Raw genomic sequence first — 57,671 nt, 5'->3', positions numbered from 1 at the left:
CTACTTCTTCTATACATATGCGGATAAAGTAGCAAAGCATGGGCATCTGTCCTTGTTTTAGAAGAAAGTATCAGCATTTGTACAAACAAGTCTTGTTCTTTTTCCATAAACTAAGAGTGATTCCGCTTTCGGCAAATATTCAAGCCCCAATTAGAGAGGGAGTGAAGTCAATGAGTAATCCCTATGTGGGTATTTTAGTTAACGATTCCTTGTTTGCAGGTATTCCTCTAGGGAACACACAATACGAAGCAATTCGATTTTACGAGGATGCTGGCAAACTCTATGGCCTTACGCCTTGTTATTTCCGAATTCATGATGTTCATATGAAAACAATGAAGGTACATGCCTATGTAAAGGATGGCCAACATTTTAAAAGAAAATGGTCAGATCTCCCTAAAGTTATTCATAATCGTGCCATTTATTTGGACTCCTCTTCAACACGAATTTTGGAAGCATGGACAAAGAAAGGTGTTACGCTGTTTAATCGTTGGAACCGTTATAGCAAGATGCGTATACACGAGATTTTATTGAAAAACGAGAGCATCCGGCCCCATCTTCCTTGTACATTTCTAGCCACAATTGAAAATGTTAAAGCCATGATGGATTCGTATGACTCGTTAATTATCAAACCAACCAATTCTAGCATCGGACGCGGTGTGATGAAATTAGAGCGTCAAGGGAACTTATGGAAACTCCTCTATCCAGTTAACATGAAACTTAAGAATCGGACTTGGCGAACACTCAGGTTCCGTCAACACTTGCCGAAACTTCTCCGTAGGCGGATTGTAAGGAGCAGCTATATGGTTCAACAATGCCTGCCTCTTGCCACTGTAGATGGATCTCCTTTCGACCTTCGTGTTTCCGTTCAGCGTGGAACTGATGGAGCATGGGGCGTTACTGGCATGATTGCCAAGGTTGCCTCACGTAAACATTTCCTAACGAACGTCGCACAAGGCGGGCGAGTAATATCCTTATCAGATATTTTGAAAAACCACTATCCGCAGCTTGATCCAGAAACCGTATGTCTTCAGATGGCGAATTTCGCGCTCTTGGTCGCCCAGCATCTCAGCACAGAATTGCCAAACTTGGCTGATTTAGGACTCGATATTGCTATGACCAATGAGGGTTTCCCTTTATTTATCGAGAGAAACAATTAGTTAGAGAAAAAATAAAAATTCTTACAAGTGTATGATGCTCTATATATTTATCCCCATATTTAAAGGGATAATGGGGAATATCTCGAAGTATTTGGAATAGCGGATCATTGATATGAATAATGAGGAGTTGTATGAGCATTGGAATTGTATGCGTACCCTAGAACTTTGCGTGATATTTTAGGTTTAAACAGAAGATACATAATACCAAGATTTCAAAGAGAATATTCTTGGGGGGAAGATGAATTAACTGCCCTTTGGAACGATATTCTTTCAAATCTGAAAAACGAAAGTAAGAATCTAATTGAGTCGGAATACTTTATCGGTTCAATCGTTCTTGTAGGCGATGATACTGCTGATACAAAATTCCTAATTGTTGATGGTCAACAACGCCTTACAACAATAACAATTTTTTTCTCTGCATTATCTGAGATTTTTAAAGATATTGGTAATTTTGCCTTAATGAAAAGTTCACATAAATATGTTGAATCGGAAAATGATGATGGTGAGAAGTTCTTAAAGTTGGAGAATGAAAGTCCTAAACCATTTTTTCAATTTAGAATTCAACAACTGGATAAAGATGATAGCTTTTCTCCGAAGTCAGATGAAGAGAATGCACTTATGTATGCCTATAATTTCTTTAAAGAAAAATTGCAAATGGCTAATTTGATAAAAGAAATTAAACGTAAATATAAAATTGGGGAAATAGATTACGTAGAATTATTGAAAACTTTGAGAAACCAAGTCTTGTCTTTCAAAACAATATACATAACTGTAAAAGATGAGGATGATGCATACCTAATATTTGAAACACTTAATGCAAAAGGCAAAGATTTAGAATCTATAGATCTTATTAAGAATTTAATCTTCAAAAAAATTAGAACTTCAGCCGCTGGTGACTTTGCAAAAGAATCATGGCGTTCTATACGTAATATCCTCTTTAGTAAGGAAAATAAGGTCAGTATGTCTCAATTCTATAGACATTACTGGCTTTCAAAATATTCATTTACTAGAGATGCAGGATTATATGAAGACTTTAAAAAAAGAGTGCCTGATTCTTCATATAAAGATTTTTTGATTGAACTTAATGAAGCAGCTAAAGTCTATGTTCAACTGTCAAACCCTCAAGTAACCGATTGGAAACAAGTAGAAGATAGGGTTGTGTTCGAGACGATTTTTGCACTTAGAACCTTTGAAGTTTCACAGCCTAGACCACTGTTAATGGCTTTGTTAGAAAAAAGAAGTCAAAAAAATGGCATTAAATTTGACGATTTCAAAAGAGTAATTATTGCAATGGAAAAGTTTCACTTTATCTTCACAGCTATTGCTTCTTCAAGAGCATCAAATATTGAAAGCAGGTACTCAACGTTTGCTAGACAATTAAGATCAGCAGTAAATAAGCAACAAGCTAAAGTGGTTATAGATGAAATCATTAAATATTATAAGGATAATTTACCTTCCTACGATATTTTTGAGGATAAATTTATTTCACTTTACTATTCTAAGAAAGTAACTTCAAATAAAAGAATCATTCAATATATTTTAAAAAACATTGAAAAGTACTATCTCGAGACCGAAGAGTTAACAACTGATATTATCTCAATTGAACATATAATGAGTGAGTCCACAGAAGACGAGAATATTGGAAGGATAGGTAATCTCCTCCCCCTAGATAAAAGTTTAAATTCATTAATTGGTGATGTGGAATTCAGTAAAAAAGTTGAGCTTTATAAAAAATCCAAATTGGTTACTGTTAATAATTTTATTAAGGAACACCATTTAGCTGAAGCTTGGGAACCTGATGATATATTAAAAAGATCAAAAGATTTAGCAACTCTCGCCTATAATCACGTCTGGAAAATTAAATAGTACCTACTAATACGGAACGAGAGAAAGTGTAAGAAATAATGAATATATAGTATGTAACCCATACCAGTATTGGGCGCCAGGCACTATATTCAGAAACAATAACAGGAAATACGATCACAAGGAATAAATAAAAGCCTGTATTACCCATTTATGGGGGTACAGGCTTTTTGATTTTTACATAAGGGAGCAGGATCATTACTATTATAAATTATCATATTAACTACGGTCCTGAACTACTTCCCAGTCTTAAGTTCCGCGGCATGCTGATTATTAAACTTACTCTTATCCAGTTTGGCTACATACTTGCCCAGCCATCGAGACATCTCCGACTTAATGTGTCCCTTCATGAACCCAACGTTTTCCACTCTTCTACGAACGTATATCGTGTAATCCAGCGAAGGACTGAATTTCTCTTTTTTCACCATTTTGACATCCGCCGCCTTCAATCTCTGTTTTGCCTCAACGTGGTCAATAGTGATCAAGTCCCGTAGAATTTGAAACTGGCTTTCGTGAAGATGCTTGAGCGGCGTTGGATCGGGGAACCACTCCCATTTGTCGATTAAGTTGAGCAGCAACGGTAACACGATGCATAGGATGATATCATTCATTTCTTCTTCTGTGGTCAAATAGCACACCTCTTTTACGAACTAATGTTCCTATTATATGCGAAAAGGAGGCTCTTATACAATAAAAAGCACAGACTCAAAGAACTTCCCTTCAACTCCCAATAGTCAACAGTAGCTTTTCAGGTGTAACATTATTATAGGTGATGAAAATAATGTTTATTCCTCCAATGCTTTTACAATACAGTAAAAACAATCTGCCTTATGATGATCCTTCCACTATTGCAGAGCTTAAGTGGGATGGAATACGATTGATTGTTTCCAATATGGATGAGTTGAACTTATATACGAAGAACACGAACGCGACTTCCAAATATCCGGAGTTGCACAATCCCCCGATCCAGAAAGGTACCATTCTCGATGGTGAGGTCGTAGTGTTAGATGAAGATGGTAAGGCTGACTTTGAAGCATGTAATGCCCGTTTCAAATCAAGAAAGGTGACGCATAAGGTTGTCTATTTTGCATTCGATATCTTATACCACCGCGGCGTAGATGTGACAGCATTACCCTTGGAAGTTCGCAAGGGATTACTCGAAGAAGCTGTGCAAGAAAATGACCACTACAGAATTGTCCGGCCAATTAACGGCAGCGCTAAAGATTTCTTTCACTTAGTTTGCCAATATGGTTTAGAAGGAATAGTCATCAAGAAGAAGTCATCGAAGTACGAAAAAGACACACGCTCCTGGTCATGGCAAAAGGTCATCAACTACCAGCACGCTGAAGTCTTCATTATGGGCTACAGCAAGAAGGAACATTCATGGCTACTTGGTTATCAAGAAGGTGACCACATTCGACCAATTGGAGCTTTAGATCTAGGTATAACGCCATCGGCGCGGAAATCGATGTGGCCAGTTTTTGAAGCTTATAAGAGCGGAGAAAGTAAGGATCATGTTTATGTGAAACCTCTAGTTCGTTGCAAAGTAAAGTATCGAGACTGGTATAAGTCTGGACTCATGCGACTGCCTGTGTTCGAGGAATTTATTGTTTAGGGGATGACATCATGGGATATCGCGTAAAACATAAGGAAACTGCTGAAGAGAAAACGTTAACCCATCTAGACGTAAATGATATGGAGTATGGTGATGAAGGACAGATACTTGTATTTGATACGGAGATGGAAGCTTACTTTTTGATTGATGACATAGATTAAACATAAAAAAACGCCTAGCAGGGATGCTTTCCCATACTAGGCGTTTTCATCGGATGCTTTCCGATAAACAAATATTACCATTTATTGAAATGGTTGTCCAGTTGCTTTTCGTAATTGATTTGCAAGCCAATTGCAGTAAGACTTCTGCTCTTCTAACTTCACAGATGCCTCTACATCACCATCTACCTCGACGGCTTGCTGCGCTCGATCCGCGTCATTCCATGCTGGAGAAATCCAAGTGTTAATAATAGTATTTGCCACGTCGATATCAAGAATCGCTGATTTCTGTTGAATTACCATACCTACTTTCCACCCCCCTGCATCACCATTAGATTCATCTCGATCTATGCCGATGCCATTTTCGATTACATCATTTTCATATTGATACACGTTCGGATCGCTAATCTTAGCCCCGCGGCTCCAGGCATATGTCTGCCATAATTTATTTACTACCCCACGGATTCTCATTTCTTCGCAAATCTCATACTCTCCATAGATCCCGAGTTCATAACCTTGGATTTGCTCATCAAAGGATCGGAGATATTCTTCAATCGCATTGTAGTGAGATGAACTCACATCTGTATCTACAGCAGCATAAATCACGGTGCCTTCTGGTTGCCCTACTTCTTTGGCGTACTTGAGCGCCAGAGCCCCATCATCTTTCCCTTGTGCTGCTCCCGCGAGTGCATTTGTCGCACCGCGTTCAAACACTGAAACGATCCAGAGACCAGCGTTGGAACAAATTACTGCTTCGTTAGCAGTCAGGCGTTTCCATGATCCAGATGGGGCGAGATAGCGACAAACAAATTTGTATCTTTGATCAAAAAATAAAGCCGCTGTTTTAGCAGTCAGCGGCGTTGCACAATCGAATCCCTTACTCATTTTGTACTTTCTCCCTTCTGCTTTAACTGCTCAAGTGCATTCTGGATAGCTGGGGGCCAAGGAACGCCCAACACCCCGAAATTCTCAATTAATGACAGACCTTCGCGGCCGGCATAATAGTAAATAGCGAGAGTTCGAAATATTGGGGCTTGTCCTCCCAATAATTGATCTAGTTGAACAGCCAAAATGATAACAAGCATGACGATGCCTTTTCTTACGCCTCCCCACAACATCACATCGCTATTTAATTTTTTGTTCTTCCAAGCTCCTAGAAATCCGGTGGCGTAATCAGCAATCATCATATATGCCAACAATCGGAGTGATACATCCCAGCCTCCCAAAGCAGCTACAACAAACGTGGCCACAGCTGCAAATATGCCTCCAAACGTGATCTCTTTTCCATTTGCACCAGCAGCTGCCGAGATAAAAATCGTTGATACGGGTTTAAAGTCCATGGGTACCTTCTTTCTGCCTGTTCATTTGGCATAAATAGCCCCGATCGGCTCGGAGCGAAGTCTCTATTGCAGATGGTTTCAAAAAGACCACTTCCAGCCCCTTATAGGGCACATAATGTATAAATATGGTATACTTATGCCATAAATTAAGGAGTGATAGAATTGAAGAAAGTCATAGCCGCCCTTATATTGGGTCTACTAATTGGATCAGCAACTACATCACTTGCAGATTCTAGTGATTCCGTACAAGCCGTTTTTGCAAAATTCAATTTCGTAGTGAATGGTGAAAAGAAAGAAATAAAAACGACGCCCCTTGTCGTTGAAGGAACGTCGTATCTGCCGGTGCGTGAAGTGTCAAGTCTTCTTGGGTATGAACTTGGATATGATGATGCTACCAGGACAATTAAATTAGAACAGAAACAGACGGTGGGAGGTAAGCCTTTGCCTGATAATAATATTAACTATAATGATAATTCGGAATGGATTTCAGTAACGGAACTGGCTAAATTAGTTAAAGTATCTTTTAGAGCTGATCCACCAGAACTTACAATACAAAAGGGGGATAACGTAAAAAAATATCTTTATCCAGATCCTAACGTCGTTATTTCTAACGGCTCTACGTTTATTAAAATAAACTCATTAAAGGAATTCGGTCTTATTGATTAGTAGTCACCGCCTCCGCGACTTTGCACAAACAGTTGTATGTTGACACTCGATACTATGCGCCCAAGAGAATTGGGCGTTATTTTAATTTCATGCCATCCTCTCAATACTTTACCACTAGTGTCTTTTGATAAAAAAGGTATAATATCAAAATCGTCTACGCTTGTGCCTGTTAATGTGGTATTGTTTCCATCGACATCGAGAGAAACTGAAGACGGAGTAGGACCTTCGAAAATTCCGTATTCAATATCATGAGTGTGCGACGGGATTTGATGCGTATGATCCATTCCGTGTGTATGTGGGGCAATTGAGTGAGTGTGATCCATTCCGTGAGAATGATCTAATGTGGCATATTGATGATCGTGGTGATCAAGAATATGACGATGACCTCCTGATGGAACCCATGTTACTGAACCTCCTCCTACCGTTTGTAATTGAGTCCCATAGTCAATCCCGTGATCATGATTTGGCTGAAATGATACCATATCATTGGTTGTTCCTGAACCTATATTCCATACCCCTCCTCCAGTTGTGCTTAAACCAGTTTGTCCACCGGAGACTCCTGTAGTAGTAACACTACTCGGACCCGAAGTCGTAGCCCCGCCACTTGCCGTCGTAGTTGTGCTACTTGGACCTGATGTCACAGCAGGCGCTGCTTCAATCGCTCTTTCGTACGACCTGAATGCCTCAGACTTATAAGAAAGCCTGACCTTATTAATACGAGCTGTCTCTTCCGGAATGTAGAGTCGAAGCACTGCCGGATGCAGAGGATCACAATTATCTGCAAAATCATGACTATCAAGGTTTGTCGCACCTTGGGCGTATACCTCACTAATCCGCTGCCGATTGGCAAGATCCGCAATCGTGCCAGAAAGATCCTGTCCACGATTAGCAATTTCTAGCTGAACATCTCCTGGGGCACCGCGCAAATCATTTTTAGAAACCTTTACGATCCGTGCAATAAAGTCCTCGCCCATCTCTGCATCTAGCACTCTCACATTTGCCCCTGAAACAAATTTATAAATTTTCTGTCCATTTAATTGACTGATCTCAGATGCAGAGGTGCTATAGGTGACACGTGGTTCTTTTAGTTGATTTAAAAGTGTTACGCATCGCGCTTTAAGCGTTTCTGCAAATTGAAACCTCGTATCTGCGAAAATACGTGAAACGATACCATACTTCTCCTGAGCTGCAGCGTCTTCGACGTAGGGGATCCCCCCGTTAATCTCCGAAAAAGTAAGTTGATTTACACCTTCACCATAACCAAGCCCATACATTCTGGTGCAAAGTCCAGTGGGATCCACTGTTTTAGTAATACCTTGCATATTTGTGCCATATCGAATATAGACATCCACACCCTGTGAGGGCTCCATAAGGTTTATTTTCCACGGATAAGATGTTGTGTCATAGCTCCATTGGTATTCCTCATCAAAAGGCTTCGGGACACTGAATAAGGCGGACAGCAGATTTTCGTTTTCCCAGTTATATTCAAATTGTCGGTGAAAATCGATTGCTCCCAGCTGCCAACGTTCCGTGGTCTGCTTTGATAATATATAGGTCAGTACGTTCGCCGTGTATACGCCCAAGTTGCCGATCGTATGGTACAGGAACATGACATCATCAAGTAACGTTGCCAGTACATGCTCACATTGATACGTGACAGTTTGACCATTATTGCTGCGTGTTGCTGTGTTCGGCACAATTCGGAAAAGCTCCACTCGCTCACGCTCATCATACAGCTCGACAAAATAAAGCGACTTGCATTCCTTCACCTTTGGATCATTCGCTGGCAGGCTGAAGCTTGCTGTAAATAAGCCATTCAGCGGCATGCTGTAGCCAATAGAAAAGGCGTTTTCAAGAAAGGCAACTCGACGCATTTGAGTGTCATAAATTGTCACTGGTGCCTTTGGCAAGATAACCAACTCCTAAACGAATTTATCTCGATGTGTAATTTGAAGCTGCACGGTTCGTCCGCTCTCAGCATCTGAATATTTCAGTGAATTTTGACCAAGGACTAGATCGATTAGATCGCCACTAACGTATTGAAGAGAATTGATACCATTTTTAGTCACCGTAAGGTTTTTACTGTCCATGACAATTTTGTCGCCTGGTTGAAAATCTCCACTGAATATAATCTTATCGACATGATATTTCTTGGATTTTGCTGTCATGGATCCCAAGACATTCATAACTGCTTTGTAGAAAATCTCACGAGTCATCCAAACTGGATCCATCGAAGTTTCGCCATCTAATTGGACAGAGAAGAATAACTCGCGAGTTCCATTGGCTGCTAACGTGCCCTCGCCATCGAGATTCGTTTTTGAGTTAAACTCTACAGTCGTCTTTGATGTTATTCCGCCTTCTCCGTTCAGGTTAATTGAAACCATAATGTCATACGACATAGAACGATTGAATGCCATTCTATTAAAACGATTACGGTTGAACATGGTTCACCGTCCTTTGATAAAGTGAAAAGCCCTTCCTGTTAACGGGAGGGCTGCTTGCTGCGTATAATCGTCCTATTGCTCACCAACATAAATTCTAAGCGAGACTAATGTATGAAAAGTAACTTCCCACCAATACAATTGCTATAAATGATAATACATAAAGAGGGATCATTCGTTTTTTAAATTGATTAACTAGATAAGGTATTGTGTATATAGCACATAAGACATACAAAACCCCTCTCAGTCGGGTATCACCTGATCCGGCATAAGCGTAAGAATATGTTGCCCAATAAAATAAAAGGATGAATAATACAAGATACATTTTTTTAATATTTCTAAATGACATAAGTGCCATCAAAAACAGTGGCAGAACAGCCCACCACACTAAACCACCAAGAGTAATCAAAAGATTACCTGTTGTTGTGTATGTTAAAAATGAATCTGATCCAAACATACCCCTGATAGGTCCAGGCCCTAAAATAAATCTCCCCATAGAGAACGGTAGACTTAAAAAACTGATGTTATTTAAATTTGTTATATTGCCTCCATCATAAGCTTCTGAGTAATTGACAGTGTAAACTAACAAAGTCGATAACCCTTTCTGAAACAATGGAACAGACGCCACCACAATTCCACCCATTAAAACCGATGCAAAAAAGAATCTTTTATTTTTAACTAAAGTAACAAAGATAATGAGCGCGATTGAAGCAATCGCCATGTAAGGAAACCACTGTCGGATGTCTTCTAATACAAACCAGGACAACGCTAAACCGATGATCCTAATAATTGACCATCGTTTATGCAAAAATAATTCTAACAAGATGTAAATAAATAAGACAAGAAAATAAACAAACATTACATCTTTTAGATTTCGTATTGCAGTCCATGTAATAATCCCGTTAAAACCGATAAATAACAACCCGTAGTAAACTGTTTTGGACTTAATCAGAAATGTTTTTGTCAATATAAGGTACACAAACATCAACATGTTGATTAGCAATAGAACATTCCCGAGACGAACAAAAAACACGCTAGGATCGAAAATATTAGTTTTGAAGATAAGGGTACCATATAAAACATAAGTAAAATTAAAGTCATTTTTTACTATTTCGTACCAATTTTCTGAATCGTATGCTTGTAACATAGTATTGAAGTACGCTGTTTCATCACTTCCATATGTGGAAGTGCCTGTAGCAGACAACTCAAGCTGCAATATAATTAGCCAACCAATGTTCCAAGCTAAAGATGAAAAGATGATAAATCCACAACTTTTATTAAATTGCGTTTCTCGAAATAAATAAAATAATTGGATTGCCAAAATTAGTAGTATAACCACAAAAATAGACTCCTTCTGACTGATAGAATAGGACTATTATATCAGAATTTGTCAAACAGTCGACAGTATATTACAGCAACAGCTTAGTCCAACTACGCATCTATAGCTTTAGAAAACCCGGATAAAGATTTAATATGCTCATATCCTTGTTTAATGAAATTATCCGATTCTCCTTCCACCTCAGGTTCATATGAATAAACTTCCTGATGCACATAACTTTTTCCATCAGTATAATGGCTTTGGGATAAATAGTAGTTTAGTGTAATTGCTATTTGATTTTTGCTACCGCTTATCGTATCGATACGGGCATAAGCGTTTTCCACCATAACTCCTGATTCCGTTTCAACTGCCCTCAGTATTGCCAACTTAAATCCCTCCCTATATTAACCAAGCTGTCCCCGACCACATAACCATTTTTGCTAAATCGGTATCGAAATACATATATCCTGCATCTCCAGTAGCCATTGTAAGAGCAGTTCGTTCTGCAGTCGTCCCATTGCCACATCCGAAAGCTCTCCATGTACCCGGTGTACCAGCTGCCGTAGGTTTCCAATGCGAAATGTTTTTAGTTCTAGATGGGGAAGAGTTAAAAACCACATCCAACAGTGTATATGCACCACTTGTTGGAGCTGCTGTTCCGAAGGTCATAGGTAGCAGGTTTTGCGTTCTGTTTTGGCCTCTTACTTTTGGGATATGTCCCACATAATCATAGTACAGCGCACCTTCGTTTTCAGTGATCTGTGTGTTGTCTCCAAGCTGAATGACTCCAGATACTCTATTCCTATCGCTTGCAGTCATCCATCCCAATTTTTTTCCGTTAGTCATATCGGGAACAGCGGGAGAATATACTGATCCATCTTCTTTCCTTACTCTTCGATAGCCGAAATCAATCGCAGGCTGAAACGCACTATCTGAAACAACAATACCAAGCGGAGCTCCATAAAAGGTATTATTCTCCATATCTATAAACACTGTCATGTTCGAGTTAGAGTTAGTCAGTATTTCGATTGGAACTGCATTATCGCCCTTAAGCTTGCAAAAATTATCAAAAAAATGGATATTGTCTAATAGAAAAGTAAGCGAAACTCCACCAACGAACTTAAGTATTCGAGAATCTGTGTACTCTGTCCCCATATCTCCTGTGTGATTCCGCATATTGCACGCTTGAATAACAAAGTTCTCCATTGGATTATTGTTCACTGATCCATCGAATAAGAAAGTTGCTTTTGTCTGCTCCATGTGGCATTCAAAGAATGATACTTTCGCACCCCCAGCAAGAACGTGGGCTTCGTCATTCATGTAAAAGTTGCAAGCATTGTATGAAACATGCGTATTTGCCAACTCAGTACCACCAACAACACTGGTTTTTCTTAACGAGGTACCGTACTGGCAAAAAAGTATATCGCATTTATTAAATTCGAATATCGTTAATCCTTGACATTGATGACCTACTTTAAATCCTGTAACCCCTACTTTATCGAAAGATCCTTCGCTTACATAATGTAGGTTATACCCTACACCTTGTGTTCCAAAAGATCCGTCACCAGAAAAGTTACGTTGAATATTAATGTTTTCAAGGAAAACTCCTCCGATGTTTGTTGATTCAATTAGAGGTCCAGATGGTGAGTTTTTCTTTTGAAAATGTATCGCAACACCATTACCATTGTAATTAATTACAGTTGGTTGCCCGTAGATCTTTCCTTTTGCCCCTACAATCCTTATCGTTCCCCAAATGTACAGTGTGCCTGTTGTTCGATATGTTCCTTGCGGGAGATACAGTATTCCAGTGGATTGGATAGCAGCATCTATCGCCGCTTGAATTGCTGCTGTATCATCTGTTGAATTGTCACCCTTAGCTCCAAAAGCTGTCTTTGCATTAGTAATCCCTGTCGCAGTTTCCGCCTTATACGCAACAAGATCGACACTTAAATCCTCGATATTACCTTTGAACGTATCGTGATCATATGCAGTAAAGTTACGTGATACTTGAGCTCCGATACTCCAACTCTTGGCTGTGCTCTGGAAGCCCCTTGTTACCCCTGTAAGATCGTTACCACTTATCCCCGTGTATAAGATCGTCTCTGCTGTCTCGTCGTTTCCTATTGTGGCTAGATTCGGTGCTGCCGGGAGAAGCCCGGCATTAACGACAGATAGAGTTGTTTCTACATCTGTGATCGCCGCAGATAGCTCCGTTTGTGGCGAATTCGCAAGTGCCGGATACATTGGCGTTTGAGCCATGTTTCATTCTCCTCTCTAGCTCAATGTCATGACGACAGCGTCTGCAGAAAACCGTAGCCTATCGCCATCGAGTATAGTCCGTTGATTGTCTATTGCTCCGAAGTAAAGAAGATTTCCACTTGTTAGAGCATCACGAATACCAATATGCGTTACCGTTCCCCAGTCGGCCGTAGCAACCGGAAAAACAATTTCTGCATTGTTCTTGATTGTTTCCTTGCCGCTCACTATAGCTGGAGCTGAGCAAATAATTGATTGCCTAGCATAATCCCCGCCTGTCACTTCTGTGCCCAAATCGCCTGCTGTCGGATTACTCGTATATAGAGCAACGTAAACATTAGTCGGCCTAGTGTAAGCTGTATTGCGGAATACCTGGTTCAATAGTGCAGAAGCTAAAAAGTTTGAAATGTTCACTCGCTTCACTCCACTTCATATTCATTGGTTAGGGTTAAACCGTGAATTGTATTTACCCCCGTGTTTATTAAAGTAATAGTCGGTTCTGTCTTCACGTTTCCACTAGAAACGATAGTCAAGGTTGACGGTGAAGATGTAATTGTAATATCCGAGTTGTGCTCCTGTCCGAAAGCGAAAGGTTCAAAAGCGATAAGCGGTAATTTAAAGAAAGCCAGTGAGAATACCCGTTCAGGCACTAGATTACCAACTAACCGCACCACATAATAGATACCTGGCTCATAGTCAAATTCTAACTTAATTGACCGCGGTCGTCCGCTGCTGTTTAGCAAGAAAGCCGCGAATTGGCGTATCCGCTGCTGTAGTGTAACTCGATTCAACTCATAAGCCCAAGCTAGTGGAAAAGAAAAGGACCTTGGCCCCAAATCAGCGCCAAAGTCCCATAATCCGTGTTTTCCTGAAATGGCTAACGTTCGATCCACCGTAGATGGCAGAATGGCGTGTTCATGACCTGGCTGGATGATGAGTCCAAAGTAGTCTAACGAATACCCGTCCAAAGTAATCATAACCCGATCTCCCTCATCGCTGAATTGACGATTCCATTAAGCTCCTGATTCATAGGAACAGCTATAACTTGTGCAATTTCCTTAGAATCCAAGTGGATCTTAACCACCACATACTCCGGGCTAGAATTTACCATGTTTTTTGACTGCTCATGTGTGTATACTTGGGCGCCCCGTGGGAGATTGACTAACTCAGGGCCTTCCTCCCCAACCAAAGATAAACCGCCTGGAGCAGAGTTTGTTCCCGTTGCGAACGCAGGAATCGAAATTGTTGCGCTATATCCTGACTTACCCATTCCTGCCTGGACACCTTCTGATCCGCTTTTAAAAATTCCTGAAATTAAATCCTTGACCTTTGTTGCATAACCCATAACCCTTGATACAGCTCCGCCAACATACTCTTCAATCTTCGTCGGTATATTTTTGATAAAGTCAACAATGCCATCGACAATGTTTTTGCCGAAATCACCAGCCGCTGTATATGCTTCTGTCCCGAAATCTACAATACCGGTTACTGTATCCGTAAACCATTTAGAAATCTTAGAAGGCAGCTCCTTGATGAAATTAATAATACTATCAACAATTGACTGTCCAGCTTCTTTTGCTTTCAAATTTGCATTCGTCTGCCACTCCGACATCTTGGTCACAACTTGTACAAGCCAATTCCAAACCTTGCCCGGCAACTCTGCGAAGAAATCTATAACGCCCTTGATGACTGAAGATCCAACCTCAATTGCCTTATCTCGCATGTTATCATGCCATGTTTGAAAATTCGTATATACTTTCACAAGCCATTCCCATATTTGCCCTGGCAAGTTCTCAAAGAACTGAATTAATTTCGGAATGCCTTCGGAAGCTGCTTTAATCATCCAACCTATTCCGTAACCAATTGCATAGGGAATCTTAACTAAGTATAGATCGACCAGAAATGTATAAATTCGTCCTGGCAATTCAGCGAAGAATCCAACAACCGTATTGAAGGCTGCTGGAATGTCTTTTGTGAAGAATTCAGTAATGGAATTCCAAGTCTCTATAGTGATCTGCTTCACCGAATCCCAAACCTCAGTCACTTTAACCGAAATTACAGTAAATACATCAATTGCAGTCTTCTTCATCCATTCCCAAGATGCAGAAAGTAAAGCAGTTACCTTATCCCAGTTCATATACAGCGCCACGCCTGCCGCAATAAGAGCCCCAACAGCAAGCGCTACAAGTCCGATAGGGTTAGCACTCATAGCGGCGTTCAAAAGCCACTGAGCGGTTGTCATGGTCGCTGTAGCGAGTTGCCAAGCTTTGTATAAACTCACAACTGTATTAATGATCGACTGGGCCGCAATAACTGCGGTAACGCCGACAATGGCTGGTAGCAGTAAATTTAAGTTACCAATCACCCACTCAATGGTAGTACTCAACCTTTCGAATATTTCAATAGCCACATTTATGGCACCTGATACAGCTTCTTTGATTTCAGGAGTTTTTGAAGTAACCCACCCTGAGAACTCCATGAGTAAAGGCAGAACCTTCTCGCTTAAAGGAACAATTAGACTCGTTTGAATGTTGCGGCCAATGCCTTGCATCGCTTCGGTAAACGTTTTATATTCAGCTTGATTGATTTGATCAAGTGTATCCGCAGCCATATTAGCTTTACTTTCAACGTTAGCCAGTGATGTAATTGCAGTTGCTTCCAAATCCTCGAACTGTGTTCCGAAGAGCGAAACCCCAATTTGGTTTTTCAAAATGGGATCTTCCAACTTACTTAGCGCTGATACAACTTGGCCAAAAGATTCCTGGGCGCTTTTCCCACCATTGGCAAAAGATTTCGTTAAAGCATCTGCATTTAATCCGAGTTTCTCAAAAGCTGACTTCGAGCTATCAGATCCATCTTTTGCACGAATATTAAACTCTTTAATTGAGTCTCCAACTTTATCTATCGAAAACGCACCATTTGCAGCACCTTGAATGAGGATGTCGGTGAATTGATTTGCTGAGAAGCCTAAAGCTTTGAATTGAGGCGAATACTCATTTAGCGTGTCAAGAAGATCACCATTTTTATTTGCCCCGTTCTGTGCACCTTGCGCGATCAGGGTGTAAGCCTCATCACCGTTAATGCCGAATGTTTTCATAAGACTGTTGGCAGCATTAATCGAATCGTTAACTTCAAATTCGAATGTATCTCGAAGCATCAGTGCATTTTGAGTCAGATTCTTGAGTTCTTCCCCGGATGCTCCAGTTGTCTGTCTTAAGTTTGCCATTGATTTGGCAATGTCATCGAATGATTCACCATAGTTATTGTCGTAGATATCAGTGAGTGTATCTTTAAACTCAACCATTTCATCGTTCGAAGAACCTGTGGAAGATTGGAAATCCGCTACAGCTTTTTGCAAATCATTTACGCCTTCAATAACTGATCCGACAGCAAGCCCAGCGACAATGGCACCACCAAGCGCAGCAGCTGCCTTCACAATCTTGCCTAAAGTTAAGTGCAAACCCCCAGCAGACTCGTCAATTCCTTCAATTCGTTCCTGAGCTTCTTCGTCGCGAATAAATATGCTTCCAAAGAGCTTAAATATCTCCATTTTGTTCACCTCGCAAGCTGTGCAGGATAAGCTCTACATCATCCATTATGTCTTCTTGCGATTTCTGAATCTCATTATTTGATGGACTAGTAGCGTCATTATAAAAATCGGTAAAAGGAATGAATTTATCCTTTTTCACGAAATGGTGAAAATGAACAAGCCACATCTGGTAAGCTTTATCTTTTTGCTTACTTTTCACAGCGGCAATTAAGAGTTTGGTCACATACTTCACTGGCATTCTCATCACATGATGAAAATTGTATTGGCTATGCAGTAAATGGTGAGTTTCTTCAAACCCTACTGCATAGCCTGCTTGAAAAAATCAATCAATTCTTTATCAGTGAAGATCGCTTTGAATGAAGTAAGAGTAACAATAAAATTCTGCTTCTTAACATCTTCGACAGTCTTTCTCTCCACTGCCGCCACGATTCCAAAAACTTCTTCCTTTGCCTTGCCAGAGTTCTTAAATATATGTTTGAACAAATCAATGCCAACAGAAGTTTTGTCTACTCGTTTACCTTTATTGTCTTCCGCTAGTTTCTTTCGATAATCGTCGATTTCTAATTTTTCGTATAGATCTACAACCAATGGTAACATGTCAAGCGCTTGTTCACTTGTAATTGCCATTTTTATTACCTTCTTCCTTAAAATAAAATAGAGAGAGCTATTGTCGCCCTCTCTTTGTTGCTTTCCTATGCAGTTGTGAAATTGGTAATGTTATTTGCTGCTAACGCATTGCCAAATAAATCCTTTACGTTCGACGAACACACGGCCACATAATCTGTAGTAGCCGTTAGATTAGCAGTAGGGTCGAATGTCACGACAGTTTTCGCTCCATTTATAGATAATGTACCTGGCACTAAAGTTCCATCGGATCCCTTCATTACGTAGAAGTTCGAACCATTGACCACAGAAGGTCGAATAGCTTTTGAAAAAGTCCAAACAAAGTTAGCAGTTACTACTACAGCTGTAGCAGCATCAGTTGGACTCGTCGTCACTGTCGGTGGCGTTGTATCAACGGTTAATTTAGGGTAGTAAATTTTGAAAGGAACCGTGTCAAGATCAGAACCGTCATAATGAGCAATGAAGGTGATTGGCAACACGCCTTCGTTCTTGTCTGCTGTCTTAAGTGATATCCCTTCCGTGCTTAAGGCATTAAAAATTTGAATGACGACTGGATCATTACTTCCTGATAGGCGACCAACCCAAGTAATATTATCGACGTAATTGCTAAGCTGGATCGAATTCGAAGCAGTGATGATATCGTAATTCGTGTTACTTACGGAATCAATGGTCCCTGTTGTTAATGCAGTCGCTAGAACTTCGGGTGTAAGTTCTAACATATTCGCCATAATAGAGACATCCCAAAAATCAATGTTCTCTAGACCCTTGGCCCGACCTTTCACACCATCGACTTCAATCTGTCTAATCGTGGGTTTTGCATTAAATTCTCCACCACCGCGAGTCGCGCCTAATAAACTGCCAGAACCTGTCGTAATATCGTAATTCTTATAAAAAGCTCCGGCATCCAAAAGCAAATGGTCCGCTGTTTGATCTGTAAAGCCTGAATACTGTGTCATACATTGCCTCCAAAGGTTCTGACTTGATAAATAATCTTGCGTCTCCGAATTCGCTTATCATCATCTAAGAGAGATAATCGATTGTCCCGGTAAATAATAAAAGCCATCCCATTAGTGCGAATGACTTTTCTGTGTAAAGATTGATCAATCTTCTCCATCAGTGTTTCTAACGCTATGGTATCTCCATTTACTGGGGAATCCCAGCCATCAACATGAAGGACAAAATTCTCCATTGTACCATCATCAAAACTATTAGGAAGATCATATACCAAGTAAGGGAAACTTGCCGACTCAGATGCGAGCTCATAATACACCCGTGGGTGCTGGGCTTTAAGCATTGATTGAATAGCTGTCCGCAGCGCAATGACTTTACTCATCATCATCTCCCCCTTGCTCATTGGCGTCCTCACTGATCAAACCTTCAGCTCGGTTCATATCCTCGATCGATGAGATGTAGACACCCATGATGCGTCGTATGTCATCAATATTCTCAAACACGGCATTCATCAGGATAGCTTTTCTCCGCTGACCTCGTGTGCCCAGCTCTTGTTCAATACCATACCAGGTATTGTGCTTAATACCGACCTGCAAATCCACTTCCCGCTTACGCGCCCAATATTGAAATGACTTCATGATACGCTTAGAGCGCTTCATACCAACTTGACTCTTCGCTTGTTGCATGACCCGCTTCCGAATCAGCTTTCCGACTTCTCGCAGCGCAGCCATTTGTAACTGCTTGAGCGTATACTGAGTTCTGTCAATATTAGATATGAACTCTACGCCATCTCGTGTGATACGGACTGTTCTTGGCATTGCCATTACATCACCCCATTAACCAGTCCGGAGCACGTCAGCTCCATTTCTTCAGTGCTAATGGCGTATGTACGAATGACGGCATAACGATTATTTTCGAAGATAACGGTTTGTTGCCCATCATACTCGTAAGCATGAATGATAAACACAATTTCCGGCTTTAATCCAGCTGTCGCCGCACTATAAAACTCATTTCGACCAACAGACTTTATCCCGCAGAAAATAATCACTTCGGAATCAGTTGAAATTGGATCACCGATTTCATTTTCACCTTCAGTTTGTCCAATTAGAATTAACTCATAATCGTAGGTCATGTGCCTTGACCTCCCGCGCTGAAAATAAGGTTGTGAAGTCTAAATTGAAGGTGTCGCGGTATTGCCCCTTCGCTGTCTCGGCTTTGATAACGCCACGTTACATAATCGACAACAAAAATTAAATGATTCGCGTTAGATTCACCTAATACTATTCCTTTTTCACTTGTAAGCTCTTCGATGACTCCATTTACAATCGCTGTGAGATAGGAATCTCTCACAGCCGATCGTATTCCGAGTCGATCCTTAACAAGGCCAACTACGGTTTGGATATCCATAACTAGGACTTGGTGACAGTAACAGTGTAGACTTTAACCGTTGTGCCATTCGTAACAGTAATCGTTACAGTGTTGGCACCTGCAGACCATGTAGCAGCCGCACCACTTGCAACAGGTGTTGCACCATTTAGGATTGTTACTGTTGCGCCTGTCTTAGATGCTGTTGCCGTCAAAGTATTTGTTGCGTCGGTTGTCGCAACGGTGTAGTTTTCAACTGTACTGCTGAAAGCTGGTGAAAGAGTCTTACCGCCTACGGTCAGTGCGGATAAATACGCATCCGACGGATTCGCTGTATCTGGAGCAAATGCAACACTCGTCGTTGGATTCGCATTGCTAATATTGACGATAACAAATCCTTCACCAAATACAGCCTTCCCGTCATAACGAGCAGTACCTTTGAATACGGTTTGGTCTTCAATGAAACGAACGTGCTCCGATTGTGCCAACTGAATCCCTGCACGCTCGGCCAGTAAATACAAGGAGCCATATCCACCAATAATGTCTCCGTCAGGAATAAAGTCTAAGATTTCAATGTCACCGGAAACAAGTGGCATGGTCTGATTCATAGAAGCAACTAGCGCTCCTGCAGCATTGAACACAACCATTTTGGACATGAGCAGAGCATGCGTCTGTGTATTCATTGCCCAAAATTTAGAGCCATTACTATAATTAGCTCGGGCTACCGATAGATTTAACATCAACGTCGAGAAGAAACTTTCAGCTGTCATACCAGAAGGATTGATTTTAAGAAGGTTTGAGGTATGAAGATCTGTCCAAGTAGGCGATTTTGCTCCCCAATCAGATGGTTGAGAAGTCTGAGCTAATCGTTTCGCAATACCCAACGGCATTTTCTTACCAGTTCCATACAGAATTGCTTTATCTACTGCAATGCCAATTGCTTGGGAAATGGCATCTAGAATTTCTGCTGCAAGGTTCATATCGGAATCTTCCAATGTTGCATTACAAATTGGAATAAACCCACCTACTTTATACCCATCAACTTCAATCTGCGAAAAAGCAATTGCCAATTCATTCAGATTGGCGCAAGCTTCCGTCCAAACCCCCTCTGGAATGGCTCCCGAAATCGTTTGACGAGCAGTCCCCTTAAGTGGGCGAAGATTAATTCTGTTGATTAATTTGCTATAACGATGTAAATTATCACGAATTAGGCTAAGCATTACATCCGGAATCGTTAGATCCGCGCCCGTCACAGCTCTAGTTTGTGAAACTTTGCCCAATTCACGAACCTGATTGAGGAAGTCCTTTACTTCACTTCTTGCTACCAACGCCGAACGCTGTTCAAAATTAATACCTCTGAAAAAACCGATCATTCTGCTTTCGCCTCCTGTTTGTTGTTGACTTCGTGTATCTGGTGTTGGTACTGGAACTGGCGTTGTAACATTATTTGGAGCCTGACTATTCAGTTGTTCGAGTTCTTTCTCAAGCTCAGCGATCTCGCTTTCAAGCGTCACCTTCTGAGCGTCTAGCTCACTCATTTCTGTATCCAAGATCCCAATGCTTTCTTCGACAACGGCAATTTCCTCATCGGTTTGTGCTTCTTCGACCGCGGCCTCTAGCTCTGCCGATCTCGTTTTGAATCCTTTCTCTTGCTCAACGATTTCAGCGAGTGCTGATTTACGTTGTTGAATTTTTTTGGCCAACATAATCTGTCTTAAAGACATTGTTTATTCAACCTCGCTTTCAATTGGTGTTTTCGTTGTTGCATCTGCTTGTCTTTGTGCTGAGCAATTACATTGTGCCTAGCCTGCACGCCTGTAGCTTCATATGCTGGGAATGTACATACTGATACTTCGTGCAAGTCGATCTTCTGAATGATCCATTTGACCGTCCCGTCATCGCGCCATTCCGTGCTTTCTTCCAAAATGTTAAAGCCGAAGCTGCACTGATCCACATCTCCACGTTTAACACGCTCGTATATGTTAACCGCGTCGGTATCGTTTGGATTAATCTTCACCCTTCCCCATAAGCCATGACTATCGACTTTAAGTTCGAGTGTTCCAGATTTATTGCGGCCAAGTACCAATGTTGAATCATGATTAATGAGTCCTCGAATATCGTTTCCCATCGTCTCCCCGAAAGCCCCTGGTGCGATCTCTTCATAGGCTCCGGGCCATAACTCCGTTTGTTTGTTGAATACTGCAAAGTAACCTTCAATGTGCATGTCTTGGCCATCTTGCTCCGCTCGAGTCTTCAATTCTGTTTGCAGGCTTCGCGTTTGCTTATTTTCTCTACTCATTCTTCACCACCACCTTTTAATTTTTTCTGATCGCCAATCATGCCTGCTGGAATATAATTCTCTAGGATGATTCGCTCGTTCAGCCCATCAAGCGGGGAAAGCCCAATCCAATCTCTTACCTCATTTCCTAGCATCAAGCTTCGTACAAATAAATTGCTTCCCACTTCTGCCAATTCCTTGAGATCGTAGGCGTAAAGGCTACGCGGATTAAGTTTGAAATAAAGATCTGGGCTTAGCAGAAGCTTGCGAGTTAACTCTTGCTCAAGCCCCTTAGCGATCGGCATAAGCGTTGAATTAATAAACGTGTTGTACTCATCCTTATTAAACTCTCCCACACCAACGAAAAAAGCCGGCACTCCAAAGAGTCCAGCTACCGTTCGTTTATCCAATTGCACAGCATCATTAATCGCAAGGTCTGCTAGAGACAATGGTTTAATCTGTTCAACTTCAATCATTTCCGCGGGAACGATCCATGGTTGACCTGCTTGTGATCGTTTCAAATACATATCGTAGACACGATCTCGCCCTTCCTCACTTGATAGTTCAGCGGTATTAGCATCCACCTTTACAATCAATGAGGGCCTGTACTTGTCGGACATATAACCTTTTTTCGTTGCGGTTGCCTGCTTCAGGTTATCGACAATCTCTTTCAATACCACCCGAAATCCTTGACCAATATAAGGCCGCTCTGGATCCGGATTCACGATAAAATGTAGAACCTCGTCATATCGATAAGTCATACCTCTATACGAGATTTGATAGGCATCAGCAGTGTCCGTAAAATTTACATAGGATGGCTTCAATGGAATCAAATCCGCAATCAGACCATTGTTAATTTTAGGGTAAATGACGCTATTTCCAGCACCGTCAAGCAGCAAAGTGTAAACGATGTTGTACATCCATGCTTTGCGTGTCGTAAGACTATAAGGGTTAACGTCAATCTTCCTCGATAACTCATTTCGAACACGAACATCTCCATCGGCTGTATTCGCCATTAGATGAATGGTCATTGTGCTAATAAGTTCCGCTATCTTATGAACGGCCATCCTGACTTCTGGGTTATCTGAAAGACGGGTATATCCGGGCACGCAAAGCGTTTCGTTAGCATCGCTTGATAAAAGCCAGCCAACTGATGAATTAGGAGCTGCTCTTGTATCGGTAACATTCTTAGAGCGTTGCTTCTTTCTACTCATTCTTCACCTCCTCCCTTTAACCAGCCTGCGGCGGTACCCGCTCTTTCCATGTTCTCCAACTTACGGACACAGCCAAAAACAGCAGCATCGAAAATATCAATGCGCTGCTCAGGGGCAACCTTCTCATATTGGATCATATCATCCGTTTTCTCGATGGCTCTTACATTTTGCAGACAATATTCAAATGCCTGGGAGTGAAGATAGTAGAACTTACCTTCTTTCGCCTTAGCTTCGATCCTACGGAATCCTTGCGATTTTTTCCAAAAATACTGAGGCTGATCAATGATTGTAAATCCAGCTCTCTTCATACCAAGGTAATACTCTGCACTGAACTTTCGATCGTGCCCAACTTGTTTGATCTTAAATCCCATTTTTTTCATCTTTACAAACCAATTGACAATGTCTGAATAGTTAACGACAGGAGAATTACACATCGTTAACCAACCATCATCCTTCCAACCAAACAAGGGAATGTTGTCCTCGTCAGCCTTCTTGGCGGCTGCGACAATGGGGAACCAGGCGTGAGTAATGGTGATATCTATACCTTGATACTCACCATACAAAGCAGCTGCTGTCAGATCGTGTAGCTTGGATAAATCTGCACCGCCGTACCAATCGATCGGCAATCGAGCCAACTCTTCCAACGTCCACGAATGTTTGTGATCAGATGTTCGAAACTCATCGAGATTGAAATATGCACGCATCGCTGCCGTATAAATATTGAGTGATTTCGCAAAGAAATCCTTTCGCTGTTGCGGATCATTTTGTGCCTGTAACGAATCGTTAAGGATATCCTCTGGCCTAATCGTGATACCATAATTCGGATTAGCCTTTTCATGTTGGATGGGATCCGTATAGTCATTGACTTCGCCTTTCTCGTCCTCATCTGCCTTGCACATGAAAACAAAATAAGCTTCGTCAGTGACGGAGCCATTTAATATCTTTTTGCAGTATGTCGAGCGCTGATAACAAAACGATGTCATGTCATCGCCGGCAGTGGTAATGCCTATCATTAACTTATTTGAATAAGCTTTCATCGCTTCTTTGATGATGTTGTACTGCTTCGGTTTTTTATAAGCATGTACTTCATCCGCTATGCCAACGTTACAATTCAGTGAATCCTGTGAATCGGGATTTGCTGCCAGTGCCTTGATATAGAGTGAGCCGTCGCCTAGATTACCTGTAATGCTATGCTCTTGGTTATTATCAAGGATCCGAAAGTTATCTAGCTCCTCCATCTCGTCCAGATTAAACAAAATGAATTTAAAGCTTTGCAACGATTGTTCCAGTGCAGCGCCAACAATATATAACTTCGATCCCGATCTCCGGTTTAATATGGACAGTGACCACGCGAGAGCTGCAACAAACCTAGTCTTTCCATTTTTTCTCGGAATGAAAATGAATGCTTCCGTGAATCTACGAAGCTTGGTTCCCGCCTTATAGAATCCCATCAGGTTATAGACAATGTACTTTTGCCAAGGTTCAAGTAGAAAGGGCATTCCCCGAAGTGGAGTACCATCTAACATTTCACCTTGGTCATGAACGAAGGTCGTTTCGATAATGCCAATTACAAACTCTGCTTCCTTCGTATCGAATGTATAGGCAACATTCTGAAGATCATCTAAGAAGCGTTGACATCCTTGTATCATTTCCTTACATGCAACCTTCTTGCCTTCTACAATACTTTGTGCATACTCCATGACCACATCGAAATTATTTGATTGCTGCTTCAGTTTCTTTTTCATGTCAGCTTGGAGATGGCCGCAGCCAATTTAGATTTACCTTTACCCTTGCTATTACCATTACTCGTAGGTGAAGACTTCGGATTCAAATAAAGTCGATCTGAGTAAGCAAGTATATCTTTCCTCAGCGTTTCAAGAGTCGCAACGATCGGTGCCTTCTTACTTCCACCTTGTCCTGTATCCACTTCAAATTCATAACCACTCTGTTCGAATTGAGTTGAAAGTATTTCATACTGAGCGGCTAATTCTGAGTATATCTCGATGACCCGACTATATTCCTTCTTGTACACTCCGAGCCTCTTCATTTCAGAAATGGTTTGCTTTTTCACTTTCTCTTTCTTCAAATCTGACTGTGTCCTGGCCGTGCCTTCGGCCCCTCCATCTTCCATGCCCATCACCTCCCAAAAAAAGTTTCTGGGACCCGCGCTATTGGAAATACCTCCCCCCATCGGTCCCTGTATGTTTTCAAATTCAAAAAATTAAGAGGGGGGGATAATCTTTTCTTTCCAGTACAATCCTGCTGTTGTTAGCTGGCCTGTTACTCGGTCATGCATCTTATCATGGCATTTCGTGCAAAGGCTTATTAAGTTCCAACTAGCCAAAGCAAGCTCAGGCCTTGATTCTAAAGGGTTTACGTGGTGTGCTGTTGTTGCTTCGGTCGTCTTACCATACCTAATGCAATCGCGACAACGGTACTCATCTCGCCTTAAAACCTTCAATCGCTTAGCCTTCCACTTGCTCGTTTTATAAAAGTTTACTGTCAAATCGTTCACTTCCTCATCAATGTATAAATATACATAACATTGTGGACTGATCATTAAGCAGTCAATGTCTTGATACGCATGAGTTTTTTAGATTAATACAATATGTTTACATAGTTGAAACACCTTAATTTCTGCATAAACCGAATAAATCACCAGTTCCTCATATCTTATTAGAGAGCATAACTCATGTAAGGCCCAATTCCCTTGATTTGACAAGGCTTTGTTCCACTTTCTGAAAACCAGTTATATACTCGTGAATTATGCGGAACTCATAAGCCGAAGCGTCGCATAGCAGCGTTCATCGTGTCCTGATCCATTCCAATGTATCTCATGGTAATAGCCTTGTCCGAATGATTTAGAAGCGTCTGAACAAGCGTGATGTCCTTTGTCTTTTGGTACATGTGGTAGCCAAATGTCTTTCGCAAGGTATGCGTTCCGATATCTACCAATCCAAACTTCTTTGCAGCAGTCTTCATGATCTTGTAAGCCATGTCTCGTTTAATTGGCCTGTTACCACCTTGCCGTGATGGGAACAAGTAATCATCTTCCTGCTGGCCAGCAGTATACCGTTTGATCTCACGCTTAAGCAAAGGATTGATCTCAATGATTTTCCGTTTATCCGTCTTCATCTCTGTCATAACCAAATATTCGCCATTTACATCTCTGACTCTAAGTTTAAGAATGTCCTGGATACGAAGGCCAGTGTTGATCCCCAAGACGAACATCATGTAGTTACGATGACTTCGCTTCATAAGAAATTCTTTAATGGCGTCAATCGTTTCTTGGTCCCGTATTGGTTGAACGAAATTCATTTCAGAACACCACGCTTTACACAAACGATCTTTGAACAAAACTGTTTCGATCCTTCCCATTGTCCCCATATGCACCCTTTACATATCGCGGGCTGTTGAGCACTACCAGTTTCCTTCAATCTCCCTCCCTCCTTTCAATGAGATTAAGACTAATTTTTGTGAAGCTTCCAGCTATCACGCCATTCTTTGCGGCGCACAGATCTTGGTTGAGGTGATTGAATCATTTGTTTTGCATTTCTTTTTAAAAGTGCCTTTAATTTCTTGAACATTTCGTCACGCCTCCCAATATCTTTTTATAAAGAAAAAAAGCCGCGTTAGCAGCTTATCATTCGTCTGTATTCTGTCGGAAAAACAGACCGATATACTTTCTTTCGCCCATGGTAGCCGTATGAACAAAAGGAACTGAATGCCTGGATAGACATGCACTTCGTTTTGCTCACTACAAAACTTATCTCTTGTTCGAAAGGCCGGATACGTCCGACAAATCGAACAAGGGACAAGTCAACCTTGTTAAGGGGCATTTAACCCCACCTCACCACCACACCCTTGACGACAAACGTCTAAGGACAAATGTCCCACAGCATGGCCGAGTCCTACAATGTGATAAAGGTACAGTAGGTATCACCCGAGCAACGTTCGCTCTTTGTGATATAACTGTACCTTTTCTATAATTGCCATTGCGGACTTGACATCGACAGTAATCCGCCAATTTACAGACACATTTTCAATGTAATTCTTCCCATAGTTTGAATGTATTTGCAATCGATTCGATTCCTTCAAGAATCTTTCTGTCAATCGATCGTTCACAGAGATCGAACTTGCATATAGTTTCAAAACGATCGTGGCCTTCAATGAATCTATAGTGAATAATTTCCTTTACATCTTGTTCAAGGATTAAATTATATGCTCTCTCTATTTTGGCAACTAGTGTTTCCAGCTTTCTATATACATCAGAATGTTTCAAAACCTCTATGTCGTGATGCTTCTCTAAATCCTCTTTATTTTTCTTTATTTTTTTATATTTATCGAGGTCAGTACGCATTTTCTTGACATCAGCTGCATTCGCTGTTGGAAATAATGAAAATTGATCTGGATCAATTTCGGCTACCATCATATTCCACACACCCCTTTGTTTATAGTATAATTGGTGTATGGAATAGCTTAATCCTCTGCGGAACCGGCCAAGGTAAACGCGCAGAGGATTTTTTCTATTTATTGACTGCTTCTAGTATTTTTTCTTTCATTTGATTGTATGTGGCGCTTAAATCTTTGTCTCCACAGTTTAATATCTGATTCTCATCTTGGGCTCCATAGAAATGGATCAATGACTCTACTGCTTTATCGGCTTGTTCCTTTGTAGGATTAGAAGACTCAATAACAGCGAAGTATCCATTAAGCCAAGCAAATGAGTTAAACTTCTGTGAATCGTCTATAATCAAATCAACTACTCCTTTCGTTTCTACTCACCCATCCGAATGTGCTGCCCTTGCTGATTTCTTCCATGATGTAGGAGCATCCCTTTTGAAGCCAATTGTTTTCAGCAACAAGTAATGAGCCGTATTTCGTCTCTACAATCCCTTGCTCAACCAAAGGCGATGTTGGCGTTACATACATTACCATTTTGTTGATATCTCGCTTTTGAATTTCAACCATTGGCTTTAATGTAGCTTCTATCATGCCTAATGCTCGATCATTCATCGTTCCCTATCTCCTTGAGTGCTTGCTCTACAATCGGTGAAACGTCACAATCGTAAATGCCTGATTGAACCTTCAGTAGAGCTTCTACAGCAATTGATATTTGATCAATTGCGAGACTGTATTTGAGAGCAAGTTCAACGTATTGTTCATTCGTATGATTCTGCCCCTCTGATCCTTGTGTTCCATTGAAAGGTAAATCGAAATTACCTGCTTCGATCCTGCTTCTCAGCTTACTCACCATTTCAAGTGAACCTTTAAACCTTGCTATGTCTTCTCTACAGTCGCCAACTTCCGGATTGGCAGAATACACGTCACATTGGTCATCGATCCACTGTAGTAACTTTTGCTTGTCTAGCATTTCACTTTCCTCCTCAAGTCCTTCCGTATTCTTAAGGTAATAAACCTCAACAAATTACTTTCAATTACAAATTAGGCATCTATATTCCCCATTCACCCTATTCTAATCCGACTGTCCACATATCATATTTTGTAGTAAAATATTGGTAGAAAGGGGTGATAACATATGGCAGATAGAGTAGAAGTAGACCCAACACCTATCCAGCGAAATGCATTTGATGTCGCAATGGAGTTAACAGATTTGTATTGGAGAAATAGCGCTAATGCGGATATTGAGAAAATAGATTCCATCTTCGCTAGATTCTATGCAACAGCAAAGATATTGCAAAGTACAAACTATGACTTATTGAGAAAGTATGCTACTGATGAATTTCAAAGGTAATATGTGTATTTTTAAAATTGAGCCGCTTACGAAATTTTTCGTGAAGCGGTTTTTTTTGGGGATGATCCTCAATATTCATTTTGTATCCATGCGAAATAACCGCTTTTTGCATTTGAGACAATAGGCTACACTTCCACCTTTGTATTCCAGATGATCGTGCATGTCGCCGTTGTCTGCTTCACTTCCATCAAAATTGAAGCGATAGTTGATTTTTCCGCTTACCGTTTGTTTAATGAAATACCCTTCGACAGACTCACATTTAGGACAGCGTTTTATATCCTTCATGATGGACACCTCGTATTCATTATGTTCCATAATGCCTTTCACGCTGAATGAATCTGAATTCCTTCACGATCAAGCACTGACCATATTTCATCAACGGTCATATCCTCTACTTTTTTTTCTTGAGTAATGTTTACAATCGGCTCTTTGATGAACCCTAGACTGGGAAAGCTGTTATAGTCCACATATATGGTACCAAAAAGGCTCTGCTCGATTACTCCTGTTACTTTTTTGAAAGCACCTGGCAAAACAATGATAGACTGCTTCTTGAAACAAACAACGTAATTACCATTTCCATCTTTCTCAAATGAAATCAGTACCTGCATTCGCTTTTAAACCGCCTCTCTATTAATAGCTCCGAGTCTTTCCAACGATATCTCAATATACTCCAAAGTTAATTTTGCGGAGATTATATCCTCCATGTCTCGATTGTTAGCTGATAAGTATAAGATTGCAGTTTCTGCTTGCTCTTTAGCTTTGCAAAGCGTCTTGATAAGCGCATCTTTCCGGCTTTGATCATGTTTATTCATAGTGCACGCCCCACCTTCTCGGGAATAAAATCCTCAATCTTTGCTTGATTATCTTCGTTGTATTCTTCTTCACAAAATGTAACTAATCTAAAGTTCGTCATTCTCGATTCAAGCCGTTCCCTTCTTCCAAGTATTTTGAGTTTTTTTCTTCGCTGGAAGTATGGATCCCTCATGGTGTGATCTATCTAAATTTACGAATTTGTTAAATTGCTTCATGAAGGCTAGTTCTACGGTTCCAATTGGGCCGTTACGTTGCTTAGCTATAATGATCTCGATGATGTTCTTCTTTTCAGATTCCTTGTCGTAATAATCGTCCCGATATAGGAAAGCTACGATGTCAGCGTCTTGCTCGATGGATCCTGATTCCCGGAGGTCCGACATCATAGGACGTTTGTCTGCACGTTCTTCAACCTTACGACTGAGCTGAGAGAGTGCTATTACTGGAACATCCAATTCCCGAGCAATTTGCTTGAGAACGCGAGAAATTTTTGAAATCTCCTGTTCCCGATTCGTGCTTCGTCCATCGCCACTAATAAGCTGTAGGTAGTCAATCAAGATCATTCCGAGTGAACCAGTGTCTTTCTTAAGCTGGCGACTTCGTGAACGAATCTCGGTAACAGTAATCGATGGGCTATCATCGATAAAAACATTCGATTGTGATAATTCACTAATTGCAATTGAGAGTTTTTCCCAATCGTCACCTTCCATGATTCCACTTCGCATACGACTCGCATCGATGTGTCCCTCTGCAGATAACATCCTCTGCACTAACTGTGTGGCTCCCATCTCAAGACTAAACACTGCAATCGATTCTCTGCTAGTTCCGCCAGCACTTCTTGCAACATTTAGAGCGAAAGCTGTTTTACCTACCGACGGCCGCGCCCCTACGATAATCAGGTCCTGACGTTGAAAGCCAGATGTCTGCTTGTCTAGATCTACGAAGCCAGAGGATATACCCGTCACGCCACCAGGATTAGGGTTTGCGCTGTTCTTCTCGATCTGTTCGAACACTTGCATGCTTACTTGATCGATTCGCTTGAATCCACCTTGTTTGCTTGCTGATCGTTCGGACACTTCCTCCGCGACCTGCTGAGCTGCTGCAGCCATCTCTTCCGCAGTCAAATCGTTGTTTTGAAAGATCTTCTGCATGCCAACGCGAGTTTTCCGCTCGAGCGACGCATCCAGTACGATTTTGGCGTAGTAATCTACGTTTGCCGCTGTCGGTACTGCGTTTCCTAATTCGGATAGGTATGTCACGCCACCAACGTGTTCAAGCTGCTTGCGACGCTGCAAGTGATTCACGACCGTCAGCAGATCAACGGGCGTATCTGTTTCAGCTGCATCGTAAAGTTCGATCATCGACTCGAAGATTACTCGGTGCTTGGGTTCAAGGAAGTCATCAGGTACAATCCTCTCAGAAACAACTGAGATTGCTTCGTTCTCAAGGAATATTGCACCTAATACCGCTTGTTCAGCACCCAGACTCTCGTACATTTCTTTCTGCATAAGCCTTTATCGCCTCCAATCGTTCCTCATGAGGCAAGCTCATCATTGCCTTTATGTGTTCTGGTGGACCGACTGAAGTTCTGACCCATTCGTCCTTCTGGGCAAGATACTCTTGTGCAGAACGCTTCATGCTCTCGTGATACAGGTCTTCTTCAGTTTTCAGCGACAGCTTTAGCTTTCCGATGCTTGGCGGCCATTGTTCAGCGTTGTTCGAATGCCTGCGAAGATTCTCGACAGCTACCTCAAACGGCGTATCATGCAGATCGTCATGCCACTCGTCCACCATAGCGCGTAACTCATCGAAATCGTCCTTCGGTAGCCGAAATGTCAGATATTTTCTGGATATTTTTTTAAGCAGCTCAGTGACTTCCGCTTTGTTCACGCTCTCGTTCCTCCCTTGCGATTTGATCCAGCATGTCAAAAGCTTTGTTTTGTTTGAGTTTCTGAGGTTTGTCCAGGGCGACTGAACCTGACGGCACAGGAACAGTTAGGGTTTTCTCGTTTTCCCATGCCTCCAAGATCCCGTTCTCGTAGTACAAAAAACTGGATGGAAGCTTGAATTTATTTCCTTCACGCTTGCGCTTGTCCTCAAGGAGGAGCTCCATAGTTCGGATGGTAAAAGGGTTAGGTATACCTCCGGCGACCATCTTACCCATGGCTTCGCGCTCTTTTGTTTTAACGTGAATGTCAAACTTTTGGTTAAGCTGGCAATAGGCATCCAGCAGTTGCAATAACGGGCTTTTCTTTTCAGGTTCGAATTCTGGATAAATAATAGCAGTAGTAATAGTAAGATCTTTAAAGTCTTTTAGATCTATCACTTTTGATAGATCACTCTCAACTGATCTATCATTATTGATGTATCTCTCATCAAGATCTATCATTTTTGATGTATCATTTTCGAGTGATCTATCATTTTTGATGTATCTCTTTCGGTCCGTTTCTTTCTTGTTTTTAGCCACTTTTATAATTTCACCGCGTGCTGTTCTGACTGTATTTATGTACCCATGGTTCTTCAAAGTTGCCATATTTCGTTGGACAGTTACTTTACTAGAGCCAATATCACGAGCGATTCTTTCATGATTTACTGGCGCTCCTCCAAGAACAAGGCCCCAATGCACGCCGAGATCATCGATTTCCTCTATGGTTACTGCATCAATGCACCAAAGGAACTCCCAAATTGCAGAACCTAAACGACTTCTGTGTTCAAATAGCCCGTTAGAGATAGGGATTATTTGGTTTTTAGGCATTCATGCGTCATCTCCTCCGCGCCCTCCGATCGTCACGCAAATAGATAACTGGATACTCGGTAGCGACTACAGAAAATCCAGGGTAAGCTATCGAAAAGAATTCATTTACCCGGTTATTAAACTCATCAAAATCTTTTTCTCTTAATGCCCAAATTGACTTGCTAATACCTGATTTTGTTAATGGTATCCCGAGTAAATCCTGACCACCTAACGACTCTGTTATTTGTATAGTCGGCCACCTCCATTTTCACAGTTAACTAAGCATGATGATGCCCTTAGCAGCATCGCCCAGGACAAGCCGTAGCTCATCCTCCACGAAAATGCTAAACCGCACTGAGTGCCCCACTGGCACGTTTTACTATGCTCTTGATCATATGCCCATTACCTTCCTGAATCTCGCCATCCTGAACACGTCTGACCTTGTAATGAATCCAAGAAGACATACGACGAACCTCAATAACTTCAGCCTCAACAAGATTCTTGTTGTCTTGCCGATAGCCCCCCATAAGTGGATTAGGCACTAATTTAGCGACACGGACTACATCTCCAATTTCAGGAGCTCTGAGTTCAAGCTTCATGTCCTTCGCTCGTTTCATAACATCCTTTTTGAGAGCAGCCATGTGCTTCTGTGTCATGCTAGAAATATTTATGCAAAAACTATGAAGCAGAACACCTTTAATTGCCTGGTCGAACTTCACATCACTTTCCACACAATATGAGGATAATGCGGATACACAGGCATTTCGATCAATCCATTGAAAATTAGATTTCAACGTTATCACCACCTTGAGTTGTTATTAAATCGGTCTGGAAATAAGATTCTCTCGGCTTCGTTCCACCGTCTAATTGCTTCTGTTTTAAATATTAGTCCCCTGGTTTCTTCCAACTTTCTCTCGCTACGATGCAAACGATGCTGATGCTTCTCTGCTTCTTCTGTTTCTCCCGCATCTAGTGAAGCAAGGTTGCTCTCTCTCCAACGAGTGCACCTTTGTCTAGTTTCTAAAGCTTCAAACTCTAATGCACTGGTGACTTGATAAAGTTCTAAGCTAGTGAACATGTTGCCATCACCCCCTTGCCTTCCGATGACATGAGAGGTATACTAAAGGCACATATTGTTTCTAAATCAGTAAATCCGAAGTAGTCATCGTGTCCAGCGGTGGCTATTTCTTCGTTTAAATACCTGAGCTCCTGCACCAAAACCCTTACTTCCCCAGCCTTGTTAATCTGACCGCTATGTAATCTGTTTTGAATTGCAGCTATAGCAGTTCCAGTAGGATTTAATAAATGTCCCATCTTATTACCGCTCCCCACGCTTAACTTCTAATTGATGCTTCTGTATCAAACGCTTACGATCCAACCCGAACTCTTCCTCCAGGACACCTTTCATGACCATGGCCTTATCAATGACATCAGTAATCTCATACCAAACTCTCTCAGCGCCTTCCCGACGTTTTTCGGGGTCGATGTGTTTTGCTGTCACGAGGCCCTCCAATGCTTCTGTAAGTTCGAAGATTTCTTTCTGAAGTAAATCTTTTAGTGCAGCTGGATGAAGATCCAAGTTCGGCACATGTCTCAGGATGTTGGATATAAACCCATCTGTTCTGACATCGATCAGTTCTAACGTTGTTTTCCAATCAAGCTTGGATGAAATGACTTGATCATAACTAGGTGGAAGTTGTCTCTTCCCTCGTACAACCTTCGATAGAGTGCTTGGATCAATGGAAAGTTCTACAGAAAGCTCTTCCAGTGTCATGTTTCTTGACTTTTTATATGATCCTATTGCTTCGCCAATAGACAATGTTATATCTCCTCTCAACATTATGGATATTAAGCAAACGCTTTGAGACATCTTCTGGACAAACTGTCCTGAATGTTACCTAGATACTGGACACTACTTACATTTAGAATGTAGCTATACAGGATTGGTTCTGTCGGCTACCAGGATCACCGCCCTTCATGAACCCTCTGAATGTTCAGTGGGTTACTTTTTTTTGAAGGATAAATCGAATAAGCTTGTACTAATTTTCCAAATGGAAAGACTCGTGTCTCTCCGATAATATAAATTCCAATCTCAACGCTTAATTTCGTATCTCTCAGTAAAGCCACTTTTCAATTCAGCAATGAATATGGATGCTTTATCGAACCATGGTGTTAATAGCGGATTACTGAGATCGTCACCAACTAACTTACCGTTTTCATCGTAATAGCACTCAGCAACAACGTTGCCTTGTTTGTCTACAAAAGACATGTTAGTTACACGAGGCTTCTTACGTTCTTTTGTTTTCAATTTAGCTTCAACTCCTTTGCTTTCATGTTATGTGGGTTGATTATTAAATGTTAAAGCAAAAGTTTGTTTTAAATTTTCCCAAGAGCCTTACCCGCCATGGTATAGATCGCTTCGATCACATTGCGTTGATGTTCTATTGTGGCGATGCATGAGACCATTTCTTGTAATACAAGATCTGATTCCTCACTAAAGTGTTGGATCATTCTAATTATTCTTTGATCCTGACCTGTGCTTTCTTTTTTGACACACATTGCTGCCTCTTTATATATTTCAAAGGCAAGCGGCTTCATAATTAAATCACCCCCTTCCTTCTAACCGCTTTCTTTTTGTGTACTACACTACACAGTTCAGTTAAAAAAAAGAGATCTTCGAATTTTTTATGTGGAAATGCTTGTAATGTTCCAATAATCAGGCTTTCACCAGGTGAACAATATTCTGGGTGATTCTCATCTAACTTTGTTCTCCAAAGTCTACTTCTAGATATCCCCATTTTTTCAGCGAGCTTAGTATCGTTAAGATTTTCCTTCTTCTGGAGTTCCTCTAAAACTTCAACCCTTAATTTTATCTTCACTTTCATCACCTCAATTTCGCTGTTTCGTTCTCTACACATTTAATATAACTCATCTGTGTAGTTAGCGCAACAAAAACTTTTCGTGCACTACACACTATTTTTGTTTCATGTACGAAACACTTTTGATAAAATAGGTTTATTACTTATGAGGTGTTGATAATCCATATGAATATTGTTGAGTTCGGATTTTATTTTGCTGGACTAAGAGAAAAAAGTGGATTTAAGAGCCAACGTCAGCTTGCTATTGCTAGTGGTGTGAGTAATGGAACCATTGCGAGGATCGAATCAGGTACACAAAAAGTAAGTCCTGAAACCTTGAAGGTGCTAGCGCCACACTTAAAAGATGTTGATTATGATGAACTGATGATTAAAGCAGGCTATATCGATGAATCTGCATTAGATACTTTTCATGAAATGGAAAAATCCCCGGCCATCAAAAAACAATCTGCTTCAAATGAAACTTCTGGTGGACGAGCTTACTTCGGTGGCGCAGACAGTTACACTGAGGAAGAACTTGATGTCGCGAAGGCTGCTATCGAGGCTTACCGTTCGTTAAAACGTAAAAATAAGAACAAAGAAAATAAATAATAGCCTAAAAAGGGCTTTTATTTTTACCCTATATAGGAACATACATTCCGTTAATTCCAAATAATTAGGAGATGCTTCATGAATCTTACTCATTATAAATTGACCGATTTAGAATTATGGATAAATGAACATTATTTATCGGGTGGGATACTCAGCGCATCCGATATGAAAATTAAAGCAATTGCAGATTTATTTGATATTGATATAGTTTATTACGAGGGGCCTTGTGTAGCAGATTGGGATGATCCGGATAACAACGTAATATTTATTGATTCAAGACAAAGCTTTGAAGAACAGCGTGAAGCATTCTTCCATGAACTATGCCATCCCCTTCGACATATAGGTAACCAAGAAGAAATGACAGAATCATTTATAGAATTCCAAGAAATTCAAGCGACACAATTCCAGTATTGTGCCTCTTTACCAATTTACTTGCTTCAAGACTATATGGATGCATCGCAGAAGTTTCTCACTAAAATTCTAGCTGGTGACTTTATGCTATCGGAGAAGTTCGTTATTCGTCGCTTAGAGCAAATTAAACAACGAATTTATATCTCTGAAAGAGATGAGCGCATGAAGGAAGCTAGGAAAATAAAAGTAGTACTTGAGGAAGGGCATGTAGAGCGAGTTATTGCTGAACTTGTACGACAAAGGAAAGTGATGGAGGAAGTCAGATGAAGATATACTACGATGAAGATCCAGAAAATGCTTATAATCCGTATAGGGTAATAATATCCCTTGAAAATACCACCATAGACTGGGATAAGAAGATTTTTTACATATCCCTCCCCGATAAATTCGAAAAAGTATTTCATGAGGATTTTAATGAAGATATCATGAGCATCTCCATTCAACAGGGTGATTTGCTGTTACATCCGATGAAGGTCAATACGATAGGTATTTACTTGCCGAATATTGTAAATAGAATTGAGAAATTAATTAAAGATGAGAAAAAGAACCTTCTTATGGCAGGAACCATCTATTCATCAGGTGTAACCGCGGCATTTGAGTATAATAATATAAAGCAATTCATCATTTATATTTCAGACCTTAGCTCAAAGGGGATACGTATTAATCAGTTCTTTGGTGACGATTGGTAATGAAAGGTTAGGTGAACAGAATTGCGTGTAGCAGCTTATTATCGCGTGTCGAGTGACGAGCAGGCATTAAAGGGTAACTCACTCTTCGAACAACAAGAGCGTTTGTCGTCTTACTGTAAAGCTATGGGTTGGGATCCTCCCACGTTTTATGAAGATGATGGTTACTCAGGTAAAGACCTAAATAGGCCGGCTATAAAAAGACTCCTTGAGGATATTCAAAGTAAAAATTTTGATATGGTCCTTACAACAAAATCAGATCGACTCTGCAGGAAACTACTTGATTTATTGAAGTTAGTCGAATTTTTCAAGAATCATGATTGTAACTACACTTCATCAACTGAGCATTTTGATACCTCCACCCCAACTGGAATGCTTGCTCTACAAATTCTTGGATCTTTCGCTGAATTTGAACGAGAGCGGATTAGAGAAAGGGTAAAGGAGAATCACATGTCTTTAGCGCGGCAAGGAAAAATGATTGGTAAAGCCGCATATGGTTACAATATTGTTGATGGTAGCTATGAGATCAATATTGAAGAGTCATTGATCGTTCATAATATATTCAAATGGTTCCTTGAAGGAATGGGAGCCAGGCACATAGCCAAAAGGCTCAATGACTTAGGGATTCCCTCCAAGAATGACGTTAGATGGAATGAACAAAGAATTCGTTCGCTCTTGTCATTAGAAACATTAACGGGTCAGTTCATCTATAATAGAACATATAGAAAAGAATCGAAAACCTTAGTTCGACCACGTGATGAGTGGATTATCATTGACGATCATCATGACCCTCTAATTGATTTATTTACTTTTGAGAGAGTTCAAGAATTATTAAATGGCAGAGTGAAGAAAGCACGAAAATATGCTGCAGATGATAAATACCTGCTTTCTGGCCTAACCTACTGCGGACATTGCGGAGAAAAAATGCATGGCCGGACATATCATAATAAAAATACAAAGTATGTTTGTTCAGAATATGTAAAAAGATCTGGCTGTTACTTCCATTACATTTATCGAGACGACTTGGAGAGTGTAATTGTCCATGAAGTTATAGAGTTATTGAATCCGATCCAGAAGCCCAGCAAACTCTTCCTCATTGTAAACAATGAACACAAACACAAAAATTTAGATCAAAGAAAACTCCTAGAGGATCAACTTGATAAGATCAGTGCTAGAATGCAAAAACAAATCGTTGGATGGGAAAAAGAACTAATATCTGATGATGATTTGAAGATAGCCAAAATTAGACTTGAAAATGAAAGGCTATCTATACTTACGTCAATTGAACTGTTGGAAAATACGGAGAATACATCGGATGAATTTAAAGTGAAAGAGAAAGTAAAGGCTTTAGAATCAGAATTGCTCTCTGGCGATCGCTTGAGAATTAAGTCTGCATTGTGCCAAGTAGTGAATAAAATAATAATAACAAATGGGGAGAATGTGCAGATTGTATGGGAAATCTGATCCATCTCTCACTACATGTTTCACGAATGCAACGGGAAGGACCAACGTTACAGTTTCCGTGAGGCAAATATGGAAGAATGTTGGAAATCCACCTATTTCAACCCTATAGCCTATGCCAAATTCATTTTAGACGGTGGCACGCCACCGTGCTAGAAGTTGGAGCGGGAGCGGAGCAGTAGAGGGCAAAGCAGTAGAGCGAAACAACAAAAACGTCCTTCCGAGTTTACTCGGGAGGACGTTTTTTGGGGTGGGCCGTGCTGTGAGGGCATGAGACCGCCCCCGTGCTTCGAAGACTGCGCCTTCCTTCGAGCTGATGGAAATTAACTGGAAAACCTACATCTATTTTCGGCAAAAATACCTCCATCCGAGGAATAACTGGAAAACCTACAGCTAATTCCAGACATATCCTCCCAATAAGGAGAAAAACGAGAATTTAGCTACATATTTTCCATTTAAATTAAATAATCGATCGAGATCTTTGAATATAGCTGTATATTTTCCAGTTATTTCAATTCCATCACAATGCAGCCCCATCTCTGCCTCGCTAAGATCTTACTTCGTATATCTGTTTACGCAGTTCAGGCGAGGGGGATAAAGTAGCTAGTTTGTTGTGGCAGAACGTGGTGCGTTGAGAGACTGTGTTGATGTGGGAGAGAAGGATAAAGTAGCTAGTTTGTTATGGCAGAATGTGGTTCGTTGAGAGACTGTGTTGATGTGGCGAGAGGGATGAAGTAGCTAGTTTGTTATGAGCAGAACGTGGTGCGTTGAGAGACTGTGTTGATGTGGGAGAGGGGGATAAAGTAGATAGTTTGTTATGAGCAGAATGTGGTGCGTTGAGAGACTGTAATGATGGGAGAGGGGGATAAAGTAGATAGTTTGTTATGAGCAGAACGTGGCACGTTGAGAGACTGTATTGATGGGAGAGGGGGATAAAGTAGCTAGTTTGTTGTGTGTCCCCCGCCCCCTCCGTGCGGCGGCCGACTGAGAATATCGCATCTCAGCACCGTCATTACGCTCCCCTACTTCGCACTAAGCGGTGCAAGCACCCGCTGAACTTCCGCATTCAGCTGTTTCGGATCCGGTGCACTCACCGGAAGATCCTGAAGCTTATACTTTATTTTCAGCTTATAGACCTGTTGCACACTTTGGTCAATCGTATCCAAGGGAATCCGCCCCGCCTGAACAGCGGTACGCAATGCTTGAATAACGGCTATCGCTTTCTGTGGATCGTGCCCGACCATCACGACATTGGAACCCGCGAGCACAGACTTCACGGCGGCTTCGCCCATTTCATAATTTTCCGCAATGGCGCCCATCGTCATATCATCGGTCATGATGAGCCCCTTGAAGCCAAGCTCCTTGCGTAGAAGATCCGTCATGATCGTCTTCGACATCGAAGCCGGATATTTCGTATCTATTTTTGGCAGCAAAATATGAGCGACCATAATCGCATCCGCCTGATGCTTAATGGCATCTGCAAATGGAATCAGCTCAAGCTTTCGCAAGCGAGCGAGGTCATTTTGAACAACGGGTAAGCCAATATGTGAATCGACAGAGGTATCCCCATGTCCTGGGAAATGCTTCACAACCGGAACCACCTTCATCTCTTGTAAGCCATTCATCATCGGAATACCAAAGCTGCTTACTAGCGTTGCATTCGCCCCAAAAGAGCGATCGCCAATAACCGGGTTCTTGGGGTTGCTGTTGATGTCCAAATCAGGCGCAAAATCCATATTAAGCCCATAGGCATTCAACTCTTTCCCCAGCAACTGACCGATACTATGAGCCAACTGGGTTTTACCTGATTTTCCAATCGTCTGACTTGTTGGTGTTTTTGAAATTTCATCAGGCAAACGCGTTACCCTGCCGCCCTCTTCATCAACACCAAGCCAGAGTGGAAGCTTGTTCACCGTATTCGTCTTTTTCAAATCATTGACTAAACTCACTAATTGATTCGTATCTTTCACATTCGGCTTATACAGAATAATGCCACCTACATGATAGGTTGCAAGCAATTTACGTGCTTCTTCATTCATACTGTAATCATCAATTCCCGCGATTATCATCTGACCTAGCTTCTCATCCAGTGTCATCTTAGGAAAATCTACCGATGCTACTGGGGTTGGCGAAGGTGTAGGAGCAGTCGACGGGATAGGTGTAGAGGTTGGTACCACTGTTGGTGAAACCGTTGCGGGCGGTACACTCGGGATCGGAGTTCCACTTGGCCCAGCTTCATGACGTGTCGCGCAACCCGTAATAAGGAGCATTAACCCTCCAACCGTTCCAATTCTACGCATAATTTGGGAGTGATTTCGTTTCATCTTACCACCAGCCTTTACTTTCACAGTCACTATATAGATTAGACGCTCTATGCATCGAAATCGTTGAATTGCCGCTTCACTCGCTGCGAATTCCTTTCAAGAAACAATGCACTAACATATAAATCCCATATGCGCCTAGATAACCACCTGTGAACAGAAACAGCTTGTTCGTAAAAACAACATGGATGTTCGTCATGAAAACCGTATCATCCCGAAGGATCTGGTACACGTTCATAGAACTGATTGCACCAAATATATACGCGCACAGAACCGCTGCCCCTGCGAATACATGTTTAAAGGATTGTAGTAACCAAGCACTAGCAAGCATGACTAGCGGAATCACAATAACAAAAATAACGATTATTATCGACATTGTCGTATTCACCTCTTCAACAGCATTGACGAATTTGCTGTCGAAAATACAGAAACTCACTCGGCTAGTCCCAAGGAATTGAACAATAGGCAATTGATTCTTTTACCTATCTGTGGCAAGATTAGCGAAGTACCGCTAAATAGGAAACTTTGTGCTGATGCCAAAGTCCCTCCTAACCAACGAATGAACAGGAGTTTATGATCTATGTCTAAGCCTTTTTTCCGATTACTGACCGAGTTGTCTTCACGCAAATGGGTCTCACAACTAACAGGTGCCCTTGCTCGTTCCAAAATAAGCCGGCTCTTTATCCCTCGTTTTGCCCAAACCTATGGCATTCGCATTGAAGACGCTGAGAAACATATCAAGGAATATAAGTCCCTGAATGATTTCTTCACGCGCAGATTGAAGCCAGGCTTGCGCCCGATCCACGAAGACACAACACGTGTTGTAAGTCCGGTTGATGCCATGATTACAGGTATCGGCGATATCAAAGAAGGCTTGATCGTCAATGTCAAAGGTCAAGACTATACGATCGACGAGCTGCTAAACCGCTCACCGCGCACAGTCAACTACAATAATGGTTTTTATTTCGTACTGTATCTGAGTCCAACTGATTATCACCGTATTCATTCGCCGATTTCCGGTGATATTCTGGAGAAAGAGCATGTGCTTGGGAAAGTGTATCCCGTTAATGAATTCGGACTGCGTCATATGAAACGTGTACTTAGCCGCAACGAGCGATTAATTACATTCATTCAACATGCAACTGGAGAAGTAGCCGTTGTCAAAGTCGGCGCACTGAATGTGAGCTCCATCCAATATGTAACCCCTCTTCCAAAAACACTGGAACGCGGTCAAGAGCTCGCCTATTTCGAGTTCGGCTCCACAGTCGTTCTGTTATTTGAAGATGGGATGTTCGAAGCACGCCCTGATCTAAAGCTTGGCTCTAAAGTGAAAATGGGCGAAGACCTTGGGTGTTTCTTGGACACCTAGCCTAGTCGGGAATCAGAACCTGAGAGGAGAAAACCATGGCATCCATTTCAACACCATCTCCTAATCATAGCTCGAAGAGCTTGCAAGGAACGGGAGATATCAAACCAACTGTATATCGGATTTTATTCGCAATTGGGCTTGTGCATTTGCTCAACGATTCCATTCAATCCGTGATTCCTGCTATTTTCCCCATTCTGAAAGATGAAATGGGACTCAGCTACGCACAAGTCGGCTGGGTGCAATTCGCAATTAACTTTACAGCATCCATCATGCAACCTGTCGTTGGACTCTATACGGACCGGAAGCCATCGCCCTACATGCTGCCAATTGGGATGACTTCGACCTTGATCGGCATGTTGCTGCTAGCATTTGCTCATTCGTATTGGGTAGTCCTTTTGTCTGTTTGTTTTGTCGGACTTGGCTCGGCCGCCTTCCATCCAGAAGGTTCACGCGTATCACATATGGCAGCTGGTAATCGTAAAGGTCTCGCCCAATCGATCTTCCAAGTCGGCGGCAACGCTGGTCAGTCATTGGCTCCCATTATGACCAAATGGATCTTCATTCCGCTCGGATTGTTCGGATCGATCTGGTTTACGGGTGTCGCGGCTATCGCGATAGCTGTGCAATTGTACATAGCACGTTGGTACAAGGTTGTCCTACAAGATGCACCAGTGAAAGCCAAAACCGTCGTAAAACGTGTTGTTAGTCCGCAGCGGCGCAAGCAAGTCATGTTCGCGATCAGTGTATTAATATTCCTTGTGTTTGTTCGTTCTTGGTATGGCGCGGCTATGAGCGGCTATTTTGCCTTCTTCCTTCAAGATAGATACGGTATCTCCATTGATCGAGCGCAAAATTTCATTTTCTTATTCCTAGCGGCTGGGGCCGTTGGTACATTCTTTGGCGGACCGATTGCGGATCGCTTCGGTAAGCGGAATGTCATTTTCTTTTCCATGTTAGGATCGGCACCATTTGCCTTATTACTCCCGCATGTGTCCGTCGGTTGGGCGTACGTGTTGCTTGTTATTATCGGAGTTATTCTGTTATCCAGCTTCTCTGTTACAGTCGTGTATGCGCAAATGCTTTTTCCTGGCAAAGTAGGGACCGTATCTGGCCTCATCACGGGATTAGCCTTTGGTCTTGGCGGTATCGGGAGTGTCGTGTTAGGCAACCTTTGTGATGCCATCGGAACAGGCCGAGTTATGGAACTCTGTGCATTTCTCCCCCTTCTAGGCATACTTACTTTCTTGCTTCCTACTGATCGTAAGTTGAAAGAATGGACAGAAGAACAAGCCTAAAATATAAAAAGCAGTTCGGCACGCTGGATCAGCGTTGTACCGAACTGCTTTTTTCAATTACTCGTGATGTGCTTCGTTGATTTCGCGTTGGCTGCGACGACGTGCAACACCTGATTCAAACGCCGCTTCCATAACGGCTTCTCTAACTTTCTCGACAACCGCGTGATTGAACACGCTGGGAATAATATAGTACTCGTTCAGCTCGTCCTCATTCACGACAGAAGCAATCGCTTTGGCTGCAGCAAGCTTCATCTCTTGCGTGATCTTGGATGCTCGGCAATCAAGCACACCGCGGAAAATACCAGGGAAACAAAGTACATTGTTAATTTGATTCGGATAATCAGAGCGTCCTGTCGCCATTACACGAACGTAAGGCTCTGCTTCCTCTGGCGTAATTTCCGGTGTGGGATTCGCCATTGCGAAAACAATCGGGTCAGTCGCCATACGCTTCACATCATCTTGCTTCAGCACGCCTGGTCCTGACAGACCGATGAAAATATCTGCACCTGAGATGACATCAGATAGAGTACCACGTTCTAGCCCAGGATTCGTATTTTCTGCGTACCACTCCCAAGCCTTGTTCGTGAACTCATCTCCTCGCACAATAGCCCCTTGACGATCCACACCAATGACATTGGTGACACCTGCTGAGATCAGCATTTTGGTACACGCAATACCTGCAGCCCCGATCCCCGTGATAACTACCTTACACGACTCCAATTGCTTTCCGACAAGCTTAACCGCATTTAGCAGCCCAGCTAGAATGACAACCGCTGTACCGTGCTGATCATCATGGAATACAGGAATATCAAGCTCATTAATTAAGCGTTCTTCGATTTCAAAACAACGCGGAGAAGAAATATCCTCCAAATTAATGCCGCCAAACCCTGGCGCAATCGCCTTCACGGTACGAATAATTTCTTCGGTATCTTGGGTATCCAAACAAATCGGGAACGCATCTACGCCTGCCATTTGTTTAAATAGCATCGCTTTCCCTTCCATCACGGGCATTGCCGCTTCAGGCCCAATATTCCCAAGCCCTAGAACAGCCGTACCATCTGACACGACAGCAACGGTATTCCTTTTAATCGTCAACGAATGTGCCTTGCTTGGGTCTTCATGAATCGCCATACAAACCCTGGCAACTCCAGGTGTATATACGCGGGACAAATCGTCCCTGTTTTTAATTGGTACTTTGGGGGTGACTTCAATTTTCCCACCCAAATGAAGCAGGAAGGTCTGATCTGACACGTTAATGATGCGGACACCTGGAATAACCTGTAGTGCTTTCGTTATTGTTTCCGTATGCTCGGGATCACTTACTTTGACTGTAATATCACGTGTAGTCGTCGTTTTGCTAGCTCTTGTGACGTCAATCGCCACTATATCTCCGCCTGCATCACCTATGGCCGTTGCAATTCTACCAAAGGTTACGAGTTCTTTATGTATTTCCAGTCGCACGATGACACTTGTGCCCCCACCATTTAATCCAGCCATGAAAGGATCACTCCTACGATTTGTAATTTAATTGAACACATGTTAGATGATAACATACAACCTATGGCAAACAAAGTTATTGCCCAAAAGACTTATCTTGCACAGTGATAGAGACTTTTTATGGTAGGCAAGCAGGGATTAGGAAAAGTATGGTATAGATTGAGCGAAAAGCTTGGAACGGGCTATAGAGATTGAGTGAAAAGATTCTGGAATTGCCTATAGTGATTGAACGAAAACATTCAGGTAAAGCCTATAGAGATTGAGCGAAGCAGGGTGATGCCTTGCTTGATCTCAGCCTCTGTTAGATGGGCGAAACCGAAGCAGACTCCCGCTCTGCCTACTGGGAGCGCGTAGTTGCCGGCGTCCGTCCAGGTCACGCCGGCTGCCCGACATGCGGCTGCATACGCGGTATAGGTGCGCAGGTCACCGCGCCACCACCCGAATAGATGCAGCCCGCTATCGCTGTCCACCCACTCGAAGAGGGTGGACAGCTGCTCCTGCAGCAGCGCCTGCAGGAGCAAGAACTTGCTCGCGTACACCCGCCGCATGCGGCGCAGGTGTCGCTCGTAGCCGCCGCTCGCCATGAAGGCGGCGAGCGAGCGCTGTTCGAGCAGCCCCGTTGGGTGCGGCTCGTATAGCCGCTTCGCGGCTATAAAAGCATCGTGCAGCGCCTCCGGCAGCACGACATACCCGATGCGCAGGTCCTGCAGCATCGTTTTGGAAAAGGTGCCGATGTAGACCACTCGGCCCTCTTGGTCCAGCACCTTGAGCGGCTCAATCGGCCGCCCGCGGTGCCTGAACTCGCTGTCATAATCGTCTTCGACGATGACAGCGCCTTGCTCCGCCGCCCAGCGCAGCAGGAGCTGGCGGCGCTCCATGCCCAGCACCGCCCCCGTAGGGAATTGGCGGCTGGGCGTCACGAACAGCACCCGCGCGTTCCACGGCTGCGGGATAAGCCCTTGCTCGTCCACCGGCGCGTGGACGGGCACTCCGCCAGCCGCCAGCACAGCGCGGCTGGCGCCTTGATACCCGGGGCGCTCCAGCACCACGGGATCGCCCGGGTTTACGAGCAGTTGGGTCAGCAGGGCTATCGCCTGCATCGACCCATTGACGATCACGATGCGCTCCGGGAGCGCATCGATGCCTCGCATCCGCCTCAGGTGCACCGCGATCGCTTCGCGAAGCGCGTAGTGCCCCTCAGCGATGTGAGCGTCCTCTTGCGGCGACTCCGTCATCCGCCGCACTTGCTCGTACATCCCACGGTTCCATTGCTCCCGCGGGAACTGCTCCATCTGCGGACGCGCCACCACGAACGCAATCTCTCTTCCAGCTGGCTTACCTACTAGTTCTCGCTCTTTTCTCTTCTCTTTACCACCATCTGACTTACCCTCTCGCACTTTTCCTTGCTCTTTGATGCCATCTGCCTTACCCTCTCGCACGTCTCCCTGCTCTTTGATGCCATCAGTCACACCTTCTACCTGCTGCCCCCCAGCATCCACACCCTGGCTCACTCGGACAGCCCAAGCTGACAGTTCTATATTCTTCCCCACCTTGGGCTCATACATCACATGACCGTCCGCATAAACGACGAAAGTGCCTCTTCCAACATCTGCCTGCAAATATCCTTCTGCGATCAGCATGTCGTACACTTGATTTACCGTCCCCCGAGAAATACCCAGTTGATCAGCCAAATCCCGGCTAGAGGGCAATTTCGTATGCTGCTTCAACTTATTTCCAATGATTTCATCGCGAAGCGCATGATACAAGGCGGCGTATTTACTAGGATATTGTGTACAGTACGTGTGAAACGGCAAATAAAATGCCATACAACCACTTCTCTTCTTTTTAAAATGGTACATATAAATTGAGTCATATTGGTACTTATTATGAATCCAATCATACAGTATGCTTACAACAATCACATTAAAATCATTCACGAGTAAGGAGAAATCAAACTATGAATCTACTGCCGCCAACCCTAGAAGGAACTCGCGTCACCTTGCTTCCTTTGCATGAGTCACATATTCCTGGACTGATCGAGGCTGCAAACGACCCTGCCATTTACTCATTTATGACACCCTTACTTAATCCGGCTGAAGTTCACAAGTATGTCTACCAAGCACTTAACGAGCAGGAAGCGGGACAAGGAATCCCTTTCAGCGTCTACGATAGAGCTACCGATACCATCGTCGGCAGTACACGACTCTTCGATATTTCCATTCCTCATCGGAATTTGGAGATTGGGCACACCTGGTACAATTCAAGTGTTTGGAGAACTCGTGTGAATACAGAAAGTAAGTATTTATTGCTTCGATATTGCTTTGAATCTCTGAATCTGCTTCGTGTTCAGCTCAAAACAGACCTTCGCAACGAACGCTCCCAAGCAGCCATTGCCCGTATAGGAGGCCAGAAAGAAGGTATTCTTCGTCAACATCGTGTGCTTCACGACGGTTATGTTCGAGATACGGTTATGTTCAGTATCCTTGACAACGAATGGCCGCAGGTCAAGCAGCGACTAGAAAGCTTTTTAAGCAAATAAACATATGGGCAAGTGACTGGAAAGCGTTCATCCATGGCACTTGCTTCTTTTCATATTAATTCGTATAAAATTTGTTTAACGAAGTGACGTGCAGGTGTGAAAGTGATATAATAACTGGGAAAAAATGAATCGCTCATTGGAAGGAATGACCCAATCTTATGAATCCTTTGGCAAGTCAGCTAAACGAGACCCTGCAACGTGAAAATTCTCACGTACATGACATGCTTTCCGCATTAGGTAAATCGATTTACTTCCCGAAAGAAGGCATTCTCAGCCAATCGGCTGAAGCGAAGGCCAAAGCCAAGAAATTCAATGCTACCATCGGTATTGCAATCGAAAATGGTCAACCAATGCATCTGAAGGTCATTCAAGATACACTCTCCACTTACAATCCTAAAGATATATATGAATACGCTCCACCGGCTGGTAAGCCTGAGCTACGTACAGCTTGGCGCAAAAAAATGCTCGAAGAAAACCCGGGCATTGGCAACAAGCTTATCGGTAATCCGATTGTAACGAATGCCTTGACGCATGGACTAAGTATCGCTGCTGATCTTTTTGCAGACATAGGTGATGCCGTAATTATTCCTGATAAAAATTGGGAAAATTACGAGCTTACTTTCGAGATTCGCCGCGGTGCTCAAATCGTGAACTATCCGCTCTATAACGAACAAGAGAGATTTAATTCCGAAGGATTACGTGACGCACTTCTCGCTCAGAAGTCCAAAGGCAAAGCGATCGTCGTACTGAATTTCCCGAACAATCCAACGGGTTACACACCTGATATCGAGGATGGCAATGCCATTACGGCCGCGATCAAAGAAGCTGCTGAAGCTGGGATTAACGTAGTTGTTCTAACTGACGATGCTTATTTCGGGCTTTTCTTTGAAAATTCCTTGCATGAATCTTTGTTCGGTCAATTGGCTGACCTGCATCCGCGTGTGCTTGCTGTCAAAATTGACGGAGCAACCAAAGAAGAATACGTTTGGGGCTTCCGTGTAGGCTTCATTACGTATGCGGGTCAAAGTGATGCACTACTTAGTGCTCTCGAACAAAAAACAATGGGGATTATCCGTGCGACAATTTCCAGTGGTCCGCATCCGTCCCAAACGTTCGTGCTTCACGCGTTGAACTCACCAGAATTCAATGCTCAGAAGCAAGAGAAATACGAAATCATGAAAGGCCGCGCGAACCGCACGAAATCCATTTTGGACAGCGGTAAGTTCGACGATGCATGGGGCTACTACCCGTTCAACTCCGGCTATTTCATGTGCTTGAAGCTCAAAACCGTTGACGCTGAAGCATTGCGCATACATTTATTAAATCAGCATGGTGTAGGCACAATCGCGCTTGGCGAGACTGATCTTCGTGTCGCATTCTCTTGCATCGAAGAAGGCAATTTGGAAGAGTTGTTCAACATCATTTATCAAAGTGTTAAAGAAATAGAGACCGTTGCTGCAAGTAAATAGGTTGGCAACGCAAAAAGAGGGCGTCCCTAAAGCCATGTTGGTGGCGGGGGACCCTCTCTTTTTTTGTGAGTTAATGGGCTTAGAAGAAGTCCATATGGTGAATACAGCAGCGAAAGATACAAAGGAGCATTCTTTTTCTTCGAATTAATATCTGTTTTTAAAGTGGAAGTTACATCCGACAAAACATATTCAAATCATCCCCTAGACTCTTCAAGTAGATGTAACTATCATCACATACCCGTCGAACATTGCGGAGGCGGAGCTACTACAAAGGTTGAACTGCTGCGCACATAACGCCCCTGCCCTATCTTGACCTCAGTTTCATCAAACTCCGCGACAAGCCCGCCGCCAATCATTTTCCCATCCATTAACACCATGATGTAAGTTCCAAACAACATCGCATTCGTGAAGTCAGCATCCCGATGTATGATATCCATAGGCCCCCCAGTAAATAGCTTTTCTATTATTTTTATTTATAAGGGCACTATACCTTTTCCTGCGTTACAGTATAGTTACACACATCTTCTACAAAGAGAAGGCAAGGAATGTTCCCTGCCCAGTCATTTGTTCGCGTTTTCCGCCCTCAGATCCCATTTGAAGATTATCTTACATCTGTTCGTTTCTTTCACTGTGGATCCTCGCAGGTGCCGCCTGCAACCGCTTAACTGCTGGCAATATGAGAATGGCCACAACAGCTAAAACGCCGATCGCTACCATCCTATTCCCTAACAAGAGTTGGACAATTAAGGAAAGCACAATCCCCCCTAAGTTGCCAAATAGCAGCAACAAGCCTGTGACGGCGCCGACGGATTGCGGATCGGATTTGGCCTCTGCCAGCGAGAGCATCACAGGCAAATCCGCAAGGAGAAGAAAACCACATACCGCCAGCAAGCTGATGAACAGCCATTGTGGCATACCGAATGCAAGACCGATCAGAAGTAACACGCTCGCCACGAGTGAAAAGCGTACAACCACTCGCGCGCGCTGACCGTGCAGCGCCCATCGTGGAACAATTGCAGCGCCGACAATACCTGCTGCTGTCATAACACCGATACCAATGCCAACTTGCTGGGCATTGTAACCGATCGCACTGGCCAACACTTCCAGCCATGTCGCCAGCGTAATGAAAATACCGAAGCCTGCGAACAGCAGCAGGCTGAACAGCCTTACCCAACGCTGCGACCATAGGGTCGCAATCGCACTGAACCCGAACGTGCTGCTCGTTTCAGCAGCCGTATCGACCGCATACACTGGCGCTCGTCTTAGCGCCAAAAGCATAGCCACGGCGGCAACGACGCTAATGGCGCCTTGTGTCCACAGGACAGCTGACATGCCCTGCCATGTCAGTAGAAAAGGAACGGTGACGGTGGAGATAAGGATACCGACGAACAAACTGGCCGTACCAGCCGCAATCGCATGGGCTCGTTGTTCTGGACGCACATAGAGCACGGCTAATTTGTTCACGGCATTGAGTACGAGAGGTTGACCTATGGAGATCACAATCTGTCCGATGAGCGCATATTCGTAGCCAGACAGTATGCGAATAAGCGCTCCAATCGCAGTCAACGCAGCCCCAATGAGCAGCGAACCACGAAACCAACGATCCGCAGCCATGCCAAAAGGAATAGAAAGCAATACATAGACAAGAGGAAAAACGAGTGATAACCAGCCTACGGCATCGACAGAAACATGCCACTCACTGGAAGCCGCCGTCGTAATCGGCGTAAATGTGACCCAAAGCAGCTGAGTCACTGCCGCCAATAAGGCGTACGCGGTGACGACCGACCAGCGAGAGCGAGTTGTACTTGTACTTGTACTTGTACTTGTACTTGCACTTGTACTTGCACTTGCACTTGCACTTGCACTTGCACTCGTACCTGCACTCGTACCTGTACCTGTACCTGCACTTGGCTCCATCATCCAGACACCTCCTCATTACTTATCAAGGTTACCCAGTTACTCCGAAAATCTTTTCCAGATAACCATTCAGCATAATGCCGTCCGGATCCAACTCCTCTCGCATATGGCAAAATGGCTGCCACATCGGATACCTATCATTTAGCTTATCTGCGTTAAGAGAATGCATTTTGCCCCAATGCGGCCGGCCGCCGTGTTTCAGGAAAATTTCCTCCATCGCAGCAAAATACGCCTCATGCGGCATCCCTTTGTACATATGAATCGCAATGTACGAAGAATCCCTACCGAACGCAGGGCTTAACCAGATATCGTCCCCCTTAGCAAAGCGACACTCTATCGGAAAATGAACGTTGTATTTGTCCTTCGTCATCTTCTCGCGCATTTCTTCAATAACGGTGGGCAGGGCTTCTGCTGGTAGATTGTATTCCATCTCGTTAAATCGAACGAGTCTTTGCGTTGCGAACAGTCGATGACTGTAATCTACTTTGCTGCCCACAGGCACCTGCGATGCGGATATCCGACTCACCGTCCGACTGAGTTTCGGGATTTTACGGCATAGTTCAGACAACAGACCGAAAACAGTATTTTCGAGCAGGACATCCCCGATGTAATCACGTACCTTGCGGCTCGTCACCGCGTGATCCGTCGGATTCATGATTTTCAACTGACACGGATCCGCATAAGGAAACCAATAAAATTCAAAATGCCGATGTCCACTCGCCATATCGGGTAACTCTTGCAAGCATTGTTTCAGCGGCATACGCTTGCTTTCGTACATCATTTTGAAAGTGGATTGGAGCCGTATCTTTACTTGCACAATAATACCTAACGCGCCAAGGGATATTTGCATCGCTTTAAACATATCAGGGTGGGACACAGGTGTACATGTGATTACTTCCCCTGCGCCAGTCACTATCGTCAGTCCAACCACTTGCGTAGCGATATTGCCGAACTGCTGACCAGTGCCATGCGTCCCCGTGCTGATTGCACCAGCTATGGACTGTACATCGATGTCGCCGAGATTTTCCTGTGCCAGCCCTTGAGCGAACAACAGTTCCCCAAGCAATTTGAGCTTCGTCCCCGCCCATACCGTTGCGGTCCGCTCCTCAGCGTCTACCTCAATTAGACCCTGCATGCGATCTAGCGTGATAAGCACATCATCCGATGCCGCAATCGGTGTAAAAGAATGCCCCGTGCCAACAACACGCAGCCTGCGCCCTTGTCGTCTGCAAAGCAGTACCGCATCGACCACCGCTTCTATGGAGTCTGGATACAGAACAGACTGCGGTGTTGCCTGCACGATACCCGACCAATTGGTCCATATCCCTGATTTGTTCATCATAGAAAACACGCCCCCATACCGCGATACGTTGGATATGCAGATACAATACTGCCCTGCGAAACGGCATATAGCGAAAGAAATCGCTCACATAGCTCTCCTGCTTTCGCATGTCGGAAAAATACGGGATCCCCCAGCTCCAACTGGACTTCACCCCGCACGCGCAGCGGCGTTTGTACTTCTCCAGCGCCTTCCAAGGGAAATAGCTCCAGCCCCTCCGGCAAATACGGCTTCGGCCGTTTGTCTATACCTGTCGGTCCCGAGGCCGTATAACCACCGCCCATACAAGTCACGATATTCGGCTGTGGACGACGCACCACCTCTACTGCATACCCGGCAGCAGGCTTATAGTGAAATGACTTGTAATTGTCGAATAACCCAGGGGAGTAGAACCCAGAGCCTGCAGTGATCTCTGTCACCGATGCCTCAGCTCGCGAACTGTCCATGCTGCCCGTACCTCCCGCATTGACGAAACGAAGCTTAGCTCCCATCGCTTCAAGCTCACGCGCCACTTCCTCTCTCCACAGTGCGGCTTTGCGGATGGAGGATTTCTTCAGCCTACGGATTAGTGCATTTTTCACTGTTTGCCCTGGCACATTATCGCCAACACCAGCAATCTGCGCCTCATAGCCCATAATGCCATCAAGCCGCAGCCAACTCGCTCCGACGATCCTCTCAGCCACTGGTCGAACCTGCTCCCATCGACTCAGCGGAGACCGCCATACCCCAAAGTGCAGCCCTGGAAAATCCGTCGACATATCGATGTCGATACAAACTGGCACAATAACCTGTCTAGCCTTCGCCAGCCGCTCTATGTGTTCAACATGCTCGATGCAGTCGACCATGAACGTAATCGTCTTACCTTCGCCTATTAGAGAAATCACATCATTAAGCGCCTCAGCGTGCCACTGCGGATAGCCCAGTAACAGATCATCGAACCCTTGTCGCGCTAAAAAAACAGCTTCATCCGCCGTATAACACATAACTCCCTGGTACACAGGATCAGTTGCCAAAATACGGCGAAGCACATCCGAACAGCGAATGGACTTACTCGCCACCCGAATCTTCTTCCCCCCGGCTTCCTGTGCAATGGCCTTGATGTTAGCATCCAGTAGATCCAAATCTACGAATGCGAATGGCTTCGGTACATCCTTGAAAATCTGCTTATAGTACTCGTAGGATCCTAACATGAGACTAACCTCTTCCTAGTGAGCCGTATTTAAGGCTTAGTCAGCCTGCGAATGATTTTCAACCCGATTTGGCTAGATGGATATCGAAAAGGGATATCGAACCTCGTCGTCTGCTTTAATATACTTTTCATATGTGAGAATATTTGAAAACTCATCTCGCCATGATAGCTGCCCATTCCGCTCTCGCCGACTCCACCGACAGGTAAATGCGTAGAACCAAAATGCATCAGTGTATCATTGACACAACCACCGCCGAATGAAATTCGCTCAAGCATGGCATCCTGCACCTTTTTATCCTCCGAAAATACATACAGTGCCAGCGGCTTCGGCCTAGCTTGGATTAAACCTACGACTTCGTCTAGGCTGTCATAGGTCAGGACAGGAAGAATAGGGCCGAAAATCTCCTCTTGCATGACTGGCATATCCCATGTAATTTCTTCAAGCACCGTCGGTTCGATTTGCAGCGTCTGATCGTCAGCTTGCCCACCGATCGCGACCTTTCCGTCATTCAAAAAGTGACGCAACCGCTCGTAATGACGACGAGAAATGATTTTGCCGTAATCAGGGCTTTTCAGCGGCTTGTCGCCATAAAACGAAGTAATTGCTTCTTGAAGATAGGACAGCAGTTTATCTTTCACGTTCCGATGAACAAGCAAATAGTCTGGAGCCACGCAGGTCTGTCCCGCATTTGAGAATTTCCCGAAAGCGATACGCTGCGCCGCTAGTTTCAAATGCGCGTCGTGATGTACAATGCAGGGGCTCTTCCCGCCGAGCTCTAACGTGACTCGTGTGAGCCGCTTCACTGCTGCCTCCATCACTATTTTCCCAACGGCTACGCTGCCTGTAAAAAAGATTTTGTCAAACGGCTGCTCCAGGAGCGTACGACTTTCTTCCACGCCGCCTTCCACAACCGCAATATATTGCGGTTCGAAAGTAGCACGTACAATCGAGGTCATCACAGCTGATACCGCTGGCGCTAGCTCTGACGGCTTCAACACAACCGTATTGCCAGCTGCAATTGCCCCTACTAGCGGATCAAAGGCAAGCATAAACGGATAATTCCATGGAGCAATGATAAGCGCCGCCCCCAGCGGCTCAGGGATTATGTAGCTGCGACTCCCTGAATGCGTCATCGGTGATTTCACTTTCTTCGGCTTCATCCAACGTTTCAGATGCTTGATGACATGAGCGATTTCTTGATAGACTATGCCTATTTCAAAAGCGTACGCTTCCTTCTCTCCCTTATTCAAATCGGTGCGCAGCGCCTGAATAATCTCCGATTCCCGATCGACAATCGCTTGTTTCAGCTTTTTGAGCTGTGTAAGCCGGAAAGCGATTCCTCGTGTTGAACCGGAGAGATAGTACTTCTTTTGCTGATCCATCAATTGGCTTAACGTCATGCGGATCTCCTCCTTTCAGATATTCATAACCTGGTTTGTGCAACCGCCGCAACGAACTGAAAACGTTTACAAATCATAGAATTAAACAATCACATAGTCCTTTAAGCTTACCATCCCAATCCCCATAGTGACAATAACATGCTACTGCTCCGGTAATGATTTCGACCATAGAAAAAATCCCTGATTGCTCAGGGTTTCTAATTTGATGATATATTTTGTTTCAAGTGTAATCGTCCTATTATGCTCTTTTTTGCTTTGTTCCCCTACTTCTTCTTGTAATTTTTCGCTTTTTGACACTTCTTCTAATTGTTCTTATTCGCTTTGTTACACTTCTTTTAGCCGTTATCTTTTTCTTTAAAATGGGCCTTTTTCTTCTTATCATTTTTAAATTTTTTCTTCTTCTTACCAGTTTTATTTTTTTTCTTCTGATCAGTTTAATTTTTTTTCTTCTTCTGATCCGTTTTAACGTTCCCCGTCTTCTCTTCAACTCATTAATTTTTTGTTCATACAACGTGATATATTGGTCCACCATTGTAGAAGTCGTGAACTTGTTAAGCACATATTCTCTTAGGACATGTGGTGGCGGAAATGACTCTTTTAATGCTTTGTGCGCAAGTTCATCTATGCTATTACATACTAACTGTGGAAAACCTTCGAGTACCTCTATGGCGGCACCATTGTTCAAGGCTAATACGGGAGTGCCTGAAATCATAGCCTCAATCAAAACAAGTCCAAAAGGCTCCTTCCAAATTGACGGAAAGAGGACACAACGAGCTCTCTTAAGTAGGTCCTGCTTTTGTTTACCTGCAACAGCGCCAATATAGTGAATGTTTTCATTCTTATCAATTCGAGGCACTAAAATATTTCGGAAATATTCTTCATCTTTAATGGGTCCAGCTATAATTAGCTTTTGGTTATTGCGTTCAGCGACTTCAATTGCATGAATGACGCCTTTGTCGGGGAGTATCCTCCCGATAAACAATAAATAGTCATCTTTTCCTTCACTGTACTCGTATTCATCCGGATTAATTCCGTTATGAACGACTTGGCCATTGGCGCCGGCATTTCTCCGAGCAGCTCTACTGACATAAACGGAGTCATGAAATTCTTTATTCGTAGGTAAATGATGAGTGGGTAAAACGGGAATTCCCATTTTTCTTAATCTGACAATGGATGTAAAAGTGTGATCATGAATCAGATCTACTTTCGAAGGTCTTGTTTTACGGATAAATGCGGGTAGGTGTCGATCTTCGAAATATTTGGGGAAGGGTACTAACTTAGCTGAAACTTTACTTCCCTTAGGAGCATATAAAATAACCTTATGTCCGCGTTTTACCAATTCTTGTGTGATTTCATAAACAATTTTCTCTGTGCCAGCTGTGTCAACAGCGGATACAGGGCTACAGACTGGTGAAATAACTTGTATAATTCTCAAGGATCGTTTTTTGGGAGTTGCATACTTTGTTGCATTTTTTGTTGCATGCATTGGCGTACTCTTATTAAATAAACCAAATAAGTCACGAATTTCTTTAGTTTCAACTGCTTTACGATTGTACTCTCCACCGCTTAATAGTTCTCGATGCTTCCTAGCATATTCCCAGAAATGATCAGCGTACTCTGGTTTGAAATCAATATAATAATTAATGCATTTGCTTACAAAAAAGAGAATTTCCTCTTTAAAACCATTATTCAAGTGTGCGTGTCCGATTAAACGGTCCCATGCTCGTAAAATATCTAACACTTTAGGTCCGCTGCTATTTGCGATAGAACCTGGTCTAGACCTTTTATAATAATATAAAGGAATATTCAAATAAGCTGGTTTATTCGCTAGACTGATCAAAATTGGAGTTGATGCAACATCCTCATACCAAATATTCAAATACTGAATTTTTTGTAGTAATTCCTTTTTGTAGAGCTTATTCCAAGGAACCACTTGAGCATAAAGAATTGCCTGTTTTTGCGTAAAGATGTCTTGTGCGTATCCCTTCTCTGGAATCGTCAGATCTTCATCTTCATACCTACTAAAATAATCACAAATCACCATGTCATGCCCATCTAAAGCCTTCGTATACAATACCTCAAACATATTGTTAGCAATCCAATCATCTGAATCAACGAAACCGATATAGTCACCTCTAGACTGAGCAATCCCTACATTCCTAGAGTTACCTACACCTTGGTTTTCAGCAAAATGTATACTTATAATACGTTCAGGTTGTTTTTTCACGAACTCTTTAATAATTGCGGAGGAATGGTCTGTTGAACCATCGTTGATAATAACTAACTCCATGACATTCCATATTGTTTGGTTAACTATGGATTGCAAACACTTACTAAGGAATTCCCCCGTATTGTATACAGTTACGATAACTGAAATTTTAGGACGAGTTGATCCTACTTTTTTTGAAATGATCTCTGTCGAGTCAAGAATAGGTTCCCCCTCCTCTTTTGTTGAATTATATACATTCATATTCCCTATAGTTTACTACGGCTTGTGTATGTGCTGACTTCTCCTATAAATAGTAATGACTACTACCCGCTCAAAGATAAGCAGATGGAAACAGTAAACGAAACCTGTACGCAAAAAAAGGATACTCTTTTAAAGAGCACCCTCTAGTTCGATATTAACTATACACGCTATGCCCGTTTCTTGCGTACGAACAAGGCTGGTATGAAGATGTACTACAGCATTCTTTTTATCTGTTATAAAAAAGAAAAAACCCTTATACATCAAGGGTTTCAGGCTTGTAAAGCTGGGATGCGGTCGGAGGGATTTGAACCCTCACGCCTTGTGAGCGCCACCCCCTCAAGATGGTGTGTCTGCCGTTCCACCACGACCGCTTAAGAAAGTATACTGGGGATCTAGGATTTGAACCTAGGCATGACGGAGTCAAAGTCCGTTGCCTTACCGCTTGGCTAATCCCCATTATGAAGGGAAAAGGGCGACCGATGGGACTTGAACCCACGAATGCCGGATCCACAAACCGGTGCGTTAACCCCTTCGCCACGATCGCCACAGTAGGAATATTATTCCCTTAAAACTAGATACGAAACTCAACGTAAAGTTAGGATTTGCTTAGGTTTTCTGGGCCCCAATCAAGTATTGTCTAAACTTATTATCGAAGTAATGCTATGGAGCAAGACCGCGTTATAAGGTAAGTTTAGACGCCGATCGAGTTTACAACTCGATGCGGACGGAATTCGCTACAAAGCTT

The 57,671-nt window shown here is 43.0% G+C and carries 64 protein-coding genes and 3 tRNA genes; 14 read left to right on the top strand and 53 right to left on the bottom strand.

Going from position 1 to position 57,671, the window contains the following annotated elements:
* Positions 1 to 170 precede the first annotated feature (170 nt).
* Positions 171 to 1,157, top strand: a complete 987-nt coding sequence (locus tag GC096_RS03940) for a YheC/YheD family endospore coat-associated protein (protein ID WP_171629000.1) — start codon at positions 171 to 173, stop codon at positions 1,155 to 1,157.
* A 138-nt stretch (positions 1,158 to 1,295) separates the two neighbouring features.
* Positions 1,296 to 3,023 (top strand): DUF262 domain-containing protein, encoded by a 1,728-nt coding sequence (locus GC096_RS03935; RefSeq protein WP_171628999.1) that lies wholly within the window; start codon positions 1,296 to 1,298, stop codon positions 3,021 to 3,023.
* 233 nt (positions 3,024 to 3,256) lie between these two features.
* Here GC096_RS03935 and GC096_RS03930 read toward each other — a convergent pair whose 3' ends face one another.
* Positions 3,257 to 3,649: a YhjD family protein gene (locus GC096_RS03930; protein WP_171628998.1), complete on the bottom strand. Its 393-nt coding sequence runs from the start codon at positions 3,647 to 3,649 to the stop codon at positions 3,257 to 3,259.
* 152 nt (positions 3,650 to 3,801) lie between these two features.
* Here GC096_RS03930 and GC096_RS03925 point away from each other — a divergent pair, with 152 nt between their 5' ends.
* Both GC096_RS03925 and GC096_RS03920 read left to right on the top strand, forming a co-directional pair.
* The gene (locus tag GC096_RS03925; protein WP_246302555.1) at positions 3,802 to 4,635 is read left to right on the top strand and encodes an ATP-dependent DNA ligase; all 834 of its coding nucleotides are present in this window, start codon (positions 3,802 to 3,804) and stop codon (positions 4,633 to 4,635) included.
* An 11-nt stretch (positions 4,636 to 4,646) separates the two neighbouring features.
* Positions 4,647 to 4,796 carry a hypothetical protein gene (locus GC096_RS03920; protein ID WP_171628997.1) on the top strand — a complete coding sequence of 50 codons (150 nt, stop codon included), beginning with the start codon at positions 4,647 to 4,649 and terminating at the stop codon, positions 4,794 to 4,796.
* 81 nt (positions 4,797 to 4,877) lie between these two features.
* Here the strand turns inward: GC096_RS03920 and GC096_RS03915 are convergent, their stop codons facing one another.
* Both GC096_RS03915 and GC096_RS03910 read right to left on the bottom strand, forming a co-directional pair.
* Positions 4,878 to 5,678 (bottom strand): DUF1906 domain-containing protein, encoded by an 801-nt coding sequence (locus tag GC096_RS03915; protein WP_171628996.1) that lies wholly within the window; start codon positions 5,676 to 5,678, stop codon positions 4,878 to 4,880.
* Positions 5,675 to 6,133 carry a phage holin family protein gene (locus tag GC096_RS03910; protein WP_171628995.1) on the bottom strand — a complete coding sequence of 153 codons (459 nt, stop codon included), beginning with the start codon at positions 6,131 to 6,133 and terminating at the stop codon, positions 5,675 to 5,677. Before GC096_RS03910 ends, GC096_RS03915 begins: the two co-directional genes overlap by 4 nt.
* Before the next feature lie 162 nt (positions 6,134 to 6,295).
* On the opposite strand from GC096_RS03910, the gene GC096_RS03905 reads away from it, so the two are divergent.
* Positions 6,296 to 6,799, top strand: coding sequence for a stalk domain-containing protein (locus GC096_RS03905; RefSeq protein ID WP_171628994.1), 504 nt, complete (start codon positions 6,296 to 6,298; stop codon positions 6,797 to 6,799).
* Here the strand turns inward: GC096_RS03905 and GC096_RS03900 are convergent.
* From GC096_RS03900 to GC096_RS03780, 25 genes are all read right to left on the bottom strand, one after another.
* Positions 6,796 to 8,709 (bottom strand): phage tail protein, encoded by a 1,914-nt coding sequence (locus GC096_RS03900; RefSeq protein ID WP_246302554.1) that lies wholly within the window; start codon positions 8,707 to 8,709, stop codon positions 6,796 to 6,798. The genes GC096_RS03905 and GC096_RS03900 overlap by 4 nt on opposite strands.
* Positions 8,710 to 8,721: 12 nt before the next feature.
* Positions 8,722 to 9,243, bottom strand: coding sequence for a phage distal tail protein (locus tag GC096_RS03895; RefSeq protein WP_171628993.1), 522 nt, complete (start codon positions 9,241 to 9,243; stop codon positions 8,722 to 8,724).
* A 94-nt stretch (positions 9,244 to 9,337) separates the two neighbouring features.
* The gene (locus GC096_RS03890; RefSeq protein WP_171628992.1) at positions 9,338 to 10,579 is read right to left on the bottom strand and encodes a hypothetical protein; all 1,242 of its coding nucleotides are present in this window, start codon (positions 10,577 to 10,579) and stop codon (positions 9,338 to 9,340) included.
* A gap of 92 nt (positions 10,580 to 10,671) precedes the next feature.
* The gene (locus tag GC096_RS03885; RefSeq protein WP_171628991.1) at positions 10,672 to 10,944 is read right to left on the bottom strand and encodes a hypothetical protein; all 273 of its coding nucleotides are present in this window, start codon (positions 10,942 to 10,944) and stop codon (positions 10,672 to 10,674) included.
* 13 nt (positions 10,945 to 10,957) lie between these two features.
* The gene (locus GC096_RS03880) at positions 10,958 to 12,817 is read right to left on the bottom strand and encodes a glycosyl hydrolase family 28-related protein (RefSeq protein WP_171628990.1); all 1,860 of its coding nucleotides are present in this window, start codon (positions 12,815 to 12,817) and stop codon (positions 10,958 to 10,960) included.
* Between the two features lie 15 nt (positions 12,818 to 12,832).
* On the bottom strand, positions 12,833 to 13,228 hold the full coding sequence (locus tag GC096_RS03875; RefSeq protein ID WP_171628989.1) for a phage tail fiber protein: 396 nt from the start codon (positions 13,226 to 13,228) through the stop codon (positions 12,833 to 12,835).
* A 5-nt stretch (positions 13,229 to 13,233) separates the two neighbouring features.
* Complete coding sequence (locus GC096_RS03870) at positions 13,234 to 13,791, bottom strand: phage tail domain-containing protein (RefSeq protein WP_171628988.1); 558 nt, start codon at positions 13,789 to 13,791, stop codon at positions 13,234 to 13,236.
* Positions 13,788 to 16,364: a phage tail tape measure protein gene (locus GC096_RS03865; protein ID WP_171628987.1), complete on the bottom strand. Its 2,577-nt coding sequence runs from the start codon at positions 16,362 to 16,364 to the stop codon at positions 13,788 to 13,790. Before GC096_RS03865 ends, GC096_RS03870 begins: the two co-directional genes overlap by 4 nt.
* Entirely contained in the window at positions 16,351 to 16,596 is a 246-nt protein-coding gene (locus GC096_RS03860) for a hypothetical protein (protein ID WP_171628986.1), read from the bottom strand. The genes GC096_RS03865 and GC096_RS03860 overlap by 14 nt, the downstream gene beginning before the upstream one ends.
* 65 nt (positions 16,597 to 16,661) lie before the next feature.
* Complete coding sequence (locus GC096_RS03855; RefSeq protein WP_171628985.1) at positions 16,662 to 16,991, bottom strand: hypothetical protein; 330 nt, start codon at positions 16,989 to 16,991, stop codon at positions 16,662 to 16,664.
* Between the two features lie 65 nt (positions 16,992 to 17,056).
* Positions 17,057 to 17,944, bottom strand: a complete 888-nt coding sequence (locus GC096_RS03850) for an Ig-like domain-containing domain (protein WP_171628984.1) — start codon at positions 17,942 to 17,944, stop codon at positions 17,057 to 17,059.
* On the bottom strand, positions 17,941 to 18,321 hold the full coding sequence (locus GC096_RS03845; RefSeq protein ID WP_171628983.1) for a hypothetical protein: 381 nt from the start codon (positions 18,319 to 18,321) through the stop codon (positions 17,941 to 17,943). The genes GC096_RS03850 and GC096_RS03845 overlap by 4 nt, the downstream gene beginning before the upstream one ends.
* On the bottom strand, positions 18,314 to 18,763 hold the full coding sequence (locus GC096_RS03840; RefSeq protein ID WP_171628982.1) for an HK97-gp10 family putative phage morphogenesis protein: 450 nt from the start codon (positions 18,761 to 18,763) through the stop codon (positions 18,314 to 18,316). The genes GC096_RS03845 and GC096_RS03840 overlap by 8 nt, the downstream gene beginning before the upstream one ends.
* A complete protein-coding gene (locus GC096_RS03835; protein ID WP_171628981.1) occupies positions 18,763 to 19,071 on the bottom strand; it encodes a phage head closure protein in 309 nt (102 codons plus the stop codon). The genes GC096_RS03840 and GC096_RS03835 overlap by 1 nt, the downstream gene beginning before the upstream one ends.
* 277 nt (positions 19,072 to 19,348) lie before the next feature.
* A complete protein-coding gene (locus GC096_RS03830; protein ID WP_171628980.1) occupies positions 19,349 to 21,028 on the bottom strand; it encodes a phage major capsid protein in 1,680 nt (559 codons plus the stop codon).
* Positions 21,019 to 21,603, bottom strand: coding sequence for an HK97 family phage prohead protease (locus tag GC096_RS03825; protein WP_171628979.1), 585 nt, complete (start codon positions 21,601 to 21,603; stop codon positions 21,019 to 21,021). The genes GC096_RS03830 and GC096_RS03825 overlap by 10 nt, the downstream gene beginning before the upstream one ends.
* Entirely contained in the window at positions 21,600 to 22,796 is a 1,197-nt protein-coding gene (locus tag GC096_RS03820; protein WP_171628978.1) for a phage portal protein, read from the bottom strand. Before GC096_RS03820 ends, GC096_RS03825 begins: the two co-directional genes overlap by 4 nt.
* Positions 22,793 to 24,541: a terminase large subunit gene (locus GC096_RS03815; RefSeq protein ID WP_171628977.1), complete on the bottom strand. Its 1,749-nt coding sequence runs from the start codon at positions 24,539 to 24,541 to the stop codon at positions 22,793 to 22,795. The genes GC096_RS03820 and GC096_RS03815 overlap by 4 nt, the downstream gene beginning before the upstream one ends.
* Entirely contained in the window at positions 24,538 to 24,927 is a 390-nt protein-coding gene (locus tag GC096_RS03810) for a P27 family phage terminase small subunit (RefSeq protein WP_171628976.1), read from the bottom strand. Before GC096_RS03810 ends, GC096_RS03815 begins: the two co-directional genes overlap by 4 nt.
* 90 nt (positions 24,928 to 25,017) lie before the next feature.
* Positions 25,018 to 25,356 (bottom strand): HNH endonuclease, encoded by a 339-nt coding sequence (locus GC096_RS03805; protein WP_171628975.1) that lies wholly within the window; start codon positions 25,354 to 25,356, stop codon positions 25,018 to 25,020.
* A gap of 215 nt (positions 25,357 to 25,571) precedes the next feature.
* Complete coding sequence (locus tag GC096_RS03800) at positions 25,572 to 26,114, bottom strand: site-specific integrase (RefSeq protein WP_171628974.1); 543 nt, start codon at positions 26,112 to 26,114, stop codon at positions 25,572 to 25,574.
* Between the two features lie 724 nt (positions 26,115 to 26,838).
* The gene (locus GC096_RS03795) at positions 26,839 to 27,228 is read right to left on the bottom strand and encodes a hypothetical protein (RefSeq protein ID WP_171628973.1); all 390 of its coding nucleotides are present in this window, start codon (positions 27,226 to 27,228) and stop codon (positions 26,839 to 26,841) included.
* Between the two features lie 94 nt (positions 27,229 to 27,322).
* Positions 27,323 to 27,553, bottom strand: a complete 231-nt coding sequence (locus GC096_RS03790) for a hypothetical protein (RefSeq protein WP_171628972.1) — start codon at positions 27,551 to 27,553, stop codon at positions 27,323 to 27,325.
* Position 27,554: 1 nt separating this feature from the next.
* Positions 27,555 to 27,812 (bottom strand): hypothetical protein, encoded by a 258-nt coding sequence (locus GC096_RS03785; protein WP_171628971.1) that lies wholly within the window; start codon positions 27,810 to 27,812, stop codon positions 27,555 to 27,557.
* On the bottom strand, positions 27,805 to 28,170 hold the full coding sequence (locus GC096_RS03780; RefSeq protein ID WP_171628970.1) for a hypothetical protein: 366 nt from the start codon (positions 28,168 to 28,170) through the stop codon (positions 27,805 to 27,807). The genes GC096_RS03785 and GC096_RS03780 overlap by 8 nt, the downstream gene beginning before the upstream one ends.
* 165 nt (positions 28,171 to 28,335) lie before the next feature.
* Here GC096_RS03780 and GC096_RS03775 point away from each other — a divergent pair, with 165 nt between their 5' ends.
* Positions 28,336 to 28,551 carry a hypothetical protein gene (locus tag GC096_RS03775; protein WP_171628969.1) on the top strand — a complete coding sequence of 72 codons (216 nt, stop codon included), beginning with the start codon at positions 28,336 to 28,338 and terminating at the stop codon, positions 28,549 to 28,551.
* 75 nt (positions 28,552 to 28,626) lie between these two features.
* On the opposite strand, the gene GC096_RS03770 is transcribed toward GC096_RS03775, so the two are convergent.
* The 12 genes from GC096_RS03770 to GC096_RS03715 form a co-directional block, all read right to left on the bottom strand.
* A complete protein-coding gene (locus GC096_RS03770) occupies positions 28,627 to 28,836 on the bottom strand; it encodes a hypothetical protein (RefSeq protein WP_171628968.1) in 210 nt (69 codons plus the stop codon).
* A gap of 38 nt (positions 28,837 to 28,874) precedes the next feature.
* Positions 28,875 to 29,159 (bottom strand): hypothetical protein, encoded by a 285-nt coding sequence (locus tag GC096_RS03765; protein WP_171628939.1) that lies wholly within the window; start codon positions 29,157 to 29,159, stop codon positions 28,875 to 28,877.
* Between the two features lie 6 nt (positions 29,160 to 29,165).
* Entirely contained in the window at positions 29,166 to 29,363 is a 198-nt protein-coding gene (locus GC096_RS03760) for a hypothetical protein (RefSeq protein ID WP_171628967.1), read from the bottom strand.
* Positions 29,364 to 29,471: 108 nt separating this feature from the next.
* Positions 29,472 to 30,869, bottom strand: coding sequence for a replicative DNA helicase (dnaB, locus tag GC096_RS03755; protein ID WP_171628966.1), 1,398 nt, complete (start codon positions 30,867 to 30,869; stop codon positions 29,472 to 29,474).
* Positions 30,835 to 31,251, bottom strand: coding sequence for a replicative helicase loader/inhibitor (locus GC096_RS03750; protein ID WP_171628965.1), 417 nt, complete (start codon positions 31,249 to 31,251; stop codon positions 30,835 to 30,837). The genes dnaB and GC096_RS03750 overlap by 35 nt, the downstream gene beginning before the upstream one ends.
* Entirely contained in the window at positions 31,229 to 32,116 is an 888-nt protein-coding gene (locus GC096_RS03745; RefSeq protein ID WP_171628964.1) for a hypothetical protein, read from the bottom strand. Before GC096_RS03745 ends, GC096_RS03750 begins: the two co-directional genes overlap by 23 nt.
* A gap of 323 nt (positions 32,117 to 32,439) precedes the next feature.
* On the bottom strand, positions 32,440 to 32,889 hold the full coding sequence (locus tag GC096_RS03740; protein ID WP_171628963.1) for a hypothetical protein: 450 nt from the start codon (positions 32,887 to 32,889) through the stop codon (positions 32,440 to 32,442).
* A gap of 268 nt (positions 32,890 to 33,157) precedes the next feature.
* Complete coding sequence (locus GC096_RS03735) at positions 33,158 to 33,409, bottom strand: hypothetical protein (protein ID WP_171628962.1); 252 nt, start codon at positions 33,407 to 33,409, stop codon at positions 33,158 to 33,160.
* 4 nt (positions 33,410 to 33,413) lie between these two features.
* Positions 33,414 to 33,914, bottom strand: a complete 501-nt coding sequence (locus GC096_RS03730) for a helix-turn-helix domain-containing protein (protein ID WP_171628961.1) — start codon at positions 33,912 to 33,914, stop codon at positions 33,414 to 33,416.
* 273 nt (positions 33,915 to 34,187) lie between these two features.
* Positions 34,188 to 34,403 (bottom strand): hypothetical protein, encoded by a 216-nt coding sequence (locus GC096_RS03725; RefSeq protein WP_171628960.1) that lies wholly within the window; start codon positions 34,401 to 34,403, stop codon positions 34,188 to 34,190.
* Between the two features lie 68 nt (positions 34,404 to 34,471).
* Entirely contained in the window at positions 34,472 to 34,693 is a 222-nt protein-coding gene (locus GC096_RS03720) for a hypothetical protein (protein WP_171628959.1), read from the bottom strand.
* Positions 34,694 to 34,695: 2 nt separating this feature from the next.
* Positions 34,696 to 34,974 (bottom strand): winged helix-turn-helix domain-containing protein, encoded by a 279-nt coding sequence (locus tag GC096_RS03715; protein ID WP_171628958.1) that lies wholly within the window; start codon positions 34,972 to 34,974, stop codon positions 34,696 to 34,698.
* A 165-nt stretch (positions 34,975 to 35,139) separates the two neighbouring features.
* Between GC096_RS03715 and GC096_RS03710 the strand changes: the two genes are divergently transcribed.
* From GC096_RS03710 to GC096_RS03695, 4 genes are all read left to right on the top strand, one after another.
* Positions 35,140 to 35,562: a helix-turn-helix domain-containing protein gene (locus GC096_RS03710; protein ID WP_171628957.1), complete on the top strand. Its 423-nt coding sequence runs from the start codon at positions 35,140 to 35,142 to the stop codon at positions 35,560 to 35,562.
* A gap of 78 nt (positions 35,563 to 35,640) precedes the next feature.
* Positions 35,641 to 36,240, top strand: a complete 600-nt coding sequence (locus GC096_RS03705) for an ImmA/IrrE family metallo-endopeptidase (protein WP_171628956.1) — start codon at positions 35,641 to 35,643, stop codon at positions 36,238 to 36,240.
* Positions 36,237 to 36,662, top strand: a complete 426-nt coding sequence (locus tag GC096_RS03700; protein WP_171628955.1) for a hypothetical protein — start codon at positions 36,237 to 36,239, stop codon at positions 36,660 to 36,662. The genes GC096_RS03705 and GC096_RS03700 overlap by 4 nt, the downstream gene beginning before the upstream one ends.
* A gap of 21 nt (positions 36,663 to 36,683) precedes the next feature.
* Positions 36,684 to 38,123, top strand: coding sequence for a recombinase family protein (locus tag GC096_RS03695; protein WP_171628954.1), 1,440 nt, complete (start codon positions 36,684 to 36,686; stop codon positions 38,121 to 38,123).
* 1,019 nt (positions 38,124 to 39,142) lie between these two features.
* Here the strand turns inward: GC096_RS03695 and nagZ are convergent.
* Both nagZ and GC096_RS03685 read right to left on the bottom strand, forming a co-directional pair.
* Positions 39,143 to 40,444, bottom strand: a complete 1,302-nt coding sequence (nagZ, locus tag GC096_RS03690) for a beta-N-acetylhexosaminidase (protein WP_171628953.1) — start codon at positions 40,442 to 40,444, stop codon at positions 39,143 to 39,145.
* A 76-nt stretch (positions 40,445 to 40,520) separates the two neighbouring features.
* The gene (locus GC096_RS03685; protein ID WP_171628952.1) at positions 40,521 to 40,817 is read right to left on the bottom strand and encodes a transposase; all 297 of its coding nucleotides are present in this window, start codon (positions 40,815 to 40,817) and stop codon (positions 40,521 to 40,523) included.
* A 204-nt stretch (positions 40,818 to 41,021) separates the two neighbouring features.
* On the opposite strand from GC096_RS03685, the gene asd reads away from it, so the two are divergent.
* Together asd and GC096_RS03675 are read left to right on the top strand one after the other, a co-directional pair.
* Positions 41,022 to 41,810 carry an archaetidylserine decarboxylase gene (gene asd / locus GC096_RS03680; protein WP_171628951.1) on the top strand — a complete coding sequence of 263 codons (789 nt, stop codon included), beginning with the start codon at positions 41,022 to 41,024 and terminating at the stop codon, positions 41,808 to 41,810.
* A gap of 35 nt (positions 41,811 to 41,845) precedes the next feature.
* Complete coding sequence (locus GC096_RS03675; protein WP_171628950.1) at positions 41,846 to 43,105, top strand: MFS transporter; 1,260 nt, start codon at positions 41,846 to 41,848, stop codon at positions 43,103 to 43,105.
* Positions 43,106 to 43,162: 57 nt separating this feature from the next.
* Here the strand turns inward: GC096_RS03675 and GC096_RS03670 are convergent, their stop codons facing one another.
* Positions 43,163 to 44,602, bottom strand: a complete 1,440-nt coding sequence (locus GC096_RS03670; RefSeq protein WP_171628949.1) for an NAD-dependent malic enzyme — start codon at positions 44,600 to 44,602, stop codon at positions 43,163 to 43,165.
* A 239-nt stretch (positions 44,603 to 44,841) separates the two neighbouring features.
* Complete coding sequence (locus GC096_RS03665) at positions 44,842 to 46,428, bottom strand: aminotransferase-like domain-containing protein (protein WP_171628948.1); 1,587 nt, start codon at positions 46,426 to 46,428, stop codon at positions 44,842 to 44,844.
* 131 nt (positions 46,429 to 46,559) lie between these two features.
* Between GC096_RS03665 and GC096_RS03660 the strand changes: the two genes are divergently transcribed.
* Both GC096_RS03660 and GC096_RS03655 read left to right on the top strand, forming a co-directional pair.
* Entirely contained in the window at positions 46,560 to 47,141 is a 582-nt protein-coding gene (locus tag GC096_RS03660; protein ID WP_171628947.1) for a GNAT family N-acetyltransferase, read from the top strand.
* Positions 47,142 to 47,299: 158 nt separating this feature from the next.
* Positions 47,300 to 48,610, top strand: coding sequence for an aminotransferase class I/II-fold pyridoxal phosphate-dependent enzyme (locus tag GC096_RS03655; RefSeq protein WP_171628946.1), 1,311 nt, complete (start codon positions 47,300 to 47,302; stop codon positions 48,608 to 48,610).
* Positions 48,611 to 48,840: 230 nt separating this feature from the next.
* Here GC096_RS03655 and GC096_RS03650 read toward each other — a convergent pair whose 3' ends face one another.
* From GC096_RS03650 to GC096_RS03610, 9 genes are all read right to left on the bottom strand, one after another.
* Positions 48,841 to 49,047, bottom strand: a complete 207-nt coding sequence (locus GC096_RS03650) for a hypothetical protein (RefSeq protein WP_171628945.1) — start codon at positions 49,045 to 49,047, stop codon at positions 48,841 to 48,843.
* 169 nt (positions 49,048 to 49,216) lie between these two features.
* Positions 49,217 to 50,530: an MFS transporter gene (locus GC096_RS03645; RefSeq protein ID WP_171628944.1), complete on the bottom strand. Its 1,314-nt coding sequence runs from the start codon at positions 50,528 to 50,530 to the stop codon at positions 49,217 to 49,219.
* Between the two features lie 28 nt (positions 50,531 to 50,558).
* Positions 50,559 to 51,869: a D-arabinono-1,4-lactone oxidase gene (locus GC096_RS03640; protein WP_171628943.1), complete on the bottom strand. Its 1,311-nt coding sequence runs from the start codon at positions 51,867 to 51,869 to the stop codon at positions 50,559 to 50,561.
* Positions 51,866 to 53,056 carry an amino acid deaminase/aldolase gene (locus GC096_RS03635; RefSeq protein ID WP_171628942.1) on the bottom strand — a complete coding sequence of 397 codons (1,191 nt, stop codon included), beginning with the start codon at positions 53,054 to 53,056 and terminating at the stop codon, positions 51,866 to 51,868. Before GC096_RS03635 ends, GC096_RS03640 begins: the two co-directional genes overlap by 4 nt.
* A 29-nt stretch (positions 53,057 to 53,085) precedes the next feature.
* A complete protein-coding gene (locus GC096_RS03630) occupies positions 53,086 to 54,456 on the bottom strand; it encodes an aldehyde dehydrogenase (protein ID WP_171628941.1) in 1,371 nt (456 codons plus the stop codon).
* Between the two features lie 238 nt (positions 54,457 to 54,694).
* Positions 54,695 to 56,926 carry a glycosyltransferase gene (locus GC096_RS03625; RefSeq protein ID WP_171628940.1) on the bottom strand — a complete coding sequence of 744 codons (2,232 nt, stop codon included), beginning with the start codon at positions 56,924 to 56,926 and terminating at the stop codon, positions 54,695 to 54,697.
* 289 nt (positions 56,927 to 57,215) lie between these two features.
* Positions 57,216 to 57,297, bottom strand: a tRNA-Leu gene (locus tag GC096_RS03620).
* Between the two features lie 13 nt (positions 57,298 to 57,310).
* Positions 57,311 to 57,382, bottom strand: a tRNA-Gln gene (locus GC096_RS03615).
* Between the two features lie 15 nt (positions 57,383 to 57,397).
* Positions 57,398 to 57,470, bottom strand: a tRNA-His gene (locus GC096_RS03610).
* Positions 57,471 to 57,671 lie beyond the last annotated feature (201 nt).

This window comes from Paenibacillus plantarum, assembly GCF_013141695.1.
In the GTDB taxonomy this organism is placed as follows: Bacteria; Bacillota; Bacilli; order Paenibacillales; family NBRC-103111; genus Paenibacillus_E; species Paenibacillus_E plantarum.
Note: the sequence above shows the minus strand (reverse complement) of the source record. Positions and strands in the feature narration are given on the sequence as shown.

Bases quoted from the DNA above. Each gene is read 5' to 3' on its own strand.
- GC096_RS03940 (WP_171629000.1), top strand. From the start codon at position 171: ATGAGTAATCCCTATGTGGGTATTTTAGTTAACGATTCCTTGTTTGCA.
- GC096_RS03925 (WP_246302555.1), top strand. From the start codon at position 3,802: ATGTTTATTCCTCCAATGCTTTTACAATACAGTAAAAACAATCTGCCT.
- GC096_RS03920 (WP_171628997.1), top strand. From the start codon at position 4,647: ATGGGATATCGCGTAAAACATAAGGAAACTGCTGAAGAGAAAACGTTA.
- GC096_RS03915 (WP_171628996.1), bottom strand. From the start codon at position 5,678: ATGAGTAAGGGATTCGATTGTGCAACGCCGCTGACTGCTAAAACAGCG.
- GC096_RS03910 (WP_171628995.1), bottom strand. From the start codon at position 6,133: ATGGACTTTAAACCCGTATCAACGATTTTTATCTCGGCAGCTGCTGGT.
- GC096_RS03895 (WP_171628993.1), bottom strand. From the start codon at position 9,243: ATGTTCAACCGTAATCGTTTTAATAGAATGGCATTCAATCGTTCTATG.
- GC096_RS03880 (WP_171628990.1), bottom strand. From the start codon at position 12,817: ATGGCTCAAACGCCAATGTATCCGGCACTTGCGAATTCGCCACAAACG.
- GC096_RS03870 (WP_171628988.1), bottom strand. From the start codon at position 13,791: ATGATTACTTTGGACGGGTATTCGTTAGACTACTTTGGACTCATCATC.
- GC096_RS03865 (WP_171628987.1), bottom strand. From the start codon at position 16,364: ATGGAGATATTTAAGCTCTTTGGAAGCATATTTATTCGCGACGAAGAA.
- GC096_RS03855 (WP_171628985.1), bottom strand. From the start codon at position 16,991: ATGGCAATTACAAGTGAACAAGCGCTTGACATGTTACCATTGGTTGTA.
- GC096_RS03850 (WP_171628984.1), bottom strand. From the start codon at position 17,944: ATGACACAGTATTCAGGCTTTACAGATCAAACAGCGGACCATTTGCTT.
- GC096_RS03845 (WP_171628983.1), bottom strand. From the start codon at position 18,321: ATGAGTAAAGTCATTGCGCTGCGGACAGCTATTCAATCAATGCTTAAA.
- GC096_RS03840 (WP_171628982.1), bottom strand. From the start codon at position 18,763: ATGGCAATGCCAAGAACAGTCCGTATCACACGAGATGGCGTAGAGTTC.
- GC096_RS03835 (WP_171628981.1), bottom strand. From the start codon at position 19,071: ATGACCTACGATTATGAGTTAATTCTAATTGGACAAACTGAAGGTGAA.
- GC096_RS03830 (WP_171628980.1), bottom strand. From the start codon at position 21,028: ATGTCTTTAAGACAGATTATGTTGGCCAAAAAAATTCAACAACGTAAA.
- GC096_RS03825 (WP_171628979.1), bottom strand. From the start codon at position 21,603: ATGAGTAGAGAAAATAAGCAAACGCGAAGCCTGCAAACAGAATTGAAG.
- GC096_RS03820 (WP_171628978.1), bottom strand. From the start codon at position 22,796: ATGAGTAGAAAGAAGCAACGCTCTAAGAATGTTACCGATACAAGAGCA.
- GC096_RS03815 (WP_171628977.1), bottom strand. From the start codon at position 24,541: ATGAAAAAGAAACTGAAGCAGCAATCAAATAATTTCGATGTGGTCATG.
- GC096_RS03810 (WP_171628976.1), bottom strand. From the start codon at position 24,927: ATGGAAGATGGAGGGGCCGAAGGCACGGCCAGGACACAGTCAGATTTG.
- GC096_RS03805 (WP_171628975.1), bottom strand. From the start codon at position 25,356: ATGATCAGTCCACAATGTTATGTATATTTATACATTGATGAGGAAGTG.
- GC096_RS03800 (WP_171628974.1), bottom strand. From the start codon at position 26,114: ATGAATTTCGTTCAACCAATACGGGACCAAGAAACGATTGACGCCATT.
- GC096_RS03795 (WP_171628973.1), bottom strand. From the start codon at position 27,228: ATGATGGTAGCCGAAATTGATCCAGATCAATTTTCATTATTTCCAACA.
- GC096_RS03785 (WP_171628971.1), bottom strand. From the start codon at position 27,812: ATGAATGATCGAGCATTAGGCATGATAGAAGCTACATTAAAGCCAATG.
- GC096_RS03780 (WP_171628970.1), bottom strand. From the start codon at position 28,170: ATGCTAGACAAGCAAAAGTTACTACAGTGGATCGATGACCAATGTGAC.
- GC096_RS03775 (WP_171628969.1), top strand. From the start codon at position 28,336: ATGGCAGATAGAGTAGAAGTAGACCCAACACCTATCCAGCGAAATGCA.
- GC096_RS03770 (WP_171628968.1), bottom strand. From the start codon at position 28,836: ATGAAGGATATAAAACGCTGTCCTAAATGTGAGTCTGTCGAAGGGTAT.
- GC096_RS03765 (WP_171628939.1), bottom strand. From the start codon at position 29,159: ATGCAGGTACTGATTTCATTTGAGAAAGATGGAAATGGTAATTACGTT.
- GC096_RS03760 (WP_171628967.1), bottom strand. From the start codon at position 29,363: ATGAATAAACATGATCAAAGCCGGAAAGATGCGCTTATCAAGACGCTT.
- dnaB (WP_171628966.1), bottom strand. From the start codon at position 30,869: ATGCAGAAAGAAATGTACGAGAGTCTGGGTGCTGAACAAGCGGTATTA.
- GC096_RS03745 (WP_171628964.1), bottom strand. From the start codon at position 32,116: ATGCCTAAAAACCAAATAATCCCTATCTCTAACGGGCTATTTGAACAC.
- GC096_RS03735 (WP_171628962.1), bottom strand. From the start codon at position 33,409: ATGGGACATTTATTAAATCCTACTGGAACTGCTATAGCTGCAATTCAA.
- GC096_RS03720 (WP_171628959.1), bottom strand. From the start codon at position 34,693: ATGAAGCCGCTTGCCTTTGAAATATATAAAGAGGCAGCAATGTGTGTC.
- GC096_RS03710 (WP_171628957.1), top strand. From the start codon at position 35,140: ATGAATATTGTTGAGTTCGGATTTTATTTTGCTGGACTAAGAGAAAAA.
- GC096_RS03705 (WP_171628956.1), top strand. From the start codon at position 35,641: ATGAATCTTACTCATTATAAATTGACCGATTTAGAATTATGGATAAAT.
- GC096_RS03700 (WP_171628955.1), top strand. From the start codon at position 36,237: ATGAAGATATACTACGATGAAGATCCAGAAAATGCTTATAATCCGTAT.
- nagZ (WP_171628953.1), bottom strand. From the start codon at position 40,444: ATGAAACGAAATCACTCCCAAATTATGCGTAGAATTGGAACGGTTGGA.
- GC096_RS03685 (WP_171628952.1), bottom strand. From the start codon at position 40,817: ATGTCGATAATAATCGTTATTTTTGTTATTGTGATTCCGCTAGTCATG.
- asd (WP_171628951.1), top strand. From the start codon at position 41,022: ATGTCTAAGCCTTTTTTCCGATTACTGACCGAGTTGTCTTCACGCAAA.
- GC096_RS03675 (WP_171628950.1), top strand. From the start codon at position 41,846: ATGGCATCCATTTCAACACCATCTCCTAATCATAGCTCGAAGAGCTTG.
- GC096_RS03670 (WP_171628949.1), bottom strand. From the start codon at position 44,602: ATGGCTGGATTAAATGGTGGGGGCACAAGTGTCATCGTGCGACTGGAA.
- GC096_RS03665 (WP_171628948.1), bottom strand. From the start codon at position 46,428: ATGGCATTTTATTTGCCGTTTCACACGTACTGTACACAATATCCTAGT.
- GC096_RS03660 (WP_171628947.1), top strand. From the start codon at position 46,560: ATGAATCTACTGCCGCCAACCCTAGAAGGAACTCGCGTCACCTTGCTT.
- GC096_RS03655 (WP_171628946.1), top strand. From the start codon at position 47,300: ATGAATCCTTTGGCAAGTCAGCTAAACGAGACCCTGCAACGTGAAAAT.
- GC096_RS03650 (WP_171628945.1), bottom strand. From the start codon at position 49,047: ATGGATATCATACATCGGGATGCTGACTTCACGAATGCGATGTTGTTT.
- GC096_RS03645 (WP_171628944.1), bottom strand. From the start codon at position 50,530: ATGATGGAGCCAAGTGCAGGTACAGGTACAGGTACGAGTGCAGGTACG.
- GC096_RS03640 (WP_171628943.1), bottom strand. From the start codon at position 51,869: ATGATGAACAAATCAGGGATATGGACCAATTGGTCGGGTATCGTGCAG.
- GC096_RS03635 (WP_171628942.1), bottom strand. From the start codon at position 53,056: ATGTTAGGATCCTACGAGTACTATAAGCAGATTTTCAAGGATGTACCG.
- GC096_RS03630 (WP_171628941.1), bottom strand. From the start codon at position 54,456: ATGACGTTAAGCCAATTGATGGATCAGCAAAAGAAGTACTATCTCTCC.
- GC096_RS03625 (WP_171628940.1), bottom strand. From the start codon at position 56,926: ATGAATGTATATAATTCAACAAAAGAGGAGGGGGAACCTATTCTTGAC.